Origin of the sequence: Arthrobacter sp. GAS37 (assembly GCF_044908325.1) — a bacterium.
In the GTDB taxonomy this organism is placed as follows: Bacteria; Actinomycetota; Actinomycetes; order Actinomycetales; family Micrococcaceae; genus Arthrobacter; species Arthrobacter ramosus.
Map to the genome: position 1 here is coordinate 1 of NZ_JBIYDB010000037.1, position 42,233 is coordinate 42,233.

The window sequence follows — 42,233 nt, forward strand, 5'->3', positions numbered from 1 at the left end:
GAACGGATCACACCAAGCCGGCGCTGCCGGACCGCCCCCGGCGATAATGGCCGGCCCGGACGGGCAGGATCTGCATTCACTTCATATCGTCTAGACCGGCCGCTCGAACCTTCCTGCTCCAGACAGGTCCCGGATCTTCTATCGATCCTCCAGAGGCAGGCATCGCGGAGCAATTGGTTTTTCCAGCGCGGCGATGCCGGGGTGCGGGCACCGCGATTGGGCCGGTCGGGCGTCGAAGGAGCTCGTTTCCGTCTTGCAGTCGATGCTTCGCCGTCAGGGTAAATGCGTCGGCTGCTCACTTCCGGATTTCCCGCCTTCCAATCTTGGCCATGGCGACCTCGACCTGGCGAATCACAGCATAAACGAGACACGGTCGTTGCAACTCCCAAAATTCTGGGTGTTGCAACGACCGCTAGAACCAAGGTATAGACGGGGCCCGTTATGGGTTTAGCCGTGGTCTTGTTGCTATTTCCCGGTCCCGATGGGGGCGTTGTCGCCGTCGCCGGGTCCGTCGGGTACTTCGTTGGGGAAGAGGATGCGGGCGTCTCCGGGGTAGGGGGTGGTCCAGTTGTGTGCGGCGTACCAGTCGACCCGGTTGAGTCGGCCGGGATCGACGCGGTCAGGTCCTGACCAGTCCTGTTGCGCCGACCAGGTGCCCCATGCGGCGGCTGCGCCGGTGAGGGTGTTCGGTGCCCCGTTCATGGTGTCGAGCGGGATCTGGTTCGGCTTAGCGGTGTACGGGGTGGTGTCTGCTTTGTTGGTGAATGCCGAGTACATGGGTTCGGCGGCGAGGTCCATCTGCGTCATGGGCGGCAGGGCGAGGATCTGCTCGATGGTGCGCACGACGTTGAGCTGGGTGTAGAAGTCGCTTACGACCGCGTTACGGCGGGCATATGGGGACCAGATCAGCACCGGGGCGCGGTGCCCATCGACATGGTCGACACCGTTCTGGCTGTCATCTTCGACGACGAACACGGCGGAGTCCTGACCGAACTTGCTATGCGAAATGCCGTCGATGATCCGTCCCACTGCAAGGTCGTTGTCGGCGACCATGGCCGAGGGTGTTGGGGAGCCGGCCGAGGTGCCAGCGGTGTGATCGTTCATGATCGTCATGATGTTCAACTGCGGCAGGTTGTTGTTTTGTTCAGCGCTCTTCAGGTCCTTGAGGAACAGGTCGGCCCGATACTGGTCCGGGATCTGCAGCTGGAAGCCCGGGAACTGCGGCTGCAGGATCTTCGTGAGCGAGGGCACGTCGGTGGAGGCGTGGAACGCGTCCTGCGGGATGATCGCTGGTTTGCCGGCTTCCTGGGCCAGGGTGTTCTGGTACCACTGGGCCCAGCTGTTGGTGTCGTTGGCACCGGTGGCGCTGGTCCACTTGTTCGTGTACTCGCCCCAGTCCTTGGCGCTGACGCCGTGCGCGGCAGCGTTGTCCCAGAGGAACCCGGTGGAGCCGTAGGCCATCGCGTCCCCGCCGTTGTAAGGGTAGCTCCGGGTGTAGTTGCTGATCGACTGGTTCAGATACTCATCAACGTTGGCCTGTGTCAGCCACTGGTGGCCATCGGCGGACATAGTGCCCGAGGAGTAGGTGTTATCCAGCAACGGTCCTTGCTGGACCAAGGCATGGAAATTCGGGGTGATCGCCCCGCCGAACTGGGCTAGGAAGGGTGCGCCGTTGCCGCGGGTGTCGTCGCCCAGGACTTGGTCGTACGTGCGGTTTTCCTTAACGATCATGAACACGTGCTTGATGGTGGAGGGGTCACCGGCACGCTGCGGGATCGCCGCCGGCTTCGCTTTGCCCTGATCGCCCTTGGCCTTTTGCTGGTCCTGCCACGCGGTCCATTGGTTGTTTGACCAGACCTGCTTGGTGTAGTTGGGCATGTCGTTGGTCTTGGGGATCGGGACGGTGCTGACGAGCCCGATGTCCGAATATACGCTATGCCCGGTGACGGTCGCGGTGCCCGCGCCCTGGCTGTTGGTGGCCTGGGCGCCGAGGGACCCGACACCCTTCTGCGCGGCCACGACGATCTCGCCCAGGGCCTTGTCGAGCACCACGGTGCCGGGGTACCAGCCGGTGGGGATCAGGCCCTGAAAGCCAGCCGGTGTCTGGGCGTTGCTGTAGTCGTAGACGGCGACTGCGTTCGCGGTTCCCAGGCTCACGGCCAGATGCGTCGGATCCAGCATCGTCAACGAATTCGGTTCGCTGCCGGTCGGCGCACCCGGCAACGGGTTGACGTTGATGGTCTGGGCAACTTTGCCGGTCTTGGTATCCAGCACCGAGACGGTGTCGGAGTTGGAGTTCGCGACGAACACGTCTGTGCCCTGGACCATCAAGGCCGAGGGGGCCAGACCCACGTCGTAACTGCGCACCACGGCTCCGGTCGCCGGGTCGACCTCCGAGACGGTACCGGTAGACGGAGAACCGTTATCGGTGTTGGTGACAATATCCGTACTGTAGGAGAGGTTGGTTTTATCCCCGGGCACCGCGGTGCGCCCGCCCTGGTTGGCCACGAACGCGTGCGCACCGGCCACCACGACGTCCCGCGGCGCGTTGCCGACCGCAACCTGACGGACCAAGGCCCCGGTACCCGCGTCCAGGACAGCCATGGTGTTGGTTCCGTTCAGGGTGACCAGGATCTGCTGCCCGCCGGGGGCGAAGGCAAGACTGGCCGGCAACGGCTGCTTACCGCTCACGCCCGGCAATGCCACGACCACCGGGCTGGACAGAGTCCCGTCCGCGGCAACCGTGAAACGCAGCAGGTTTGATTTCTGCCCGGCCCACAGGCTCTTGCCATCCGCTGAGTAAAGCAACCCGCCATACCCGGCCTGTCCGCTGCCGGTGCCGGCCGGCGGCGTATACTGCTGCAGGACTTTATGCCCCACCAAGTCGGTCACGGTGAATGTGCCCTTCCCGTCATAGGTTTCATTGACCGAAGTGTGACCGTCCGGGCTCACGGCCAAAGCCATCGGCCTACCGGTCTGCTCCACCCCGGACCCGGCCGGGGTGACCAACTGGTTACTCGCGGTCAGTACCGACCCGTTGGCCTGGCGCCCGATCAGGCGCTGCCCCCAGTCGGTGTTACCGGCCGCATAAGCGCCGCCGCCAGCCAATACCAGCGCCACGGCGGCAGCCGGGATGGCCACGCCCTTACGCAAACGTCTTTTCTTGCCCATGCTGTATTTCCCCTCACCAAGAAGTCCTAGCTGCTGCGAACCCGCAAGGGTACGCAGTTCGGCCCATCGTTGAGCCCGTTCGTCTGAAAAGCTGCCTGTGGCTAGTGCCCATCCCGCCAGGAGCGTCAGGACATGCCTAGACGCGACCGGCATTCTGTGGTGTGCATCGCGGAGGTCCTTTCCGAATTTCCATGTCATGGCACCGCAGCAGATCCGCCGCAGCACCACGGCGAGCCGGTTCCTCCTGTGTCGCTGCGGCTAGAGCGCAGGATGGAGGATCAATTCCAGTTCAGGCCGTTCCACCAGTTGTTGATCTGCTTGCCGATTCCGTTATGGTTGTCGTTGTCGTTGCCGTTGGAGTCCTTTCCGGGGACGACGGCCCCGGTCGTCGGATTCAGGATGACCTTGTCCGTGTTGGGGTGTTTGAAGTCGAACATGTTGGTTAGCGAGCCCGCGTGGGCGTCGAGGGAGGAACTACCGATCTGGCCGGTGCTCCAGTTGTCCTCGATCAAACGCAGAATGGATGTCTGGTCCGTCTGGGTGTGGTCGACAAAGTTCGTCTTCGCGAACGGAGAAACCACGATCAGCGGCTGGCGCGGGCCCGGGCCGCAACGGTCCGCGTAGCCGCCGGCCATGGGTACGCCCTTGTTGTACGCGTTCAGGCAGAACGCGGCATCATCCGGTGAGTTGGAGGAGTTCTTCACGGCTGCTGCTACGTGGTCGTACCATCCGTCAGAGTCGTCGTAGGCAAGGATGACGGCGGTGCTGTCCCAGTTCTGGGAGTTCTGGATGGCATTGACCTGCTTAGCAACGAAGGCCTGCTCGTCGATCGGGTCGGAGCTTCCCGGGTGGCCATCCTGGTATTGGGGAGCCTTCAGGAACGACACGGCGGGCATGTTGTTCGAGTTGACGACCTGGTCGAATGCCGTCACGTCGTACTGGTGGTTGGCCTGGCCGTTGTGACCGATTTCTGCGACCGAAGCCGGCGGCAGGTGGTGCGGGTTGGCGGTGGAGGCATAGTACTGGAACGGCTCGTGGTGCGGGGAGTAGTCGACGATGGAGGCGCCCGTGAGGTTGGTGTGCGTGCTCAGGCAGGAAGCCGGCGTGGCTCCGGACACCGGGGCGGTCGGCGTGAATCCGCCCTGGAACCATCCCCAACTAACACCCTTGGCGTTGAGCAGATCGCCGATGTTCTTACCTTGCGCGCCAGCCACGTTGTTCGTGGTCTTATGGCTGCTGTTGGAGCAGTCGTCGTAGACCGGGTCGGGGTCGTTGATCACTGTTCCGACGCCGCTCGAGTTTGGGACGCGTACGGTGCTGGTGCTGGCTGTCGGAACGACGGGTGCACCCGCGGCAGTGAATTCCTGGATACCGTGCGTCTGGCCCGAGACCAGGTTCAACGCGCCCGGGGTTGACGGGCCAAAGCCGGTGCTGAAGGACGAGTCGCTCATGGCGTAGTTCTGGGCGTAATTCCACATACCGGTGACGGTGTTCCCGTCGTAGTAGTCCATGGTCAGGCCGGGCGCCCCATATTGGTTCGCTGCACACACGTCCTTGCTGGTGTTCTCAACGAACTTGTTCATGAGGCCACCGTTGTAGGCCAACTGTTCGGCGGTGTAGGTGTGGTTCTGGTCGCAGGTGACGGCCTGTGCCGGTGTCAGTCGCTGCGGCTGGATGGAGTTCGGGTTGTTCGGTCCCAGCAGGCCGTCGTGAGCCAGTGTGGCAATGTTCGTCGGCGTGTTCTTGGCGGCGGTGAACTGGGTTGCCGGGAGCCCGGTTCCCTGCTGGGTTTCGCCCGGCGTGTTGGCAGCCTTGGGGTAGGTGGCAAAGTAGTGGTCGAACGAGACGTTCTCGCCGAAGATCACCACCACATGCTTGATGGGTGTGGACGTGTCCACATGGTTTTCCCTGGCGGTGGCCGGGCCGGCGCCGAAGCCGAACAGGCCGGCGGTGAGGGTGGAGGTAGCCAGGACCGCGGCGCCGGCGGCGGCCGCGAATGGTTTCCAGGTGAATCGATGAGCGAGGTATCGCATGTGTTCTTCAATCTTTCTCGATGAGGTACCCGGCGCGACTTGCCGGTGTGTCAGACCCGCCCGGAAGGCTGGCCGGGACCAAAGGGTAAGGGACCGGTCTCCTTGGCCGGCTTGCTCCCGCTGCACCTGTTTGCAGCAGGAGCGGGCCGACGTGGTTCAGCCGCGGACGGGGTTTAGTTTTATTGGCCTTTGTCGTTTCCGCTGCCGACACCTTGGCGGGTGTTGTCGGTGCGGGGCCGCTGCAGTGTGAAGGATTCGAAGGCGGCCAGCTGTCCTTGTGGCCCGAGCACGTTGTAGTAGGTGACTTGCAGTTTGGTCATTCCTCCGGGCTGGGTTCCCGGGTCGACGGTGAATGCGGCGAATCCGTACGAGTTGGCGGCGTCGCGCTTGGCCGACCAGGGTGCGTCTTCCTGCGTGTAAACCGGTGGCCGCCTGTTGGTCGTAGGGTTGAGCGGTCCGACGCTAGTAATAACACGGCAGGCAGGCGGGTTGTAGAACATCTGGTTGGAGGTGACTGAGGTGCCCCCGCCTCCCAGAACCATGTGCACGGTGCCCTTGGTAGTGTCGATGATGTCGGTGTTGGTGTCTGCCGGGATTGGGGTCAGTGTCGCGTTGGGCTGCTGGCCGCGGATCGGGTGAGATCGTTCGTAGTGGTGTTCGTGGCCACAAACGACCAAGTCGACGCCGTATTTATCGAACAGCGGCACCCATTCTTGCCGGACGCCCAGATCGGCGCCGTTGAGCGCGCTCGCGGTGCTGATGACGACCTGGTGCATGCAGATTACAACCCAGTCGATGTCCTTGTCGGACCGGGCAGCGATCAGTTCCTTCTCAAGCCATGCTTTCTGCGCGCCCTGGGAGTATCCGCGGACGTAGCTGCTTCCGCTGTCCTGGATGCAGATATCATCGTTGGCCAGGCTGATCACATGCACGGAGCCGACGGTGAAGGAGTACCAGAGCCCGCGGGTGATGTCGGTTTGGCCTGGCTGCGGCGGTACCGAAAAGTATGTCTGGTAGGCCGCGTAGCCTATTGGCCCGTTGCCAAGCTCGTTCTCATGGTTGCCCGCCGCCGGCATCCATGGACGGTGCCGGGCGCTGCGGGAGTTGTTGTCCCAGAAATCGGTCCAAGTGCGTACTCGGTCCACGGAGCCATTGGCGTAGCAGAGGTCGCCGTTGAACAAGTGGAACAAGGGCTGCACGCGTTCGATTCCGGCGGGCATGTCCCCCGCAGCGGGCGAGCCGAGATTGTCGTTGACCCACGGCGGATTAGCGAGCGTAACTCCGGCCGGCGGGACGTACTTCTTTCCCAACGTCGGCGTGCCCTGGTCGCCGAAGCTGGTGAAGGTGAAAGCCTCGCGGCCGCGCGGTCCAGTACGGAAAGAACCAAACTCAGGCTGCGCGCCGTCGTGGATGGCCGCGTAGACGTAGTCGTGGGACGATTTCAGACCGGTGAGTTTCGCGTGATAGGCGTAAACGATTTGACCGGACTTACCGTCGGTGTAACTGGTCTGCACTGCATCCTGGCTCTTGCCGTAGCTTCCGTCCAACTCACCGAGCATCGCCCGGGCATGGCTGACCGGCTGCAGGGTGTGCCATGACACCACGACTTCGCTGGACGCGTCCGCCCCGAACTGAAGGTGCAGGCCGTTCACGATCGGGGTTGTCAGCGGGTCACCTACCGTCGTCGGCAACGCCGACGCCTTACCCCCAACGTCCGCGGTCGCAGGTGCCGCGCCGGCCAGCGCTGCGCCGGCACTAGCGACTCCGGCCGCCGCGAAGAAGCCACGTCGTGAAAATGCTGTACTAAAAATTTGTCTGTCATCTGTCATGTTCAACACATTGCCGGTGCAACGGTGGCCATTCGCGAAGGATAGCCAAATCTACAGCCACAAACAGATGAACAATAGGATTCGGGGTAATCATGTACGAATGCTTCGCAGAAGCAAATGGCTTGACCAACTCGGATGCCTCGTCCGAGATCACAGACTGGCGCAGATAGGGGTGGTGACTGGGGGTTTCAGCACCAGAGCCAGAGCTAGGCAAAGCACGTACGCTTCCCCACCACAGCGCGACGGCGACGCTGAACCGTCAGCTGTGGGCTGGCGTCGCGGGTTCCTGAGAGCTCAGGTAATTGAACAGCTGTCGGACCCCGAACGTCCATTCCGGCAGTTCTTCGGCTGCGGCCACGTGGTTGACGAGCGAGCCAAGGTGGCGGCTCTTGATGGTGACCACGTCACCCATCTTGTGGGTGAATCCCAGCCCGGGCGTGTCCCTGTCCTGAGCGGGTGCGAACAAGGTACCCGTGAACAGGGCGAAACCATCGGGGTACTGGTGGTGCGGGCCGAAAGTGGCCGCCACAAGTTCCTCGAATGACCTGCTGATTCTGGCCACGGAATTGCGGCCCTCCATTGCGTAGCCGTCTGTACCTTCCACGCGCAGCAGGATCTCTTCCTGCCGTACCGTGTCCAGGGTAAAACCCTCGTCAAACAGCCGAATGAACGGTCCCAGCGCGCTGGAGGCATTGTTGTCCTTTGCCTTGCCCAAGAGGAGCGCGCTGCGGCCCTCGACGTCGCGAAGGTTCACGTCGTTGCCCAGGGTCGCGCCCACAACGTCTCCCCGCGAATTGACGATGAGCACGAGTTCCGGCTCGGGGTTGTTCCACGAAGAAAAGGATGGAATCCCCACGCCGGCGCCAAGACCCACAGACGAGAGCACCGGCGCCTTAGTGAAGACCTCTGGATCCGGCCCGATTCCGACTTCCAGATACTGGGACCATAGACCTTCGGCGATTAGAACACGTTTGGCCTCCGCGGCCTGAAGAGACCCGGGGCGCACCGCGGTGATGCTGCCGCCGAGTGCCTTGCCCACGAGCTCGCGCATCGCCGTGGCCCGGCTGGCCTCTCCGCCGCAGCGTTCCTCGATGACGCGTTCGATCATGCTGTCCACAAAAGTCACGCCGCACGCCTTGATGACCTGGAGGTCAACCGGAGCCAGAAGGCAGGGTCGGCTGGTTTCCTGCCGGAGGGACGCCTCGACGACGTCAGCAGTCTTCCACCGTGGTTCGATCACCGAGCTGTCGGCAATTACCGAGCGAACATCAGCAGCCGGGTCTGTGCGCTCCAACAGCTCGGAGACCGTCCCGGCCAGGCGCTGGATGTCGAACATGTCCTCTCCGTGGACCGCCACCACACGGGGACCGGCGGTTTCGAAGTCCCAGATCCGGCCGATCAGTAGCGCGTCTCCGGCGTCGTCGGGTAGAACCGAGGCAGCGGTATGGCGGGAGTTCATCGCGGATCTTCAATCGACGGTGAGTTAGCGACACGTCCCCTGCCGCGCCACTCGCCGTCCACTCGTTGCGGCACGTTCCAAGGGTTGGCATCCCGCAGTGGCTCGGGCAGTCGCGCCTCGGGGAACGACTGATAGGCCACAGGCCGAAGGAAGCGGCGGATGGCGGCCGTTCCAACGGAGGTGGTGGCCGATGTCGTGGCGGGATATGGTCCACCGTGGTGCTGGGCATAGCTGACCGTGACTCCGGTCGGCCAGCCGTTCCACAGCACGCGACCGCTGACGTCCGTCAGCCGGGCGGCGAGCTCGGTAACGTCGTCATCCGGCTCTGCCTGCAACGTGGTGGTGAGCTGCCCCTCGAGCATTCCTGCAAGGGCCGCAAGTTCGGAATCATCGCCGTATTCCACAACTACGCTGGCCGGCCCGAACATTTCCTGACGAAGGATCGACGGATCACGGCGCACAGCAGCTGGGGTGGTGTGAAGTAGGGTTGGCGCCGGCGCCGCCGCGAAGTCGCCTTCCACCAGGACGTCAACACCGGCCTTGTCCCGAAGCTGTTCTACTGCCTCCCGGAAGCCGTGATGCAGCCGCTCACTCAGGAGCTCGGCAGGTGAGAACCCGGACAGGGCATCGCTCAGCAGCCTGCGAACCTCATCCCGGCCGCCAGCGGGGACGAACAACAGTCCCGGTTTGGTGCAGAACTGCCCCATGCCCATAGTGAACGAGCTGAAGTAACCGTTGACAATCTCGCTTCGCCGGGACTCCCAGGCTCCCCTGGTGACGAAAACGGCGTTTATCCCGCCCAGCTCGCCGAAGAATGGGACAGGCTCCGGCCGCGCGGCGGCGCGGTCGAACAATGCTCTGCCGCCCGCCGTCGAGCCTGTGAACCCAATGGCCTTGATCAGCGGATGGTCTACCAGCGCCTCGGCCGCGGGGCGTCCATTCACCAGCGAGAACAGGCCGGAGGGTGCGCCAGCGCCGTCAAGTGCGGCCATCACGGTTTCCGCCGTGCGCGCCGCGAGTTGCCGGTGGCCGTCATGCGCTTTGTGCACGACGGCGCAGCCGGCGGCCAAAGCCGAGGCGCTATCGCCACCCATGACACTGAAGGCAAACGGGAAGTTGGATGCCCCGAAGACCGCCACAACGCCGAGTGGGACGTTGACCCTGCGGAGATCCGGCCGCGGGCCCATGCCCCAGCGGGCGTCTGCATGGTCGATCGTCGCGTCGAAGTGTTCGCCCTGCCGAATTTCTTCGGCAAAGAGCCTCAGCTGGAAGACGGTGCGCTTCAATTCGCCTTCTAGCCGTGGCGTGCTGAGATGTGTTTCCTTGCTAGCCAGCTCCACGAGGGCGCTGCCGCTATTTTCCAGCCCGGTTGCCACGGCCTCCAACCACGAAGCACGGACCTGCGGATCCGCTGCGCGGCCCTTTTCGAAGGCACCGTGGGCGGCCTCCACCCTGGCGTTGAGGTCTTCGATGGTGGTGTTCATCGTACGCCGCCTGCGGGAACCAGGGACGCGCCCGTCACGGCCGCTCGGTCGCCCACCTCAAGCCAGCCGGCACCGGTGGGGAATTCCCATGTCGTCCGGGATGCGCTCAGCATCTCGGCACCCGTGCCCGGGCGGCGGGGCGCGGTGTACCGGCCGTTGAGGATGCGAACGGGCTCGGCGAAGTGTTCGTGCAGGTGATCCACATATTCGATCATCCGGCCTTCCTGCGTGCCGGTGATGGCGGCGTAGTCAAAGAAGGAGAAGTGCTGGACCAGTTCACACAGCCCCACACCGCCGGCATGCGGGCATACGGGCACATCGAAGCGGGCGGCGAGGAGGAGGTTCGCGATGTTTTCATTCACACCACCCACGCGGGTGGAGTCGAGCTGAAGGACATCGATGGCGCCAGCCTGCATGAGCTGCTTGAAGACAATTCGGCTAGCCACGGCCTCGCCGGTGGCGACACGAACCGGCCATACTCCCCGGCGGATGTCCGCGTGGCCCAAGATGTCGTCGGTGCTGGTGGGCTCCTCGATCCAGTACGGGTCGTATTCGGCCAGCTGCTTAACCCAGTCGATGGCTTCGGACACCTCCCAGCGCTGGTTGGCGTCGATGGCGATAGGAAGGTTTCCCACTGCTTCCCGGGCGATGGCCATGCGGCGGCGGTCGTCGTTTATGTCCCCGCCCACTTTGAGCTTGATCATCGAGAAGCCGTCCGCAACGGCTTCCTTACTCAGCCGCACCAGCTTCTCATCGCTGTAACCGAGCCACCCGGGCGACGTGGTGTAAGCCGGGTAGCCGTCGGTCATGAGTGACGCAATGCGGGCAGCCTTGCCTTCTTCGCCGGCGCGCAGGATGTCGAGCGCCTGCTGCGGGTTCAGGGCGTCACGGATATGCGTGAAATCGACGACGTCGACGATTTCCTCGGCGGGCATTTCACTGAGGAGCAGCCAAAGAGGCTTGTTTTCGCGGCGGGCACGGATGTCCCAAAGGGCGCTGACCAACGCTCCAGCCGCCATTTGCGTGACGCCTTTTTCCGGGCCAAGCCAACGGAGCTGCGAATCGTGGATAAGGCGCTTGGACGCGTTGCCCAGATCGTAGATCAACTCATCAATATCGCGGCCCAGCAGCAGGCGGGAGAAGGCGTCGATGGCGTACGTAATGATGTCGTTCCCGCGCCCGCAGCTGAACACCAAGCCGTGCCCCTCGTCGCTCGCGTCCGTGCGAATGACGACGTAAGCCGCAGAGTAGTCCGGGTCAACGTTGACCGCGTCGGAGCCATCGAGTTCCAAGGACGTGGGAAACCGGACGTCCTGGGTGGTGATGGAAATGATGGAGGGCATGAATCTCTTCTCTCAGTGAACGACCGGATGGCCATTTCCTATATGAATTTCAACAATCATATAGGAAATGGTATCGATATCAAGGGGTCAGCCCAGCAAAAAGCCCCGGTGCCAAGCCGGGGCTTCGTTTCACTTCACAATGTGTCGCCCTGAGGGGCCGCCGTCTTCCAGTGGCGGCAACGCTGAATTACCCGAGAAAGCCTGCGCAAACCGCCCGAATGAGTTCCTGATATGTTCGGCCATCGCCGCCTCGGCCTGCTCTGGCTCGCAGGCCTGGATGGCCTCCCGGATGGCCGAGTGCTCAGCGACGGTGATGGCGCCGTCGACGTCAGCAGGGTAAAGCCGGAACGTGTGCAGGTGGCAGTGCGTCTGTGCAAAGGCGTGGCGGACGATATTGTTGCCGGACGCAGCCAGGATCGTGTCGTGAAAGCGAGCGTCGTGCGCCACGAGGTCCTGGCGCCGGTCCCCCGCGCCCTGCATTGCGCTGCGGAACGCCGCCAGCTCGTTCTCGAGCGCCCCAGCGGGATTCGCGAGCCGATCCACCGCCGCCGAGCGCGCGGCCCAGGGTTCTACCAGAAGCCGGAACTCAAAAAGGGAGCGCAGCTCGGCCAGATCCAGTAGGGGCGTTGTACTATAGCCGCGGCCGGGGCTGTACACCACAAGGTTGTCCCCCTCAAGCCGCTGCAGCGCCTCACGCACCGGCGTTTGGGACACGCCTAGGCTGCGGGAAACGGCGTCGATGTTGATCCGCGTTCCGGGGGGGATCTGGCCTTCGAGAATGGACGCGCGCATGGAAGGATACGCGTCGCTGACGGCGGCTTTGACTCTGGAAGATTCGGAAGATTGGCGTGGGGGCACGGGCTGACCTCTTAAGGGTGGTTGGGGTTGGAGTCGCTGGGAAATTCTTCACCGGCTAGCGGCGAGGAGGCGGGTGACAGGCCTCCGCACATCATGCGGCCAAAAAGCCGACTCTCGAACTCTGGATGCCAGTCGTTGCGGTATGGAGACGTGGCATACGCGCCAACGATGAGGCCGCCCGGCGGACCCACCGGCACATCCTCCCGGCTGCGCGTGCCGTTGCGTGATCCGGTCACTCTGCCTGTCCTCTCGATGTCCCACCCTAGACCGCGGAATGTCGTCATTTGCGGGATTACCGCCAACTTCTGACAAATAGATGTAAATAATATAGGCAACTCCTGCATCCGATACGAAAACGGATTGCGGACTTCGCCCAGGAAATCGTGGATCAGCGAAGTGACCAATGGAAGCGCCGAGCGATCCTGCCCGGGTAGCATCTGATCATCGTCGAAAGCTGTGTACGGGATGTGCATCGGCCTGACCCGTAGCGAAAGGCATCGAATTGGCCACGAACTCCCACATGCGCCGCGATGAGATCGTCAAGCGCGCCACCACCGTCGGCCTGACAGGCGTGGAGGAACTCGCCGCGCGCTTCAATGTGACGGCATCGACTATCCGCCGCGACCTCGCGCGCCTCACCGCTGAAGGACTTCTCGCCAGGACATACGGCGGCGCCATAGCACCGGCTGCCCATCCTGAATCCGCGCTAAGGCAGCGCGCAGGCGAAGCGTACGACGCGAAATTGGCGATCGCCCGGACCGCAGCCCAGCTCATTCAGCCGGGAGAGTCGGTTCTACTCGACGCCGGATCGACCATCGCATTGCTAGCCCACGAGCTTAAGGCGACGAGTCGGCTTCACGTCGCCACAACGAGCCTTTCAGTCATAGCGGAGCTAAATGACAGCAAAGGCATTGATTTGGAGTGCCTCGGCGGAAGGCTGCGGGCACTCAGTCAAGCTTTTGTAGGCCCCTTGACAGAGGCGGCCCTGGAACGCATGACGTTTGACCGCGCTTTTCTCGGGGCTGACGGTGTCAGTGCAACTGATGGCGTATGTGAGGCCGAGCTTACCCAGACAAGACTCAAGGAACTCATGGCCCGACGCGCAGAGCGCGTCTATGTTCTCGCGCACGGCGCAAAGATCGGCCACCGGCCTTTCCACTTCTGGACCCGCCTGGGCAAACCCTGGACGCTGGTAACTGACGAAAGTGCCGATCCGGACGAACTAAGGGCATTCGAAGCGGAAGGGATCGACGTGTTGGTGGCCAAAAACCCCGCTGCCGCTCACTCAGACCCTCCCGGGGAAGTCAAGCCGCAGAACGCTTTGCTTCAATAACCGGGGCATCGCGAGACCAAAACCGAATCAGACGGAGCATCCCGAAGTCCAAATCTGGCAACCTCAGCCAAGAGCGGCAATGGCCGACGAGGCGCTTTGCAGAGAGACTGCGCGGTTCACGCATCTCTGATATGCGCTAAATCGCGGGTCGATGCAGCTCGCCCTCAGGCCCCGCAAAAGTAAACCCAAACGAGAGCTTCTCGCCTTGCGGCCCACTTCTTCGATCTGCGCAGAATGTGCATGGCTATTGCGCAGAACACGCATCAATGTCAAGATAGATGCATTGACCATGCATCGACGTAACCCCGTCAGTGCAAGCAGGCGCCAGTATCAGCGACGTGCGGCAAGACGCCCAGAAGCAATTGGCCGTGAAGCGCTTGGCCGGCGCATCTCTCAATACATGTATCGCAAGGAGGCGCATTGTGTATGACTTGACTATCTTGATCCAGGGTTTTCCCGGCAGAAGTACCTGCCACGGTGGACTGGGATGGAGCACCGTCTCAGTCTTGAGAGGGCAAGGGGAGACCATCCTTGTCGACACAGGCGGCTACGGATACCGTGTCCCGCTCATGGCTGCTCTCGCGAACCAAGGCATCGGACGCGAAGATGTGACCGCAGTCGCCCTCACGCACTGCCATTGGGACCACGCGTGTAACTTTCCCCTTTTCCCCAACGCGCGCATCATCGTGCCGCGCCCGGAGTTGGAATGGGCCGTCGAACAGCCCGTAGGAACGTGGGAACTGCCGGAGTTCCACGTTGATTTCCTTAGCCAATCGGATCGCGTGGAACGGATTGCCGACGGCGCAGAACCATTGCCCGGGTTCTTTGCGTTGGCGACTCCGGGACACACGCCCGGGCACTTTGCCTACCACGCGGCGGTTGAGGGCGGCCGCGCGATCTTCGCTGGCGACGCCGTCAAGAACGAAACTGAATTGATGTCAGGGGTCGCAGACATGACCCTTGATCCAGACCTGAGCCGGGAAAGCATCGAAACCGTCCGCAGGATGCTCGTCGATGATCCTTCTTCGATTCTGGTACCCGGGCATGACCGATTGCTGAGCCTCAAAGACGGGGAACCCATCGCGCATTCCCAGCTCGAAGCTGGAGTAAAAATCTGGCAGCCCAACGGCGCCGGAACCACAACCATCGACCTGCTTGCCGGCAGCTCCCACTAAATTCTTAGAAACAACGAGGTTTTGAAAATGAAAATCGCCCGCCGCCGTTGGTGGATCTATCTCCTCCTCTTCGTCCTGGTCATGATCAACTATATGGATCGGACCGCGCTCTCCGTCGCCGTAGGACCTATCCAAAAGGAGCTCAATCTCTCGTCGACTCAAGTAGGACTCATGCTTTCGGCGTTCCTATGGTCGTACCTGCTGTTCCTGATTCCCAGCGGCATCCTCACCGACCGGTTCGGCCCACGGGTAGTTAACGCAGTCAGCATCGTCGTTTGGTCGCTCGCCACGATGCTCGTTGGAATCGTCCGCGGGTTCGGTGGCCTCATTGGAGCCCGGCTGCTAATGGGAGTCGGGGAATCGTCAACATATCCGGCCGCCGGAAGAGTATTGCGCGAATGGGCGCCCGCCAGCGAGCGTGGACGCGCTGCCTCGATATACAACTCAGGTGCCTATGCCGGACCGGCCCTGGGAGCAATCTTGGCAGCGGCCCTAATTACTTCCTTTGGCTGGCAGACAATGTTCGTAATCATGGGCGCCCTCGGATTCATTTGGCTTGGTGCATGGCTGATCTGGTTCCGTGATCCGTCCAAGGCCACGTGGCTGTCGGGGCCAGAGCGAGCCATGATCCTGGAGGAGCGGAAAGTACCAGGCGAACAGCCACAGGAGGGCAAGCCCACGGGCGGCGTCCTGAGCCTCCTGCGATACCGAAGCATGTGGGGCGTGGCGCTCGTCCAGTCAGCAGCCGTCTACACGCAGTACCTTTTTCTCACTTGGCTCCCGGGCTATCTGGAGCAAGTCCATCATTTGTCGATCATGAAGTCCGGACTGTTTACGGCTGTACCGTACATCGTCGCGGTTCTTGCTGGAATCGGACTCGGTATCGTCTTTGATCGCGGGCTGAAAAGACATGCACAATCCACGGCCCGACGCCGGTATATCGTTGCCGCTTGTCTCTTGGCGAGTTCAGTCGTTCTATTGACGCCGTTTTTCTCCGACGTCACCGTGATCCTGATCCTGATCAGCATCTCGATGACGTGCATTTCCACAACGGTTTCCATGAACCTGGCGTTGCTGGGTGATCTGCTCAGGTCGCGCCATCTGGCCGGAAGGGCCAACAGCATAGCCATGATCGGGGGCAACACGTTCGGAGCCGCAGCACCGATCGTGACCGGTTACATCGTTGACACGACACACAGCTACAACAGTGCCTTCGTCGTCGCCGGCATCTTCCTGTTGGCAGGAGTCGTCGTCGCGCTGACCTTGCCGCGACACCCCATTGGAGACGAAGAGTCGGCACATGCCCATGGCTTCGACGACGCTATCGCTGCCCCCGTCGCACAATAATCACCTTGCAGAGCCCAATGAATACATCTGAACCCCAAACACAAAGCTACTGCAGAGAATCAACCAGAATTCTGCCCAATTTGTCCAAGGAAGGAGGCACCGTGGATTGTAGCCAAACGGATCTTCAAGAGCCCGCGGGGCGGTTCGGCTCCTGTGACTTGTGGACAATCGTCGCGGATGACCTAAGCGGAGCAACAGACGCCGCCGCACCGTTCTCCCGGTTCGCGAAGACAAGAATTATCCGCGACAGCGTGGTCCAGCGATCGACGATGGATGTAGTGTCCCTCAATACCGGGAGCCGGCAGCTCCGCCCATCCGCTGCGGCTCTGGTCGTGGAAACCCTGGTTGGAACACTCATCAAGCAGGGTCGGCAAAAGATATTCAAGAAGGTCGACTCTCGGCTTCGAGGTAATGTCGGCGACGAAGTCGCTGGCGCGCTCAGGGCATTGGGCCGGAAGGGGCTGCCTGCCTTCGCGGTCGTCGCACCAGCGCTGCCCGCGGCGGCCAGAATAACGGTGGACGGGGCCGTGTTGATTGATGGTCTAAGCGCAACAGGCGAAACCAACAGCATCGATGTCGTCGAAGCACTTCGCCAGGGCGGCCTGCGTGCAGCCGTCATCAAGAGGAGCGAATATGCGGACGCACAGACTCTGACCGACCGGATCCGTGGGGTCTTCCTTGCGGAGTGTGATGCGGCCGTCGTCGACTGCACGACAGACGACGACCTGGTTACGGTAGCGACTGCGCACCGATTGTTGGACTTCCAAAGTCTTCTGGTTGGCTCGGCCGGGCTCGCGGCAGGGGTTGTGAATTCCCTGCCTGACGCCGTTCGTGGTATCGCCCCATCACGTTGCTGTGCCGGATCGGCCCATCCTTACCAAAGTGGGAGCCATCGGTGGCCGGCCAATAATCACCAGCACTTGCAACAAATAGAACAACCCGGGTCATTGACTAGAGGAGACAGATAATGGGACGACCAATTGTAGCCATCACGATGGGAGATCCAGCCGGTATCGGCCCCGAGATCATCGCCAAGGCTATGGCGGATCCTTCGATCCAGGACCGGGCGCGCATATTTGTCATTGGTGACAGGGGTCGACTGGAACTGGCGATGGACGTGGTCGGAAGTGCCCTTAAGGTCAACAGCATCGGCCAGCCGTCTCAGGCGCGGTTTGAGGCTGGAACCATTGATTGCCTGGATGTGCCCAGTGTCCGGCCCGATTTACCCTGGGGGGAACTATCGGCCGAGGCCGGTCATGCGGCCTACCTGTTCTTGGAGAAAGCGGTAGAACTATCCACGAACAAAGAGATCGATGCCATCTGTACTGCTCCCTTGAACAAAGCCGCACTTCACGCGGGAGGACACAAATTCCCCGGGCACACCGAATTGCTGGCGCAACTAACCGGCACGGATGAAGTCTCCATGATGCTGACGGCCCCGAAGATGAGAGTCATTCATGTCACGACCCATCTTGGCCTTCTGGATGCGGTAGCGCGAATAGACGGTCCACTCGTCTACAGGACCATCAAACGCGGGTATGACCTCCTGATCCGTTCAGGTATCACGAACCCTCAAATCGCTGTCTGCGCCATCAACCCCCATGCCGGCGAAAACGGCTTGTTCGGCAACGGGGAAGAAGCAATCAAGATTGAGCCGGGCATCAAGCAGGCCCAGGCGGAAGGAATTGATGCCTTCGGTCCGCTGCCGGCCGATACGGTGTTCTTCCGGGCTGGCAGGGGGGACTTTGACCTTGTCGTGGCGATGTACCATGACCAGGGTCATGGTCCTGTAAAAGTTCTTGGGCTAGAGAACGGCGTGAACATCACCGTCGGCCTTCCCGTAGTTCGGACGTCAGTTGATCACGGGACGGCTTTCGACATCGCAGGCGAAAACATAGCAGATCACAAATCGCTTCTCGAGGCATTGCGGCAAGCGATCGACCTCGCCCCACCGCGACCTGAGGGAAAATAAGCCCAGAGCCATCGGAGCCTTCGCGGACAAGGCTCTTCTGAACTGCCTGTGCAGGGCCAGCGAGCCGACGCAACAGACACACGCGATGCGCGTCTGTTTGAGCTCATGGCCCGTTCCCAAGGCGCACAGATCACCCAGAACCGCTTCGTCCTGCCGGTACGCCCTAGTCTCGGCAGGCCGAAGTCGCAATCCGGGAACAGCAGCACGTGACGTACAGAACCCTCAAGGAGAAACACATGATCACCATCAGTCCCGACACACTAACGATCACGGCGACGGACCGTGCCAGCATGGACCGCGAGCTCGATGAAGCCGTGAGTGCTGCCCGGGCGGTAGCAATGCGAGAACGACGCTGTGGAATACTCGTCTCACGCCATGGACACGACTCTTTCACGGTCACCCTCAGCGATTCCGTTCCCTTCGGCTTGACCAGGGAATTCCAGGATTGGTGAACTGAACCCGCACGGAGCCACTCCCCCGTGAAGAACTGCTGGCTTCAACGCCGGTGCAGCCCGCGGCAGCCGCACTGATCCCACGGCCAAAAAGCCGCGTTGGCGCTTGTTTCATTCATTATTTACTCAATTGACAGTAAACCATGCGCTATGCAAGCATAATTATGCGCGTTTGGCGCACTTTCCGCGACGTGCGATACATGTAATCGGCGCGAAGTCAACGATTTTAAGGTTGAGACATGGCCGTATCCATCAAGGCGACACTCCGAAAAATCCCAGGCGGGATGTTTCTACTTGCTGCCTCCCAAGCCCATCCAATCAACTTGAGCGCTCAGGCTGCTCCCATACAGATCGCCGCATAGTGAAGCTCCTTATCGTCGCCGATGACCTCACCGGGGCGGCTGACGCTGCAGTCCCGTTCTCAGCGAGCCGAGAAACCGCTGTGCTAGTTCATCCCACCGTCGCATGGCCGCCCGCAGACGTCCTTGCGATTAATACTGAAACCCGTTACACCGACGGTCCCACTGCGAGGAAAACGGTGGGTGGGCTCGTTTCACGGGCTGCCCAGAACGGCGTCCGCGTCTTCAAGAAAGTCGACTCGCTGCTGCGGGGCAACGTCGGAGTCGAAATCGCGGCTTCCCTCGAAGCCTTGCGTCTGCCCGATCGCCCCGTACTCGCGATCGTAGCTCCCGCGTTTCCCCGAACCGGACGCACAACCCTCAACGGAATCGTGCATATGGCTGGCACTCCGCTCGGCAGCCAACGTCGCGTAGCAGATGTGCTGTCCGGGACCGGACTAAGCCACGCGCTTGTCTCGACTGACGACTGGACCGACCCTGCGTCCCTCGCGGTTCGCTTCCAACAGATCCTGACGGCGCACATCGACACGGCTATTGTCGATGCCCGGAACGATTCCGACCTGGCCGCCATAGTCGCGGCCGCCGAATCCCTCGGTGACCAGGCACTCCTCGTCGGCTCCGGGGGGATCTCGGCGCCACTCGCCTCGTCGTTCGAATCCGACGATCCTGAGAAGCGGGCACGGCCGATCCCAGTCAGGGGAGGATATCGGGCCGGAGGCCACTCCCTCGTCGTCATCGGAAGCTATGCGCCCACAAGCCGTGCCCAACTGGATGAACTCGTCAGAGCCGGGTTCCAGCACATCCATCTCGACCACACCAACAGACTGGACGCCGGAGACCCCGGTGGAACAATCAACGTCGGTGCAACGATAGCCACTCTGAGAGAGGCCCTCGATCGCGGACAAGCCGTACTCACCCCAGATCCCGCTGCCGCCCTGGACAAGAAGCAGGCGAAGACGGTAGCCGCCGCGCTCGGCGCCACGGCCGCAGCGGCTGCATCCCACGCGTCCTCAATAGTCGTCTCCGGCGGAGAGACAGCCCTGGCAGTGCTAAACCACCTTGGCGTGGCCGTCCTGAGAATCAGAGGCGAAATCCTGCCAGGGATCGTCGACGCCGAGATGCCCGGCCATATACAGCCGTTCATAACCAAATCCGGCGCGTTCGGCGACGTCGACGCACTCACGTCCGTCGTCACCTACATCGAACATCGAACGGCCGCAACAAGAGAAGGAAAGCAACATTGAATCGTCCGATTGTAGCCATCACTATGGGAGACCCAGCAGGAATCGGTCCGGAAATCATTGCAAAAGCCATGCTCGACCCGGTCCTGCACTCGAGAGCACGTGTCTTTGTGATCGGAGATCTAGGGCGTCTTGAAATGGCGATGAAAGTCGTCGACAGCCCCCTGCAGACTCGCCGCATCGAGTCCGCCGATGAAGCATTGTTCGCCCCTGACATCATCGACTGCTTCGACATTCCCGGGGGTCGACACCGAGTTGCCTTGGGGCATTCTCTCGCCGGAAGCCGGACACGCGGCCTACCTCTACCTCGAAAAGGCTGTGGAGCTGGCCCTGAAGCGCGACATTGATGCGATTTGCACTGCGCCGCTGAACAAGGCCGCACTACACGCAGGCGGACACAACTATCCAGGCCACACAGAGCTTCTCGCGGAACTCACCGGCACACCCGAAGTGTCCATGATGCTGACGACGCCCAAGATGCGCGTGATCCACGTAACCACCCACATCGGGCTCGTCGACGCCGTCGCACGGATCGACGGAGCAATCGTCTACCGCACGATCCGCCGCGGTCACGACCTCCTCGTTCGGGCAGGCATCGAGAATCCGCGCATAGCGGTCGCCGCTATCAACCCCCACGCGGGCGAGAACGGCCTGTTCGGCAACGATGAAGAGGCTCAGAAAATTACGCCAGGAATTGAACAAGCTCTAGCCGAAGGCATCTCCGTGGAGGGGCCCCTCCCCGCGGACACTCTGTTCTTCAAAGCCGGACGGGGAGACTATGACCTGGTCGTGGCCATGTACCACGACCAGGGTCACGGACCTGTCAAGGTTCTTGGGCTTGAGAACGGGGTCAACATCACACTAGGTCTGCCCGTGGTCCGCACCTCCGTCGACCACGGCACGGCCTTCGATATCGCGGGCAAGAATATTGCGGATCACGCGTCCATGCTCGAAGCCATACGTGCCGCCGTCGAACTCGCTGGAGAGCGCGCGGAGGTGAAATAGTCGAACCATGAATGCTAACGGGCGGCGAACAACGATAGCCGCAATACTCGAAGTCCGTCCGGCTACTGTCGAAGAGCTCGCCGAAGAATTCGGCGTATCGCTTTCGACGATCCGGAGGGATCTCGAACGCCTCACGACCAGCGGTCGAATCCATCGCACCTATGGAGGCGCCGTCACGGCTGGCTACTCCCCACGCGAGCAGAGCCTTCAGGAGCGCGAGCACGTCGCCCGCGACGCGAAGCGTATGATCGGTCGGTTCGCAGCCTCGCTTGTCGCTCCGGGTTCCGTCAATCTGCTCGACGCCGGCACAACGGTCGGCGCTCTCGCGGAGAACCTGACTACCCGCTCGGAACTGACCATCATCACAAATGGGATGACGTGCGCCCGGATACTTGAGCACGCGGAGGGTGTCGATCTCGTGTTGTTGGGAGGATACCTGCGTCACATCAGCTCCGGAACTGTCGGCCCACTCGCGGAAGCGGCATTGAGTTTCCTCACCGCGGACGCGGCATTCCTGGGGGCCGATGGAGTGGATCCCCTTCGTGGTCTCAGCGAAACCACTGATCAACAGGCTTCGCTCAAACGCGCAATGATCTCAGCAGCCAACGAGATTTATGTGCTGGCCGACGCCAGCAAATTGGGTGCCAAGTCGGCACACTGGTGGGCGGCGATCGATCGTCCTTGGACCCTCATCACCGACTCATCCATTACTCCCGAGCAACTCGCCATGTTCCAAAGCCACCCCGATATCAGTTTGCACGTCGTATCCGACTGACCGGCGCTAAGCCGGGGTCGCCTGACCGATGTGAAGGGTTTCGTGGACGTTTTCGTCGTACCTTTCCTCACGCGGTTCGTCGTACGGGTAGCCTCCAGGCAGAGATCCCTCCGCCAAGCTGAGCATGACTATGTGCCGCAGCGGTGGCTCGCCATCCGCAGTAACCGCAGGGATGTGGACGGAGGCCGGATTCGTTACCCTGGCGTTCGCCATCTGATCAACCCCGGAGGCTCCGGCCGCGCCCAGGAGAACCACGGCGACAGCTGCAAGTACGGGAACCATCGTCCTTCTCCAAAACCTCATGGCTCAATCATGGGCTCAGACCCTTGAGAACAGAGCGGAACAGCCTTCGGAGTATCTGTGAACAGCCCAAGGCCCCTGTGTCCGGTGGCGGTCTGTCATGGAAAGACCGGCTGGGTGGTTTGCCTGAATTTGAGGATCAGCGCTTGTTCGGCTGCTGTGGGCTGCCGGGCGGCGGAGCGGGCCAGTTGGATCCTCCAGCTCAGGGGAGTTTTGATGGACCAAGTGCCCATCCCGGCCCCTTTTCCAAGTGCGGACCGGGGCAGGAATACAACTCCAAGGTCCTGCCGCACGAGTTCCAGGGCCATGGAAAAGGACACAACCTCGGTGGAGACCGTACGGTTCAGTGCGGCAGAGCTGAAGGAGTTGTCCACAGTCGCGCGGTTTCCCCATCCTTCGGGAAAGTCAATGAAGGGTTCATCGACAAGCTCTGACAGCGCGACGCGCTTCCGCCCGGACAGGCGGTGACGGGCTGAGCAGACAAAGTCAATTCCCTCGACGTGCATCGGGTATAGCTCAAAACCTGGAGCAGCCTGCTCGGGCACGGAGACCAGCGCCAGGTCCAGGGCCCCGGAGCGGAGGTCTTCCAGGCTGGTGCGCGTGCCCTGGACGGTTTGCCGGAGCTTCACGATGACGTCCGGGTAGTCCCGGCGGACCTCCTGCAGGATCCGTAACACATCAATGGATCCGACGTGGGCAAGCGTGCCGAGGACAACTGTCCCTCGAACCGTCCCGCTGGCGGCGTCGACGGCGTCCCGTGCGGCCTGGACATCCGCCAAGACCACGCGTGCGCGCGGGAGCAGAACCTCCCCAGCGGGCGTGAGCCGGATGCTGCGGCCCTGGCGCACGAACAATTCGGCGCCAAGCTCACGTTCGAGCTGTTTGATGCCGGCCGAGACGGCGGACTGGACGATGTTGACCCGGTGGGCGCCCCGGGTGAAGCTCAGGGCCTCGGCGACCGCAAGGAAGTATTCGAGGTGAAAGAGCTGCATGCCTCTATTATCGCTGATCGCGATGGATATTAGCGTGAATAAGCGTTGGACGCGATGATCGGCCCGGTTGAACACTTGAGGAATGGTTAGTACTTCAACTTCTTTCGCATCTACCACCGCGGCTACTCGGACCCACGAACGTCGGCACGCACGTGGATTCTGGATCGTCGCCTTCGTTTTCATGATCACGATGGCCTTCGCCTCGGCGCCCGCCCCGCTGTATGTGCTCTACCAGCAGCGGGACGGTTTCGACGCCTTCACCGTCACGCTCATCTTCGCCGCGTACGCGGTCGGAGTCGTGGTCAGCCTTTTCCTGGCCGGACATATTTCCGACAGATTCGGCCGTCGCCGGGTTATCGCACCCGCCGTTGTGCTCAACGTCTTGGCGGCACTGGTCTTCCTGGTCTCGCCGGAGCTACCGGGCCTGCTGCTTGCGCGATTCATCTGCGGCTTAGGCATTGGTATGCTCACCGCCACCGCGACAGCGCATATGACAGAACTACACAGTGCGGCAAGACCCGGCGCCAGGTCCCGGCGGGCCGAAGTTATCTCCACCGCCGCCAATATCGGGGGCCTCGGCCTTGGGCCCCTCCTCACCGGTTTTATGGCCGAGTACGCGCCGATGCCCCTCTACACCCCGTATGTCGTATTCGCGTTCCTGCTGCTGATCGGGCTGTTGCTGGTGGTCACGGTTCCCGAAACCGTCAACAACGTCGACGGAACCTGGACCTACCGGCCCCAGCGGATGGACGTTCCTCAAGCCGCGCGGGGACAGTACCTCACTGCAACCCTTCTGGCCTTCGTCGGATTCGCCGTCTTCGGCTTCTTCACCTCTCTGGCCCCAGCCTTTATCTCGGGGCAGCTGAGAATTGCCTCCCACATGGTGGCCGGCGGGGTGACATTCATCGTTTTCGCCTCCTCGGCATCCTTCCAAGTCCTGTCCTCCCGCTGGCCGCGCGCCGCGCAGCTCGCCGCCGGACTCAGCCTCCTCGCGGCCGGACTTGCCACGGTCATCGCGGCGATCACCGCTTCGTCCCTGCCGCTGCTGATTGCCGGCGGAATCGTTGCCGGCTCCGGGGTCGGCGGGACCTTCAAGTCCGCGATTGGCTCGGTGATCGCCATCTCCTCTGCGGACACCCGGGGGGAGGCTTTGACCGGGCTGTTTCTCGCGGGCTACATCGGTATGGCGCTTCCCGTCGTCGCGCTCGGACTGATCATGCAATCCCTGCCGCTGGTCCTGTCCGTTGTGATATTCGGCAGCGTAATGCTCGCGCTCATCGTCGTCACCGCCTTTGCCCTGATACGCACACGCCCGATTGTGAAAAGCTGAGAAGTCAGCTACTGGGTCAGTTCTCCTTGACTGAGTGTCTGTCTTCCCCTGTGGTTGGCTGAGTGAGGTTCAATGGCCCATGCGGCCTGGTGCAGGAGACGAGCCAGCAATCCCTGCAGGCGGACCAGTCCCCTGCGGGTGTTGCCGGCCGGTCGCGGAGGAATAACCGGGGCATTTGGCAATGCGCTGAGTGCTTCATGGTTGATGGACTTGACGACTGCACAAGCCATCATTAGTGAAAAATCCACAGTTCTCTTCTGTCGTTGTTACGCACCGAAATGCGCCCTGGCCAGGCATTCTTCGGGCAAGGGTGAGTGGGGGGTTTGGAGGGACTCATCCGGAAGCCGGTTTCGTCGAGTCCCTGCAAACCACGTTATGCGGCGAGGGGAATCATGTCAGCAGCTGTGCCGCTCCCTGGTTTTCCTAGGACTGAGCGACCTACCTTCCCTATCGAAAGCGGGAATCCGGCGCAGCCGGGAACTGACGGCATTGGTCAGAGTGCACCGGGCAGAAGACCTCGGCCGCAGGACTCGGCCACGACTGAACCGCCGAAACGGAACCGCCAGGATCAACAGACTCGAAAGTTGTTGACCTTTGGGTCGATGCTTCAATTGCCCAGGCCCTGCGGGGCAGGTTCCTGCGACGTCGCCGGGCGCGTTGCGACGAGCGAGTCAATCGCAGTCGTCAACAGGGAATGCGCGTGGTCCGTGGTGATGAAACCGTTGAGCCAGCGGCCGGAGATCCCTTCCACCAAACTGGTGAGGATCTCGGCCGTGGTTGCGGCGTCCTCTTCGCTGGCGCTTTCCGCGGCGACCGCGACGGCCCGGGCGATCTCTTTGTTCCATTCCACCGTCGTCCTGGATAGTGGTTCTGCCAATTCAGGTTCGAAGATGGAGCAGGCCCGGAGCTCGTTCCAGGCCACCGAATTCCGGCGGACATCTGCGTCGTCCTTGATTTCGTCAAGGAGCAGGTGCCTGAGGTGCCGGTCGCGGTCGCCGGCGTCAGTGTCCGGGGAGAGTACGGCGTCGTCCTTGCTGACCTGCTTGTTGATGTAGTCAAGCGTTGCAGCGAGCAGGCCGGCCCGGTCCGCGAAGTGGTAGTACAGGAGCCCTGGCGAAACTCCGGCTTCTGCAGCCACATCGTTGACCCGCATTCCCCGGACTCCGTTCCTGGCGATGCAGGTGGTTGCAGCGGCGAGGATCTGGGTTAGTTTGTCACTCATGGTTTGACACTAGTACGTGCTCACCTTCCTCCTGTGCGGTCTCCCGCGTAGCGGCGGGTTCGGGCCAAAACCGGAGGGCAAGCAGATAGCCTGTTGCTCCGATGAGGGTGGACCCGATGAAGCTGAGATCGATTCCGCCGGCGAGTTGCGAGAGCGGGCCCGTATAGAGGGACGTGTCCGTCGCCAGCAGACCGAACACCGATCCGATGGCCCACGGAATGACCGCACGCAGGTTCCAGCCGTTGCTGAACCAGTACCGCCCGCGCGGTCCGCTGGCGCGGAAAAGCTGGAGGTCCGCGGCGTGGTATTTGCCGCGGCGGGCGATCAGGAATCCCAGAACGTTGATGGCCACCCAGGGGCCTGCGAAACCGTTGAGCACCAGTGTCATGGCCGTGATGGAGTCCACCGCGCTGAACAATCGCCCAGGTCCAAAGTGTTGACGCTGTCAACGCCCCTCTTCTTGGGTTTTTCGGCGCCTCCAGTCGGACCCCGCGGCCACGGAACCACTGAGCCACTTGGAGAAGTCGGCAAAGGTCGTACCGCTTTGGACTCGCTTTCTTCCTAAGCTCTCCCCCGCTGCAGCCCCCTGACGAGTGCCTTGCCGACCTCGCGCCAAACTCCCTTCCAGGCCGGTTCCTGTTCCAGCTCCGCCGTACCGTCGGCCTCCACCGTGGAGCCAGAGCTCGCCGCTTGGGCTGCCAGCCAGTCTCCAATGTGCGTAATGTCCTCGCCCCGGGACGCGGCGACCGCGTCGCAAGCGAAACCCACTGCCCTCGAACCGTCGCTCAGCAGCACAGAGCCCAACAGCATGGGTTCGGGCAGCTCCGCGAGGAAGGAGCCCAGGGGCGCCTCGGAGAGCAGCCATCGCTCAGCGGCGAGTTCGGCGCCGTCCTCGGAGCGGACCACGCCGGGCTTGGGCGGCTGAGTGTCCAGCGAGACCATCCGGTACCGGGGCGCCGTCCTGACGGGACCGTCCCAGAAAGCGCCGCGCCGTTCCAGCTCTGTGACCAACGGCTGGCCCTTCCGGTGGGCTCCAACCACCACCAAGGGCACGACGGCGGCCCCCGCCGCTACGGGCCAGGGCACCTCCCGTGGCAGGGAGACAGACACCGGCGCGGCGCCGGTCGCGAAGAGTCCTGGTTTCGCCGGGGTGCACTCGATGCGCCGCGCTATATCGGCCACCACGGCGTCGTCGAAGGTCCGGCCGACCACCGTCAGGCCGAACTGAGACACCGATGGCGCCCCGCCGTCGTCGGTCCCCCTGCTGTCCTCAACAACGCCGGCTGGAACAGCCACGGCGCACAGATCGAACAGGTTGCAGAAGTTCGTGTACGTGCCCATGCGGGAATTCACGCCTACCGGATCCGAAGCGACCTCCGCCAGCGTCGGATGAAACGGCGCCGTCGGCACGGCCAAGGCGTCGAAGCCCTCAAGCCGGGACATCGCCTCCCGCTTCAGTTCCTCCAGCGCCTCGGTGTCCGCCACGTACTGGTGGGCGGGCACGAGGCCGGCCGCACGGACGATGCCCGCCACGGTCGGGTCCAGCCCGATGCCGGAGGCCGCGTCGCCGGAAAGCGCGCCGTCGATGAAGCTCCCGACGGCTGTATAGCGCTCGGCGACCAGCGCACCGTCGTAAAGCAGCCGTGCCGCCTGCAGGAAGACGCCAAATTCGATCGGCTCGGCCTCCACACCAGTAGCGCGCAGACGCTCGATCTGGACCCCGAACTCCGCAGCCCAAGCGGGATCCAAAGCCGGGAGGTCCGCCGGATACGCGAGACGCGGCTTCGAGGGAGCGGCCAACCGGATGTCTGTGGGCCACGTCCGGGATTCGCCGGCCATGATGCCCATGGCCAATTCGGCGGTGCCCAGGTCCCGGGCGAGGATGGTAACGGTGTCCCAGGATCGGCAGGCCGGAACCACGCCGGCGGTGGAGACAACGTTAAGTGTGGGTTTGATGCCAACGATGCCCTGCAAACCGGCCGGGACACGTCCGGACCCGGCAGTGTCCGTACCGATGGCGATATCCACGAGTCCCAACGCCACAGCCACAGCCGAACCTGAGCTTGATCCCCCGGAAATCCGGTCAGGCCGCCGCGAATCCCGGACTGCCCCATACGGGCTCCGCGTGCCCACCAGTCCAGTGGCGAACTGGTCCAGGTTCGTCGCGCCGAGCACCAGGGCGCCCGCATGGCGCAGCCGTGCCACTGCCACCGCATCCCCTGCCGGTTCATACCCGAACCCAGGGCACGCCGCCGTCGTCGTGATACCGGCGACGTCCACATTGTTCTTGACCGCCAGCAGGAGCCCCGCCAGGGGCAGTTCGGAGCCGGATGCCACCGCGGCGTCGATCCGGGCCGCCTCGGCCAGCAACTCTTCCTCCCCGCGGATTTCGATCCAGATCTCGGGCCGGTCCACGGCGTCAATGGCGGCCAGCGCGTCCCGTACGCGTTTGGCGGCGGGCCCTGTACCGATCGTTGTCGCCTGAGTGGTCATGCTGCTGCCTCTTCCAATTCACGTTTGCTCAGTTCGTCCGCGCCGACGAGCACTACAACGGCTTCACCGGCCACCACCTGGGAACCGGCGGTCGGCAGGACTTGGTGCACCACGCCGTCGCACGGTGCTGCCAGGACGGTTTCCATCTTCATGGCCTCAAGGGAAACCAGTGGCTGTCCCTGCGTCACGCGGTCTCCAGGTGCGACGTCCACCTTCCAGACGCTGGCGGCGAACGGCGCTGAAACGAGTGTTCCGCCGTCGGGCACCACCACTTCGCCGACGTCGGGAACCGCGACGGCGGCTGCGACTTCCGCGCGGTCAAACTCGCCGGCATCCGCCCAGGCCTGGCGTTCCACCGCGAACGCCCCCGCCTGCCGCTCCCTGAAGACGCCGATCGATTCGCGGTTCTCCTCCAGGAACGCCTCGTGTTCGGCCAGCGAGAAACTGCCGTCCTCGATCTCGACTCCCCGGCCGCGGCCGGCGGCCATGTCGGCGCGGAGGTCCAGCAGCTCTTCGGGGCTGACGGGGTACCAGGAGATGCGGTCGAAGAAGCGCAGCAGCCAGGGCGATCCGGGTTCGAAGGGTGCGGAGTCGGCGTAGCGGGACCATACCTGGGTGGTGCGGCCGACGAACTGGTAGCCGCCCGGGCCTTCCATGCCATAGATGCACATGTAGGCCCCGCCGATGCCTACCGCGTTCTCCGGCGTCCACGTCCTGGCCGGGTTGTATTTGGTGGTGACCAGCCGGTGCCGCGGATCAAGCGGCGTGGCCACTGGCGCGCCCAGGTACACATCGCCAAGGCCCAGGACCAGGTACTCGGCGTCGAAAACGGTGTCGAAAACGTCGCTCACCGAATCCAGGCCGTTGATGCGGCGGATGAACTCGATATTCCACGGGCACCACGGAGCGTCGTCCCGGACGCCGGCCATGTAGCGTTCGATCGCCTCGCGCGTGGCGGGGTCGTCCCAGGACAGCGGCAACCGGACCGTGCGGCTCGGCACCACGAGCTCGGAACTCGCGGGCAGTGCGGCCTCGATCTCCTGAACGAAGCCCAGCAGCAGCCGGGTGGACAGGATCGACGGGTCCACCTTGATCTGCAATGAACGGATGCCGGGCGTAAGGTCCACCACTCCGGGGACGCGGAGCTGCTCGATGCGCTGGTGCAGGGCATGGACCCGCGCGCGCAGGCCGAGGTCCAGCACCATTTCGCCAAATTCCACCAGGAGGTTGTCATCTCCCGAACGGCGGTACGTGACCGCGGGCCGGCCCTCGCTTTCCGGTACGCGCCCCAGCACTCCGTCGTCGCCGTCGCCCTTTGGCGTCCCGGCATGCCCGACGGCGGCCAGGCCGTTTGTGCGGGTGCCGGCACCACCCAGCAGGATCAACTGCCGTCCCGGTCCAAGGTCCTTCGCCGACGGAGCCTGGCCGTCCGTCACCGGCACGAAGCGGACTTTATCGCCCGGACGCAGCTGGCCGAGCTTCCAGCGTTCGCCGGTCACCACCGTGACCGGGCACACGAAGCCGCCGAGGCTCGGGCCGTCAGGGCCGAGCAGGATGGGAGTGTCGCCGGTGAAGTCCAGGGCGCCCACGGCGTAGGGGGTGTCGTGGATGTTGGAGGGGTGCAGCCCTGCCTCGCCGCCGTCGGCACGTGCCCAGCGCGGCTTGGGGCCGATCAGCCTGACGCCGGTGCGGGCCGAGTTGAAATGCACCTCATAATCCGTCGCGAACAGTTCGTCGACGTCCTCACGCCGGAAGAATTCCGGGGCGCCGTGCGGACCTTCGACCACCCTCAGTTCCCAGTGGGACGTGAGGGCCGGGCGGCTCTCGGCAGGAACCGGCTGCAAAGGGACATCCGCCGATGGCTCGTTGGTGGTGCGCAGCACGTCACCGGCGCGGAGCACGCGGCCGCCGTGGCCGCCAAACTGGCCGAGGGTAAACGTGGAGCCGCTGCCGAGGTAGTGAGGGACGTCGAGTCCGCCTCGGAACAGGACATAGCCGCGTAAGCCGGCCCCGTCGGCGGAGCCAATATCCAGCAGGCCGCCAGCGGGGACCGTCAAGGGCTCCCAAGCGGCCACCGCGGAACCGTTGACCGTCAGCTCCACGTCGGCTCCGGTCACGCACACGGTGGTGGCGTGGGTGAACCGCAGAGCGGGCCCGGCCATGGTGAATTCCAGGCCCGGCGCGCCCTCCGTATTGCCCAGGGCCCTATTCCCCAGCCGGAAGGAGAGATCGTCCATCGGCCCGCTGGGCGGCACCCCCACCTTCCAGAGTCCGGTTCTGCCCGGCCAGTCCTGCACGCTCGTCTGGAGGCCCGGGCGCTCCACCGTAATGCGGGGTTCGGGATCGCCCACGGCGTCCAGGGTTCCTGTGGAATGGTTCGCAGCCCGGACCACGTCCAGCCCGGTCACTGCGCGCAACATGCCCAGGTTGGTTTCGATGCCGTCGATGCGGGTCTGCGCCAAGGCCTCGGCGAGGGCGTCAAACGCCGCATCCCGGTTGTCGCCGAAGGTGATGAGTTTGCCCAGCAGGGGGTCGTAATTGGTGGACACCTCGCTGCCGGTCTCTACCCACGCATCAACACGCACGACGTCGGCGCTCGGGTACTGCGCGTTGGTGACGGTTCCCGCGCTGGGCTGGAAATTGCGGGCAGGGTCCTCGGCGTAAATGCGGGCTTCCACCGCATGGCCTGTCACCGGAACGCTTTCCGGGACGCCCGCGAGGACGGGCCGTGCTTGGGCCAGGTCGAGCATCCACTCCACGAGGTCGACGCCGGTGACCGCCTCGGTCACCGGGTGCTCCACCTGGAGCCGTGCGTTGACCTCGAGGAACGAAGCCTCCTGCCGGAGGGAATCGTAGACGAACTCCACGGTCCCCGCCGAGCGGTAGCCCACCGAGGCGCACAAGGCACGGGAGCTGCGGTGGAGCTCTTCCCGGAGCGCTGCCGGCAGGTCCGGCGCGGGTGCTTCTTCCAACACCTTCTGATGCCGGCGCTGCAGGGAACAATCGCGGTCTCCGAGGCTTACCACCCGGCCCTCGCCGTCACCGAAGATCTGCACCTCCACGTGGCGGGCGCGTTCGATGTAGCGTTCGGCGAACACTCCCGCGGTGCCGAAACTGGAGCTCGCGAGCCGGGTCACGCGGGCGTAGCCTTCCGTTAGTTCTGCTTCGTTCCGGCACACGGCCATGCCGATGCCACCGCCGCCACCGGTAGCCTTCAGCATCAGCGGGAACCCGATCTCCCCGGCGGCTCCGATCGCGGCGTCGAGGTCTTCAAGCAGGCCGGAACCGGCAATCATGGGCACGCCCGCCCGCTGCGCCGCGTCCCGGGCGGTGTGCTTGGTCCCGAAGATCCGCAGCTGTTCAGGGGTCGGGCCGACGAACACCAGCCCCGCGGCTTCCACGGCCTCGGCGAAACCGGCATCCTCGGAGAGGAAACCGTAGCCGGGGTGGATGGCGCCGGCGCCGGTCGCGGAGGCGGCTGCCAGGATGGCGTCGACCCGAAGGTAAGACTCTTTGGCCGGGGCCGGTCCGAGCAGCACCGCTTCGTCTGCGAGGCGGACGTGCTTCGCACCGCGGTCCGCTTCGGAGAATACTGCGACGGTCCGCAGCCCGAGTTTTCGGGCAGACTCGATGATTCGGCAGGCGATCTCGCCGCGGTTGGCAATGAGCAGGGTATCGAAACGGTTCACGGTCATGCCTCCGGACGGGTGACGATCATGCGCACGGGCGTGGGGTTGAAGCCGTTGCACGGGTTATTGATCTGAGGGCAGTTTGAGACCAGGACCAGCACGTCCGATTCCGCGCGGAGCGCCACGCGCTTCCCGGGAGCGGACAGCCCGTCCACGATGCCGAGGGCCCCATCGGGATCGACCGGCACGTTCATGAACCAGTTGACATTAGAGACCAAGTCCGGCTTCCCCAGACCCCACTTGGACCCTTCGATCAGGAAATTCTCCACGCAGGCATGCTGTTCGTGGGTGTGCTGGCCGTAGCGCAGCGTGTTGGACTCCTGGGAGCACGCTCCGCCGATGGTGTCGTGGACACCCACCTCGTCAGCCTCCACGGTCATCAGGGCGTCGCCGTCGTCGGAGCGGAGGACGGACCCTGTGGTCAGAATGATGGACCGCTGGGCGGCAAGGGTGACGGCGGCAGAGTAGCGAATGGCGACGTCGGCCGCCGAGTAGAGGAGGCAATCCACGGCCTGGTTGCCCTCGAGGTCCACGATAGTCAGGACATCCCCGGCGGCGACCACGGCCGACCAAGGTCCGCGGGCCTCAACGTATTCGTCCAGGATGACCCGTCCGGAAACCAGCGCAGCGGACTGGGCATCGGGCTGGCGCTGGGCCTCCGGCTGCGAAGCCGTGGCGGTGGTGGCGTTCATGCGGAGGTCCTCGCTTTGTGGTCGTGTTCGGTGTTCTGCAGCGCGAGGAGGTGTTCGGGGCCAAGATCGAGCCCAACTTCTCCCGCGGCGAGGGCCTGGAGGTCCTGCGGCGCCTGCCAGGCGACGATGTCCGCTGTACTGCCGGAGAAGGCCGGACGAGGGTCGAGGGGATGGGCTGTGTTGGCAAGGACCAGCACCAAATCCATGTGGAGCAGGAGTTCGACGGCGGTTCCCGCACCGGCGCTGCCGGTGAACCGGATGCCGCCGTCGGCGTCAACGGCGATTCCTTGGAAGAAGGACACCGACGGCGGTATCTCCCGCCGGCTGATCCCGTGCTTAAGTGCGCCGAGAGTCAGCAGTTCGCGGCCGGCCGGTGACGCGCTGTGGGCACTGCCCGCACCATACTTGGCCTCGTTGCCGGCCCGGTGTGTGGTGCCGGTGAGGGCGTCGTGCCTCCCCGAGGAATCGGCGACAACGGTGGCCATCAGCCGGCCGGCGTCGGACAGCAGCGGATGCCCCTGCCCGAGGTAGGCCTGCCACGGGACCTTGACGGTATCCGCGACGTTGATGCGCTCGTGGTGGGCGCCGCCGCGGAAGAGAACTGCGTGGACGCAAGCGTCGCCGTCGGTGTCGGTCAGCCGGATCCGCGTCCCTCGCGCAAGTTCCATGTGGGTGTAGCGGCCGAAGGCCAGCGACTCGGTCCACGTGACGGCGTCGCGTGCCTCGGCGTCGAGCCCTACCGTCAGCCGTTCCGGAGCCGATACGGCGGGCACGTGGATCATGGTGTCGGCAGTTCTGCCGTGCTGCGAGCGTGCATGGGCGCGGGCGCCTGCTGTCGTCGCCGTCCCAACGGCCGTTTCAGTGGTTTCGAGGGTCTGTGTCATGTCAGTTCGTTTCTGCGTGGCGGTTTCGTTTGGTGCCGGGGTCAGTCGGCCGGCGTGTGGTCGGCGGTTTTCCTCTTCCGTACCCAGATGCCCAGGAGCAGCACGGCGCCCACCATCAGCGGAGCGGAGAACAGCAGGAGTCCGTTGTCGCCCGTGGGGTCATAGACCTCGGCCCGCGGCCAGGCGAGGTTCACCACCATCAGGGCGCCGTAGAGGACCGCCAGGATGTTGACCGGAAGCCCCCAGCGTCCGAGCGAGAACAGCCCTTCGGGCATCGTCTTGCCCGTGCGGTCCCAGTCTCCGCGCAGCCGGTTGATCAGCAGCGGCACTGTGACCAGCAGGTAGGCGAGGTAGAGCATCACGATGCAAACACTGCACAGGGACGTGAACAGCGCAGCGTTGCCTATGTTGATGGCTAGCACGGCGATCGCGAGCAGGCCCACGATGACCGAAGGCCACAGCGGGGTGCCGCGGCGCGGGTTGACGGCGGACAGTGCCGCCGCGGCGGGGAGCTGGCGGTCGCGGGCCATGGAGAAGACCAGGCGCGAGCCGGCGGTCTGGATGGCGAGGGTGCAGACGAAGATGGCAATCGCGACGTCGACCAACAGGACCTTGCCCCAGAAGGTCCCGAGGACGGCGGTCAGCACGTAGGGCAGCCCCTGGCTGGCCAGGTTGCCGTCGTCGAGGCTTGGGGCGGCCATGAGGGCACCGATGATCATGAGCCCGCCGCCGAGTCCCGATATCAGCAGGGCAGAGATGATGGTGCGGGGCGTGGTGCGGCGCGGATTCCTGGTCTCCTCGGACAACTCGCCCGCGGAATCGAACCCGACCATCACGTAGGCGGCCATCAGGCCCGAAACAAGGAACGCGCCTACCGGACCGAGGTCCGAACCATTGACGAGCCGCGTGTCCAGGACAACGTCGGGGCCGCGTTGCGCCGCGGAAACGAGCGCCAGGATCACGGCGGCGACGCCGACCAGCTCGCAGGTGACGCCAATCGAATTGATGTGCGACATGAGCTTCACGCCGACGGCGTTGATCGCCGTCGTCGCGACCAGGAGCACGGCGCCGAGAATAACGGCATTGCTCGCCCCGGTGACTGTATTCAATGCCGGGTCGCCGCCGACGAGCTGGAACCCGTCCCAAAGCTGGGGAAGGACCACCTGCAGGGCGATGGCGGCCGCGGCGGCAGTGATCACCTGGGCAATGGACATGAACCAGCCGGCGAACCAGCCAACGGCTTCGCCACCTACCCGCCGCGACCACTGGTAGACGGCCCCGGAAATCGGGTACCGCGCAGCCAGCTCGGCGAAGTTCAGCGCCACAAGCAGCTGGCCGACGAGGACGATCGGCCAGGTCCAGAAGAAGGCCGGCCCGGCAAAGGAGTACCCGAAACCGAACAACTGAAAGATGGTGGTCAGGATGGAAACGAACGAAAAGCCTGCGGCGAAGGAAGCGTACCGGCCAAGTTTGCGATGCAAGGACGGCTCGTAGCCAAGCGACGCCAGGTCTGCATCGTCGACGTGGGCGGACGCCGTCGAAATGGTGGAAGTCATCGGTTTCTCCGTGTCTGGAACGGGTGGATGGTGACAACCGAAACGGGAAGGCTCTGACAGCCGTCCGCAATACCGGTCACTTGATAGTTTTCCAGCGGCATGTCCCGCTACCGTTTCGCCAATGTAAAAGATGGATGACGGCGCATTTCCGGCACGTGAACATGAACTCACCTAAGACTGGCCCGTCCCGACGACGACGGAATCGGCCACGAAGGCGCCTTTAGCGATGTAAGAATGTGGGGTGACCTCAGCCGGACCGGGCAGACCCCGCAAACAGCAACCCGTGCGCCCTGGCGCCACCGCTCGGGACGAAATCCTCGATGCGGCGGCCGAACTATTCACCAACCAGGGCTTTGCGAACACCTCCACCAGGGCGATCGCCGATGCTGTGGGGATCCGCCAGTCGTCGCTCTACCACCATTTCGGCACCAAGGATGACATTCTGGCGGAACTCCTTGACGGCACCGTGGCAGGGGGCCTGGCCTTCGCGAGCACCATACATGCCAGTCCGCCGCCGTCCGATTCCGGAACCGCGGCGGCCCGTTTGCACGCAGTGGCACTCTACGACGGAAGCCAGCTATGCAGCGCCCGTTGGAACCTTGGCGTCCTCTACCATCTACCGGAAGCCCGTGCGCCGAGATTCCAGCGCTTCATGGATGACAGGCTGCAACTCCGTCGGCTGTACCAGGAGCTGGGCCAGAATGTGGAGGAATTCACCCCTGCGGGTCACCGGCAAGGCACGCCATCGCTTGGCGATCTCCTCTTCCGGCTGGTCGAGTCGCTGATCAATCTTCGTGCCGATGGCCTCGTGGGGCCCGATTCAGCCATGCAGACGGCAGACGCCGGAATTGCCCTCGCCGGGATGGCTGCGGACCTAGATGAAGTACGGGCCGTGAGCGCAGGACTGATCCGCCAATTCGGGTAGGGCCACGATTGGGTAAGACCTCACTCCCCGAGCTCAAGGATGCCGTAGGAAGTCATCCCATTCCGGCGGGGCCCGCCCGGGCCCTGAGGCACTCGCCCCTCCGCCACCGCGGTGCGTCATCTTTGCCGCAGCGCCTGCATCACTTGTACACGCCACCGTCTTCGATGCTTTCCAAGTGCCAATCGTGGCGGATGTTCAACTTATGATTATGGCAGTTTGAACGGAGACCACTTCTGCAGATTGGTTGGAGCCCACCTGGGGGCTCGCCGGTCGATGAATCGCAGTTTGAACTGAGCCCACCCCACCGTTGATTTCATCAGGATTGTTTTTCCAACGATGGAAGGCAGTGATGGAGCCGAGGGTGGAGCTTTTTGCAAGGATCCGGCGGGACGCACGAGTCAAGGGATGGTCGATCCGCACGCTTGCCAGGGAGCATCATGTTTCCCGAAGGACGGTCCGACGGGCCCTCGCGGCCGCTGAGCCGCCGACCCGCAAGATTCCCGCCCGCACGGCACCGAGACTGGACAGGTTCAGGGCCGTGATCGATCAGATGCTCATCACGGATCTTGATGCTCCGAGGAAGCAGCGCCATACCGCCAAAGAATCTTTGACCGTCGGGTTGATGAGCACCAGGCGGTGATTTCGTATTCGACGGTCCGCCAGTATGTAAAGGGCCGACGGGCGGAGATTGCGGTCGAGGCCGGGCGGGCCCCGGTGGAGGTCTTCGTGCCTCAGGAACATGCCCCGGGCGCGGAGGCCGAGGTCGATTTCGGTGATGTGTGGGTGGACCTGGCCGGCGTCCGCACCCGTTGTTATATGTTCGCTTACCGGCTCTCCCACTCGGGCAAGACTGTCCACCGCTTGTACCTTACTTGCGCGCAGGAGGCATTCCTGGAGGGTCATATCGAAGCTTCAACGCTTTGGGCGGTGTCCCAACCAAGCACATCCGGTATGACAACCTGACCAGCGCGGTCACGAAGGTCATCTATGGTGCCGGGCGTCAACGGTCGAAAACGAGCGGTGGACGCTGTTCAAATCCCACTACGGGCTGGATGCTTTCTATTGCGAGCCAGGACTCAAAGGCGCCCATGAAAAGGGCGGGGTCGAGGGAGAAGTGGGCAGGTTCCGGCGAAACTTCCTGACCCCCGTGCCGGTCGTGGATAGCTTGGTGGAGCTCAACGAGAAGATCCGGGTCTGGGACGAGGACGAAGACCGGCGCCGGATTTCCCAGCGGCTCCGCACGGTCGGGCAGGACTTCGCCGTTGAGCAGCCCTTGCTGGCACCGTTGCCGGTCCAGGACTTCGACCCGGGCCTGGTCCTGACCCCACGGGTGGACCGTTACGCGCTCGTGGCGGTCCGTTCGGCGAAGTATTCCGTTCCGGTACGGTTCATCAACCGTAAAGTCCGGGTGTCCCTACGCGCTACCGAAGTACTGATCTTTGATGGCAGAACCCTGATCGCCAGACACCCCAGGACCGTGGCCCGGGGCGGGCAATGCGTGCAGCTGGATCACTATCTTGAAGTACTCAGGATAAAGCCTGGCGCGTTGCCAGGGTCCACGGTCCTGGCGCAGGCCCGCGAATCAGGCGAGTTCACCCCCGCCCATGACGCTTTCTGGGCTGCGGCCAGGAGGACCGATGGTGATGCTGAGGCCACCCGTGAACTTATCGATGTTCTACTGCTCCACCGGAGCATGGACGCGCGTGACGTCATCGACGGGATCACCGCGGCGCTTCGTGTCGGTGCCGTGAGCGCAGACGTCGTCGCGGTGGAGGCCAGGCGCGTGGCCTTCGAAAGGAACGCAGGGTGGGTCCGCCCCGATTGCCATCCCGGCGAAAAAGACGAACTCGTCGAGCACCGCGTTGTCAGTCTCACCCAACGCCGCCTGGCGGACCGTACTGACGAGAATTATCTCGGCCATCCAACCGGATCCGGTTCTGCATCGTACCGCCCACCGCGGCTGAGCGACCAGGACCAGAACTGTGCCTCACTCGTGAGAGACGTGGCGGTCTGACGAGGCGCATTGGTCTCACCCGAGTCGACACGAAGTGAACCTGAGCCCCAGGGCCCCGTGATATGGATCCGTTCGCCTTGAGGACTGAACAGGCCAAGAAGCTCGACTGGTTGTTCATTCGCACTGGCGATCAGGTGAGGTGTTCTTGTATCGAACTCGGCTGCTTCTCCGGTGTCGATCGCCGTGTGCGTGTTGCCGAGTTGCAGGTCAAGGGTGCCGGAGAGGACGTACAACCATTCGTAGCCGTCGTGGGTTTGCGCGGTTTCTGATGGACGCCTGCCACCGGGGAGGATCATTTTGAAAGCTTGTATCGGGCCGCCGGATTTCGTGAGGGGGATGTAGATCATCCCGTGCCGCTTTACGGGGTGCGGGCGGATTCGAGGATCTCCCGTGGGCGGTGCCTTCACAATGTCGTCGAGTGCGACCCCGTAGAGGCGAGCTAGCGGGATGAGCAGGTCAAGAGTTGGAGCCCGCTCGCCCGACTCCAGTCGCGACATCGTGCTCACACTGACACCAACATGTCCGGCCGCATCGGTCAGGCTGATTCTGCGTTTGGTCCGGAGATCTCGCAAAGTGGGCGCAATCCCGGTGATAATGCGTTCGACGTCCTCTGCCATACCAACCTCCGTTTTGCGGATACTGCAAGATGCGTTGCAGTATATGCCGGTGCCGGTCAGGATGGACAAATGAACAACAAACTTTGGGAAGTCATCATTATCGGCGGCGGCAGCGGTGGCCTGAGCGCGGCTCTCACACTGGTCCGGGCGCGGCGCCGCGTGCTTGTCCTCGATTCGGGCAAACCCCGCAATCGCGCATCGGGCCACGTGCACGCCGTCCTCGGGCACCACGGGAAAACCCCGCTGCAGTTGCTCGCCGACGGCCGAGATGAAGTCATCCGCCACGGAGGAGTCGTACGACCGGCCGGAGTGGTTGCGACAACGGCCGTCGACGGCGGGTTTTCCGTCGAGTGCAGTGACGGCGAGACGTTTACTGCCCGCGCCGTGATCGTCGCTACAGGCCTGGAAGATCAGCTGCCCGAGATAGAAGGCCTGCGCGAACGGTGGGGCAGCGGGGTAGCGGTCTGCCCGTACTGCGATGGCTACGAAGTGGGCGATGGCCGGATCGGGATCCTCGCCACCGGGCCCGGCAGTACCTTTCAAGCCCAACTGCTCCGACAGTGGTCACCGCAGATCGTCTACTTGGAGAACGAGGTCGGCGTTCCCACAGCCGAGGCTGAGCCCGGACTGGCGGCACGCGGCATCGAGGTCGTCAGCGGCGCAGTCGCCCGCGTCGTCTCCTCCGATGGACGGCTTACCGGGGTGGATCTCGCCAACGGACGGCGCATCCCTCTCGACGCGATTTTCACGGCACCCCTCTTCTCGCCTCGCGACGAACCACTTCGTCAGCTCGGCGCGGACCGGGTGGACTCCCCGTGGGGCTCGTTCGCAGCCGTCGATGCCGCCGGGCGCACCAGCGTGCCCGGCGTCTGGGCCGTCGGCAATGTAGTCGACGCGAACGCCAGCGTGTCCGTGACCATCGGCGCAGGCGCCCTCGCCGGCGGCATGCTGAACCACGAACTCGTTCTCGAAGACATCCGGACAGCGGTCGCCGCCACAGCCGAGGCGGGCGAATGAGTGGCGAGACTCCTTCCATGGACTTTTGGGAGGCGCATTACACGGGGATGGATGCTGGCTGGGCTCCGCGCCCGAACGCCGCGCTCGAACGCGTCGTCGCTTTACAGACGGGCACGCCGGGCAGAGCTCTTGACGTCGGATGCGGACACGGCGGTGACGCACTGTGGCTGGCCGGTCAGGGCTGGCACGTCACCGCCGTCGACGTGTCTCCGACTGCCGTGGGCCGGACCGCAGCGCGAGCCCACGAGGCGGGTCTCAGCGGGCTGGTCTCCACGATCATCACCGATCTGGATCAGGAAACACCGGAGGGCGCATTCGATCTGGTCACGGCGAGCTACTTCCACACCCCGATACAGATTGACCGTGCGGCGGCGATCCGGCGGGTAGCAAATCTCGTATCACCCTCCGGCCTCCTCGTAATCGTCGACCACGCCTCCGTCGCGCCCTGGTCATGGAATCAGGACCAGCAGGTCTTCCCTGCACCGGAGCAGACACTCGCGACCTTGCAACTGGACGACACGTGGACGCCGATAGAGACCGCAGTCTCCTCCAGGACGGCAACCGGTCCTGCGGGCGAAACCGCAACCGTCCTCGACAACATCATTGCCGTCCGACGCACAGCCTGACCCACCCCGTTCTGAACACCCCGGAGCATCATGACCCCGACACCCCACATAGCAACGACGACCGTCCACGTCGCCCCGCCCGACCCGCGACGCTGGATCGCCCTTGGCGTGATCTCACTCGCCACTCTCATGGTCGTGCTCGACGCCTCGGTCATGAACATTGCCTTGCCTCAGGCACAACACGCTCTTGGCATCACCGACGCGAATCGCCACTGGGCGCTCACGGTCTACGCCCTCACCTTTGGCGGCCTGCTGCTGCTCGGTGGCCGCATCGCCGATACCTTCGGCCGGAAGCGCGTCATGATCGTCGGCCTGATCGGCTTCGCACTCGCCTCAGCTCTGGGCGGCGTAACCTGGAGCGCCGAGATCCTCTTCGCCGCACGCGCCCTCCAGGGCGTCTTCGCCGCCGCCCTCGCCCCCGCAGGACTCGCACTGCTCGCTGTGACCTTCACAGACGGCCGCGAACCAGCAAGAGCCTTCGGCGCCTACGCCTCCGTCCAGGGAGCTGGCGGTGCGATCGGCCTCCTTCTTGGCGGATTTCTCACCGAATACAGCGATTGGCGCTGGTGTCTCTACATCAATGTTCCCATCGCAGCCTTCGCCGCGATCGCCGCTCTCCCCACTATTCGGGAGAGCCGAGTGCACACCATGAGCCGCACCTTCGACGCCCTCGGTGCCGTGCTCGCCACCTCAGGGTCGGGCGGCCTCGTCGCCGGATTCACGCTAGCGGCGGACTCGAACGGCGGCTGGACGGCTCCGAGCACACTTATGCTGCTCATCGGCTCGGCTACGCTCCTGGCACTATTCGTCTGGTGGCAGACCAAAAGCGCAGCCCCGATGCTGCCCCTCCGCATTATCGGGGACCGCACAAGAGGCATCGCGTTCTTGATCGCATTTCTGGTCGGCGCCGGCATGTTCGGCATGTTTCTTTTCCTGACCTACTACCTACAACTTAACCTCGGCTATACGCCGCTCCAGGCCGGGCTGTCGATTCTGCCGTTCTCGATCAGCCTCGTCGTCGTCACACAAATCACGTCTCGATTGCTGCCGCGCGCTGGCCCCCGTCCGCTGATCATCATCGGCATGGTGCTCGCGACCGCTGGTCTCCTGCTGCTGACAACCATCGACGGGTCCTCCAGCTGGGTGGGGGGCGCTCTCCTTCCGGAGATACTCATGGGCATCGGCCTCGGCCTCGTGTTCGTGCCGATGAACACCGCGGCGCTCACCGGCATCGCACCCGACGACGCAGGAATCGCCAGCGCCGTCCTCAATACAGCCCAGCAGCTCGGCGGGGCTCTGGGTGTCGCTCTGCTCAACACGATCTACACCACGGCGATTCACGGTTCCAGCATGGAGCCCGCGAATCTGATCGGGGGCTACCAGGCAGCGTTCGTCGTCGCGAGCGGGCTCTTCATCGCCGCAATGGTAGCGGCCCTCGTTCTCCCGCGGAAAAGCGCACCGTAGACAACACAACCTCACATCCCAGACCACTGCTGGTGAGCAATGTGAGCCGTCCTTAGCTCGTGCTTGTGACTCAAGCGGAGCCCACTACCGACCAAAGCGTCCGCCATCGACCCCTCAAAGAACGCCGCCAAAGAGCGATAAAATCCGCACCCACACCATCGAAGAAGTCCTTGGAAGGCCGGACCGTTCCCTGGAACAGTTCGCGACCGAGGTTCTCCAACCCGCCCTAGGAAAGACAAGCCATGACAGCAACCACCCCTGAAACGCTGACGATGGCTCATTCGTCCCGCCGCTCAGGAATAAGTACGAAGCTGAACGCGTATTGCCCGGCGGGAGAATCCTGCCGGGCAATACGACTTTCCACGGCAATCGGTCATGCGGCTCGAGACTGGTCATGGACCCGGTGCGCACGGAGCGGCTTCCAGGGACTATCTCATAAACGGTGTATCCGGCGGTTTGTTTTAGTAGTTTTCAGCGGCCTGGAATCGGTCGCTGAAAGTGATGGCGAAGGCGTTCAAAGCGGGCTTCCAGCGCATTGTCCATCGGGTCCTGCCGGCACCGGTCGGATCGAGGGAT

At 63.4% G+C, this 42,233-nt stretch carries 31 protein-coding genes and 1 pseudogene; 15 read left to right on the forward strand and 17 right to left on the reverse strand.

The window, feature by feature from the left end:
- Nucleotides 1–465: 465 nt before the first annotated feature.
- The 7 genes from ABH924_RS20325 to ABH924_RS20355 all read right to left on the reverse strand — a co-directional run bounded on the left by ABH924_RS20325 (nt 466) and on the right by ABH924_RS20355 (nt 12,177).
- Nucleotides 466–3,171 carry an alkaline phosphatase family protein gene (locus ABH924_RS20325; protein WP_404501740.1) on the reverse strand — a complete coding sequence of 902 codons (2,706 nt, stop codon included), beginning with the start codon at nt 3,169–3,171 and terminating at the stop codon, nt 466–468.
- 278 nt (nt 3,172–3,449) lie between these two features.
- Nucleotides 3,450–5,204: a phospholipase C gene (locus ABH924_RS20330; RefSeq protein ID WP_404501742.1), complete on the reverse strand. Its 1,755-nt coding sequence runs from the start codon at nt 5,202–5,204 to the stop codon at nt 3,450–3,452.
- A 179-nt stretch (nt 5,205–5,383) separates the two neighbouring features.
- Nucleotides 5,384–7,033 carry a purple acid phosphatase family protein gene (locus ABH924_RS20335; protein ID WP_404501744.1) on the reverse strand — a complete coding sequence of 550 codons (1,650 nt, stop codon included), beginning with the start codon at nt 7,031–7,033 and terminating at the stop codon, nt 5,384–5,386.
- Nucleotides 7,034–7,292: 259 nt separating this feature from the next.
- Nucleotides 7,293–8,492: a fumarylacetoacetate hydrolase family protein gene (locus ABH924_RS20340; protein ID WP_404501746.1), complete on the reverse strand. Its 1,200-nt coding sequence runs from the start codon at nt 8,490–8,492 to the stop codon at nt 7,293–7,295.
- Complete coding sequence (locus ABH924_RS20345) at nt 8,489–9,976, reverse strand: aldehyde dehydrogenase (NADP(+)) (RefSeq protein ID WP_404501748.1); 1,488 nt, start codon at nt 9,974–9,976, stop codon at nt 8,489–8,491. The genes ABH924_RS20340 and ABH924_RS20345 overlap by 4 nt, the downstream gene beginning before the upstream one ends.
- Nucleotides 9,973–11,319, reverse strand: coding sequence for an enolase C-terminal domain-like protein (locus ABH924_RS20350; protein WP_404501750.1), 1,347 nt, complete (start codon nt 11,317–11,319; stop codon nt 9,973–9,975). Before ABH924_RS20350 ends, ABH924_RS20345 begins: the two co-directional genes overlap by 4 nt.
- Before the next feature lie 129 nt (nt 11,320–11,448).
- Nucleotides 11,449–12,177 (reverse strand): GntR family transcriptional regulator, encoded by a 729-nt coding sequence (locus tag ABH924_RS20355; RefSeq protein WP_404501752.1) that lies wholly within the window; start codon nt 12,175–12,177, stop codon nt 11,449–11,451.
- Nucleotides 12,178–12,679: 502 nt separating this feature from the next.
- On the opposite strand from ABH924_RS20355, the gene ABH924_RS20360 reads away from it, so the two are divergent.
- From ABH924_RS20360 to ABH924_RS20400, 9 genes are all read left to right on the forward strand, one after another.
- A complete protein-coding gene (locus ABH924_RS20360) occupies nt 12,680–13,510 on the forward strand; it encodes a DeoR/GlpR family DNA-binding transcription regulator (RefSeq protein WP_404501754.1) in 831 nt (276 codons plus the stop codon).
- A 422-nt stretch (nt 13,511–13,932) separates the two neighbouring features.
- Complete coding sequence (locus tag ABH924_RS20365; protein WP_404501756.1) at nt 13,933–14,685, forward strand: MBL fold metallo-hydrolase; 753 nt, start codon at nt 13,933–13,935, stop codon at nt 14,683–14,685.
- 27 nt (nt 14,686–14,712) lie between these two features.
- Nucleotides 14,713–16,032 (forward strand): MFS transporter, encoded by a 1,320-nt coding sequence (locus tag ABH924_RS20370; RefSeq protein WP_404501758.1) that lies wholly within the window; start codon nt 14,713–14,715, stop codon nt 16,030–16,032.
- A gap of 17 nt (nt 16,033–16,049) precedes the next feature.
- Nucleotides 16,050–17,000: a four-carbon acid sugar kinase family protein gene (locus tag ABH924_RS20375; protein WP_404501760.1), complete on the forward strand. Its 951-nt coding sequence runs from the start codon at nt 16,050–16,052 to the stop codon at nt 16,998–17,000.
- Between the two features lie 26 nt (nt 17,001–17,026).
- Nucleotides 17,027–18,004 (forward strand): 4-hydroxythreonine-4-phosphate dehydrogenase PdxA, encoded by a 978-nt coding sequence (pdxA, locus tag ABH924_RS20380; RefSeq protein WP_404501762.1) that lies wholly within the window; start codon nt 17,027–17,029, stop codon nt 18,002–18,004.
- A 236-nt stretch (nt 18,005–18,240) separates the two neighbouring features.
- Complete coding sequence (locus ABH924_RS20385; protein ID WP_234754126.1) at nt 18,241–18,456, forward strand: hypothetical protein; 216 nt, start codon at nt 18,241–18,243, stop codon at nt 18,454–18,456.
- Between the two features lie 361 nt (nt 18,457–18,817).
- Complete coding sequence (locus ABH924_RS20390) at nt 18,818–20,059, forward strand: four-carbon acid sugar kinase family protein (protein ID WP_404501764.1); 1,242 nt, start codon at nt 18,818–18,820, stop codon at nt 20,057–20,059.
- A 189-nt stretch (nt 20,060–20,248) separates the two neighbouring features.
- Nucleotides 20,249–21,061, forward strand: a complete 813-nt coding sequence (gene pdxA / locus ABH924_RS20395; protein WP_404501766.1) for a 4-hydroxythreonine-4-phosphate dehydrogenase PdxA — start codon at nt 20,249–20,251, stop codon at nt 21,059–21,061.
- Nucleotides 21,062–21,068: 7 nt separating this feature from the next.
- Complete coding sequence (locus ABH924_RS20400; RefSeq protein ID WP_234754123.1) at nt 21,069–21,836, forward strand: DeoR/GlpR family DNA-binding transcription regulator; 768 nt, start codon at nt 21,069–21,071, stop codon at nt 21,834–21,836.
- A 6-nt stretch (nt 21,837–21,842) separates the two neighbouring features.
- Here ABH924_RS20400 and ABH924_RS20405 read toward each other — a convergent pair whose 3' ends face one another.
- On the reverse strand, nt 21,843–22,118 hold the full coding sequence (locus ABH924_RS20405) for a hypothetical protein (protein ID WP_234754122.1): 276 nt from the start codon (nt 22,116–22,118) through the stop codon (nt 21,843–21,845).
- A gap of 116 nt (nt 22,119–22,234) precedes the next feature.
- On the reverse strand, nt 22,235–23,128 hold the full coding sequence (locus ABH924_RS20410; protein ID WP_404501769.1) for a LysR family transcriptional regulator: 894 nt from the start codon (nt 23,126–23,128) through the stop codon (nt 22,235–22,237).
- Nucleotides 23,129–23,210: 82 nt separating this feature from the next.
- Here ABH924_RS20410 and ABH924_RS20415 point away from each other — a divergent pair, with 82 nt between their 5' ends.
- A complete protein-coding gene (locus ABH924_RS20415) occupies nt 23,211–24,458 on the forward strand; it encodes an MFS transporter (RefSeq protein WP_404501771.1) in 1,248 nt (415 codons plus the stop codon).
- 607 nt (nt 24,459–25,065) lie between these two features.
- Here ABH924_RS20415 and ABH924_RS20420 read toward each other — a convergent pair.
- The 7 genes from ABH924_RS20420 to ABH924_RS20450 all read right to left on the reverse strand — a co-directional run bounded on the left by ABH924_RS20420 (nt 25,066) and on the right by ABH924_RS20450 (nt 34,994).
- Complete coding sequence (locus ABH924_RS20420; protein ID WP_404501773.1) at nt 25,066–25,680, reverse strand: TetR/AcrR family transcriptional regulator; 615 nt, start codon at nt 25,678–25,680, stop codon at nt 25,066–25,068.
- Nucleotides 25,673–26,086 (reverse strand): cytosine permease, encoded by a 414-nt coding sequence (locus tag ABH924_RS20425; protein ID WP_404501775.1) that lies wholly within the window; start codon nt 26,084–26,086, stop codon nt 25,673–25,675. Before ABH924_RS20425 ends, ABH924_RS20420 begins: the two co-directional genes overlap by 8 nt.
- Nucleotides 26,087–26,241: 155 nt before the next feature.
- Complete coding sequence (atzF, locus tag ABH924_RS20430; RefSeq protein ID WP_404501777.1) at nt 26,242–28,173, reverse strand: allophanate hydrolase; 1,932 nt, start codon at nt 28,171–28,173, stop codon at nt 26,242–26,244.
- Entirely contained in the window at nt 28,170–31,868 is a 3,699-nt protein-coding gene (uca, locus tag ABH924_RS20435) for an urea carboxylase (protein ID WP_404501779.1), read from the reverse strand. Before uca ends, atzF begins: the two co-directional genes overlap by 4 nt.
- A complete protein-coding gene (locus ABH924_RS20440; protein WP_404501781.1) occupies nt 31,865–32,554 on the reverse strand; it encodes an urea amidolyase associated protein UAAP2 in 690 nt (229 codons plus the stop codon). Before ABH924_RS20440 ends, uca begins: the two co-directional genes overlap by 4 nt.
- A complete protein-coding gene (locus tag ABH924_RS20445) occupies nt 32,551–33,438 on the reverse strand; it encodes an urea amidolyase associated protein UAAP1 (RefSeq protein WP_404501783.1) in 888 nt (295 codons plus the stop codon). Before ABH924_RS20445 ends, ABH924_RS20440 begins: the two co-directional genes overlap by 4 nt.
- Nucleotides 33,439–33,479: 41 nt before the next feature.
- Entirely contained in the window at nt 33,480–34,994 is a 1,515-nt protein-coding gene (locus tag ABH924_RS20450; RefSeq protein WP_404501785.1) for an amino acid permease, read from the reverse strand.
- A gap of 241 nt (nt 34,995–35,235) precedes the next feature.
- On the opposite strand from ABH924_RS20450, the gene ABH924_RS20455 reads away from it, so the two are divergent.
- Complete coding sequence (locus ABH924_RS20455; RefSeq protein WP_404501787.1) at nt 35,236–35,919, forward strand: TetR/AcrR family transcriptional regulator; 684 nt, start codon at nt 35,236–35,238, stop codon at nt 35,917–35,919.
- 349 nt (nt 35,920–36,268) lie between these two features.
- Nucleotides 36,269–37,819 (forward strand): annotated as a pseudogene (istA, locus tag ABH924_RS20460) (IS21 family transposase); the annotation flags it as partial.
- Nucleotides 37,820–37,827: 8 nt separating this feature from the next.
- On the opposite strand, the gene ABH924_RS20465 reads toward istA, so the two are convergent.
- Entirely contained in the window at nt 37,828–38,550 is a 723-nt protein-coding gene (locus tag ABH924_RS20465) for a helix-turn-helix domain-containing protein (RefSeq protein ID WP_404501789.1), read from the reverse strand.
- Nucleotides 38,551–38,619: 69 nt separating this feature from the next.
- Here ABH924_RS20465 and ABH924_RS20470 point away from each other — a divergent pair, with 69 nt between their 5' ends.
- From ABH924_RS20470 to ABH924_RS20480, 3 genes are read left to right on the forward strand one after another with little or no spacing between them, the layout of a single operon-like run.
- Nucleotides 38,620–39,567 carry an NAD(P)/FAD-dependent oxidoreductase gene (locus ABH924_RS20470; RefSeq protein WP_404501791.1) on the forward strand — a complete coding sequence of 316 codons (948 nt, stop codon included), beginning with the start codon at nt 38,620–38,622 and terminating at the stop codon, nt 39,565–39,567.
- A gap of 17 nt (nt 39,568–39,584) precedes the next feature.
- Nucleotides 39,585–40,193 (forward strand): class I SAM-dependent methyltransferase, encoded by a 609-nt coding sequence (locus ABH924_RS20475; protein WP_404501793.1) that lies wholly within the window; start codon nt 39,585–39,587, stop codon nt 40,191–40,193.
- Between the two features lie 30 nt (nt 40,194–40,223).
- Nucleotides 40,224–41,657: an MFS transporter gene (locus tag ABH924_RS20480; RefSeq protein WP_404501795.1), complete on the forward strand. Its 1,434-nt coding sequence runs from the start codon at nt 40,224–40,226 to the stop codon at nt 41,655–41,657.
- Nucleotides 41,658–42,233: the final 576 nt, after the last annotated feature.

Excerpts from the sequence above, each read along its gene's own strand:
- ABH924_RS20445 (WP_404501783.1), bottom strand. The coding sequence starts at position 33,438 with ATGACACAGACCCTCGAAACCACTGAAACGGCCGTTGGGACGGCGACG.
- ABH924_RS20340 (WP_404501746.1), bottom strand. The coding sequence starts at position 8,492 with ATGAACTCCCGCCATACCGCTGCCTCGGTTCTACCCGACGACGCCGGA.
- ABH924_RS20400 (WP_234754123.1), top strand. The coding sequence starts at position 21,069 with ATGAATGCTAACGGGCGGCGAACAACGATAGCCGCAATACTCGAAGTC.
- ABH924_RS20330 (WP_404501742.1), bottom strand. The coding sequence starts at position 5,204 with ATGCGATACCTCGCTCATCGATTCACCTGGAAACCATTCGCGGCCGCC.
- ABH924_RS20350 (WP_404501750.1), bottom strand. The coding sequence starts at position 11,319 with ATGCCCTCCATCATTTCCATCACCACCCAGGACGTCCGGTTTCCCACG.
- ABH924_RS20420 (WP_404501773.1), bottom strand. The coding sequence starts at position 25,680 with ATGAGTGACAAACTAACCCAGATCCTCGCCGCTGCAACCACCTGCATC.
- ABH924_RS20470 (WP_404501791.1), top strand. The coding sequence starts at position 38,620 with ATGAACAACAAACTTTGGGAAGTCATCATTATCGGCGGCGGCAGCGGT.
- ABH924_RS20440 (WP_404501781.1), bottom strand. The coding sequence starts at position 32,554 with ATGAACGCCACCACCGCCACGGCTTCGCAGCCGGAGGCCCAGCGCCAG.
- ABH924_RS20370 (WP_404501758.1), top strand. The coding sequence starts at position 14,713 with ATGAAAATCGCCCGCCGCCGTTGGTGGATCTATCTCCTCCTCTTCGTC.
- ABH924_RS20480 (WP_404501795.1), top strand. The coding sequence starts at position 40,224 with ATGACCCCGACACCCCACATAGCAACGACGACCGTCCACGTCGCCCCG.
- ABH924_RS20465 (WP_404501789.1), bottom strand. The coding sequence starts at position 38,550 with ATGGCAGAGGACGTCGAACGCATTATCACCGGGATTGCGCCCACTTTG.
- pdxA (WP_404501762.1), top strand. The coding sequence starts at position 17,027 with ATGGGAGATCCAGCCGGTATCGGCCCCGAGATCATCGCCAAGGCTATG.
- ABH924_RS20410 (WP_404501769.1), bottom strand. The coding sequence starts at position 23,128 with ATGCAGCTCTTTCACCTCGAATACTTCCTTGCGGTCGCCGAGGCCCTG.
- atzF (WP_404501777.1), bottom strand. The coding sequence starts at position 28,173 with ATGACCACTCAGGCGACAACGATCGGTACAGGGCCCGCCGCCAAACGC.
- ABH924_RS20450 (WP_404501785.1), bottom strand. The coding sequence starts at position 34,994 with ATGACTTCCACCATTTCGACGGCGTCCGCCCACGTCGACGATGCAGAC.
- ABH924_RS20385 (WP_234754126.1), top strand. The coding sequence starts at position 18,241 with ATGATCACCATCAGTCCCGACACACTAACGATCACGGCGACGGACCGT.
- pdxA (WP_404501766.1), top strand. The coding sequence starts at position 20,249 with ATGAAGCATTGTTCGCCCCTGACATCATCGACTGCTTCGACATTCCCG.
- ABH924_RS20325 (WP_404501740.1), bottom strand. The coding sequence starts at position 3,171 with ATGGGCAAGAAAAGACGTTTGCGTAAGGGCGTGGCCATCCCGGCTGCC.
- ABH924_RS20335 (WP_404501744.1), bottom strand. The coding sequence starts at position 7,033 with ATGACAGATGACAGACAAATTTTTAGTACAGCATTTTCACGACGTGGC.
- uca (WP_404501779.1), bottom strand. The coding sequence starts at position 31,868 with ATGACCGTGAACCGTTTCGATACCCTGCTCATTGCCAACCGCGGCGAG.
- ABH924_RS20345 (WP_404501748.1), bottom strand. The coding sequence starts at position 9,976 with ATGAACACCACCATCGAAGACCTCAACGCCAGGGTGGAGGCCGCCCAC.
- ABH924_RS20375 (WP_404501760.1), top strand. The coding sequence starts at position 16,050 with ATGAATACATCTGAACCCCAAACACAAAGCTACTGCAGAGAATCAACC.
- ABH924_RS20405 (WP_234754122.1), bottom strand. The coding sequence starts at position 22,118 with ATGGTTCCCGTACTTGCAGCTGTCGCCGTGGTTCTCCTGGGCGCGGCC.
- ABH924_RS20415 (WP_404501771.1), top strand. The coding sequence starts at position 23,211 with ATGGTTAGTACTTCAACTTCTTTCGCATCTACCACCGCGGCTACTCGG.
- ABH924_RS20475 (WP_404501793.1), top strand. The coding sequence starts at position 39,585 with ATGGACTTTTGGGAGGCGCATTACACGGGGATGGATGCTGGCTGGGCT.